The 47,373-nt window shown below is 75.1% G+C and carries 40 protein-coding genes (1 of these 40 running past the window's edge); 20 read left to right on the top strand and 20 right to left on the bottom strand.

Features of this window, described 5'->3' with window-relative positions:
• Positions 1–111: 111 nt before the first annotated feature.
• Positions 112–912 (bottom strand): (2Fe-2S)-binding protein, encoded by an 801-nt coding sequence (locus tag AB0N04_RS01275; RefSeq protein WP_360205447.1) that lies wholly within the window; start codon positions 910–912, stop codon positions 112–114.
• Between the two features lie 242 nt (positions 913–1,154).
• On the opposite strand from AB0N04_RS01275, the gene AB0N04_RS01270 reads away from it, so the two are divergent.
• The 10 genes from AB0N04_RS01270 to AB0N04_RS01225 all read left to right on the top strand — a co-directional run bounded on the left by AB0N04_RS01270 (position 1,155) and on the right by AB0N04_RS01225 (position 13,446).
• Positions 1,155–2,120, top strand: a complete 966-nt coding sequence (locus AB0N04_RS01270; RefSeq protein WP_360205481.1) for an iron ABC transporter permease — start codon at positions 1,155–1,157, stop codon at positions 2,118–2,120.
• A 77-nt stretch (positions 2,121–2,197) separates the two neighbouring features.
• The gene (locus tag AB0N04_RS01265) at positions 2,198–3,151 is read left to right on the top strand and encodes an iron ABC transporter permease (protein ID WP_360205478.1); all 954 of its coding nucleotides are present in this window, start codon (positions 2,198–2,200) and stop codon (positions 3,149–3,151) included.
• Entirely contained in the window at positions 3,151–3,984 is an 834-nt protein-coding gene (locus AB0N04_RS01260; RefSeq protein WP_360205444.1) for an ABC transporter ATP-binding protein, read from the top strand. The genes AB0N04_RS01265 and AB0N04_RS01260 overlap by 1 nt, the downstream gene beginning before the upstream one ends.
• Before the next feature lie 105 nt (positions 3,985–4,089).
• Positions 4,090–5,091, top strand: a complete 1,002-nt coding sequence (locus AB0N04_RS01255) for an iron-siderophore ABC transporter substrate-binding protein (protein WP_363362922.1) — start codon at positions 4,090–4,092, stop codon at positions 5,089–5,091.
• A 96-nt stretch (positions 5,092–5,187) separates the two neighbouring features.
• Complete coding sequence (locus AB0N04_RS01250; RefSeq protein WP_360205438.1) at positions 5,188–6,396, top strand: ATP-grasp domain-containing protein; 1,209 nt, start codon at positions 5,188–5,190, stop codon at positions 6,394–6,396.
• Positions 6,393–8,132, top strand: a complete 1,740-nt coding sequence (locus AB0N04_RS01245) for an IucA/IucC family protein (RefSeq protein WP_360205436.1) — start codon at positions 6,393–6,395, stop codon at positions 8,130–8,132. Before AB0N04_RS01250 ends, AB0N04_RS01245 begins: the two co-directional genes overlap by 4 nt.
• Positions 8,129–9,349: an MFS transporter gene (locus AB0N04_RS01240; protein ID WP_360205434.1), complete on the top strand. Its 1,221-nt coding sequence runs from the start codon at positions 8,129–8,131 to the stop codon at positions 9,347–9,349. The genes AB0N04_RS01245 and AB0N04_RS01240 overlap by 4 nt, the downstream gene beginning before the upstream one ends.
• Positions 9,346–11,190, top strand: coding sequence for an IucA/IucC family protein (locus AB0N04_RS01235; RefSeq protein ID WP_360205432.1), 1,845 nt, complete (start codon positions 9,346–9,348; stop codon positions 11,188–11,190). The genes AB0N04_RS01240 and AB0N04_RS01235 overlap by 4 nt, the downstream gene beginning before the upstream one ends.
• On the top strand, positions 11,187–12,431 hold the full coding sequence (locus AB0N04_RS01230; RefSeq protein ID WP_360205430.1) for a type III PLP-dependent enzyme: 1,245 nt from the start codon (positions 11,187–11,189) through the stop codon (positions 12,429–12,431). Before AB0N04_RS01235 ends, AB0N04_RS01230 begins: the two co-directional genes overlap by 4 nt.
• A 217-nt stretch (positions 12,432–12,648) precedes the next feature.
• On the top strand, positions 12,649–13,446 hold the full coding sequence (locus tag AB0N04_RS01225) for an inositol monophosphatase family protein (protein ID WP_360205475.1): 798 nt from the start codon (positions 12,649–12,651) through the stop codon (positions 13,444–13,446).
• A 110-nt stretch (positions 13,447–13,556) separates the two neighbouring features.
• On the opposite strand, the gene AB0N04_RS01220 is transcribed toward AB0N04_RS01225, so the two are convergent.
• The 6 genes from AB0N04_RS01220 to AB0N04_RS01195 form a co-directional block, all read right to left on the bottom strand.
• A complete protein-coding gene (locus AB0N04_RS01220) occupies positions 13,557–14,762 on the bottom strand; it encodes a cytochrome P450 (protein ID WP_360205428.1) in 1,206 nt (401 codons plus the stop codon).
• Between the two features lie 152 nt (positions 14,763–14,914).
• Complete coding sequence (locus tag AB0N04_RS01215; RefSeq protein WP_360205426.1) at positions 14,915–15,685, bottom strand: tRNA-dependent cyclodipeptide synthase; 771 nt, start codon at positions 15,683–15,685, stop codon at positions 14,915–14,917.
• 435 nt (positions 15,686–16,120) lie between these two features.
• On the bottom strand, positions 16,121–17,584 hold the full coding sequence (locus AB0N04_RS01210) for a pyridoxal-dependent decarboxylase (RefSeq protein WP_360205424.1): 1,464 nt from the start codon (positions 17,582–17,584) through the stop codon (positions 16,121–16,123).
• Between the two features lie 227 nt (positions 17,585–17,811).
• Positions 17,812–19,242 (bottom strand): diaminobutyrate--2-oxoglutarate transaminase family protein, encoded by a 1,431-nt coding sequence (locus AB0N04_RS01205; RefSeq protein ID WP_360205421.1) that lies wholly within the window; start codon positions 19,240–19,242, stop codon positions 17,812–17,814.
• 198 nt (positions 19,243–19,440) lie between these two features.
• Entirely contained in the window at positions 19,441–20,160 is a 720-nt protein-coding gene (locus tag AB0N04_RS01200) for a response regulator (RefSeq protein ID WP_360205418.1), read from the bottom strand.
• Positions 20,157–21,986 carry an ATP-binding protein gene (locus AB0N04_RS01195; protein WP_360205416.1) on the bottom strand — a complete coding sequence of 610 codons (1,830 nt, stop codon included), beginning with the start codon at positions 21,984–21,986 and terminating at the stop codon, positions 20,157–20,159. Before AB0N04_RS01195 ends, AB0N04_RS01200 begins: the two co-directional genes overlap by 4 nt.
• Before the next feature lie 163 nt (positions 21,987–22,149).
• Here AB0N04_RS01195 and AB0N04_RS01190 point away from each other — a divergent pair, with 163 nt between their 5' ends.
• A complete protein-coding gene (locus AB0N04_RS01190; protein ID WP_360205413.1) occupies positions 22,150–23,613 on the top strand; it encodes a cation:dicarboxylase symporter family transporter in 1,464 nt (487 codons plus the stop codon).
• A 268-nt stretch (positions 23,614–23,881) separates the two neighbouring features.
• Here AB0N04_RS01190 and AB0N04_RS01185 read toward each other — a convergent pair whose 3' ends face one another.
• Both AB0N04_RS01185 and AB0N04_RS01180 read right to left on the bottom strand, forming a co-directional pair.
• Entirely contained in the window at positions 23,882–24,847 is a 966-nt protein-coding gene (locus AB0N04_RS01185) for a hypothetical protein (RefSeq protein WP_360205411.1), read from the bottom strand.
• A gap of 86 nt (positions 24,848–24,933) precedes the next feature.
• Positions 24,934–25,599 (bottom strand): RNA polymerase sigma factor, encoded by a 666-nt coding sequence (locus tag AB0N04_RS01180; RefSeq protein WP_360205408.1) that lies wholly within the window; start codon positions 25,597–25,599, stop codon positions 24,934–24,936.
• Positions 25,600–25,916: 317 nt separating this feature from the next.
• On the opposite strand from AB0N04_RS01180, the gene AB0N04_RS01175 reads away from it, so the two are divergent.
• A complete protein-coding gene (locus AB0N04_RS01175; RefSeq protein WP_360205405.1) occupies positions 25,917–26,363 on the top strand; it encodes a hypothetical protein in 447 nt (148 codons plus the stop codon).
• 48 nt (positions 26,364–26,411) lie between these two features.
• Here AB0N04_RS01175 and AB0N04_RS01170 read toward each other — a convergent pair whose 3' ends face one another.
• The 5 genes from AB0N04_RS01170 to AB0N04_RS01150 all read right to left on the bottom strand — a co-directional run bounded on the left by AB0N04_RS01170 (position 26,412) and on the right by AB0N04_RS01150 (position 33,401).
• Positions 26,412–27,110, bottom strand: a complete 699-nt coding sequence (locus AB0N04_RS01170; protein ID WP_360205403.1) for an ATP/GTP-binding protein — start codon at positions 27,108–27,110, stop codon at positions 26,412–26,414.
• The gene (locus AB0N04_RS01165; protein WP_360205400.1) at positions 27,091–27,534 is read right to left on the bottom strand and encodes a DUF742 domain-containing protein; all 444 of its coding nucleotides are present in this window, start codon (positions 27,532–27,534) and stop codon (positions 27,091–27,093) included. The genes AB0N04_RS01170 and AB0N04_RS01165 overlap by 20 nt, the downstream gene beginning before the upstream one ends.
• A gap of 283 nt (positions 27,535–27,817) precedes the next feature.
• Positions 27,818–30,856, bottom strand: coding sequence for an ATP-binding protein (locus AB0N04_RS01160; protein ID WP_360205398.1), 3,039 nt, complete (start codon positions 30,854–30,856; stop codon positions 27,818–27,820).
• Between the two features lie 116 nt (positions 30,857–30,972).
• On the bottom strand, positions 30,973–31,878 hold the full coding sequence (locus AB0N04_RS01155; RefSeq protein WP_360205395.1) for an MHYT domain-containing protein: 906 nt from the start codon (positions 31,876–31,878) through the stop codon (positions 30,973–30,975).
• A gap of 455 nt (positions 31,879–32,333) precedes the next feature.
• Positions 32,334–33,401 carry an RNA ligase (ATP) gene (locus tag AB0N04_RS01150; protein ID WP_360205392.1) on the bottom strand — a complete coding sequence of 356 codons (1,068 nt, stop codon included), beginning with the start codon at positions 33,399–33,401 and terminating at the stop codon, positions 32,334–32,336.
• A 487-nt stretch (positions 33,402–33,888) separates the two neighbouring features.
• Here AB0N04_RS01150 and modA point away from each other — a divergent pair, with 487 nt between their 5' ends.
• The 3 genes from modA to AB0N04_RS01135 all read left to right on the top strand — a co-directional run bounded on the left by modA (position 33,889) and on the right by AB0N04_RS01135 (position 36,960).
• Complete coding sequence (modA, locus tag AB0N04_RS01145; protein WP_360205389.1) at positions 33,889–34,749, top strand: molybdate ABC transporter substrate-binding protein; 861 nt, start codon at positions 33,889–33,891, stop codon at positions 34,747–34,749.
• Positions 34,750–34,868: 119 nt separating this feature from the next.
• A complete protein-coding gene (locus AB0N04_RS01140; RefSeq protein ID WP_360205473.1) occupies positions 34,869–35,681 on the top strand; it encodes an ABC transporter permease in 813 nt (270 codons plus the stop codon).
• A 214-nt stretch (positions 35,682–35,895) separates the two neighbouring features.
• A complete protein-coding gene (locus tag AB0N04_RS01135) occupies positions 35,896–36,960 on the top strand; it encodes an ABC transporter ATP-binding protein (protein ID WP_360205386.1) in 1,065 nt (354 codons plus the stop codon).
• Between the two features lie 51 nt (positions 36,961–37,011).
• Here the strand turns inward: AB0N04_RS01135 and AB0N04_RS01130 are convergent, their stop codons facing one another.
• Both AB0N04_RS01130 and AB0N04_RS01125 read right to left on the bottom strand, forming a co-directional pair.
• Positions 37,012–37,725, bottom strand: a complete 714-nt coding sequence (locus tag AB0N04_RS01130; RefSeq protein ID WP_360205384.1) for a response regulator transcription factor — start codon at positions 37,723–37,725, stop codon at positions 37,012–37,014.
• The gene (locus AB0N04_RS01125; RefSeq protein WP_360205381.1) at positions 37,722–38,924 is read right to left on the bottom strand and encodes a histidine kinase; all 1,203 of its coding nucleotides are present in this window, start codon (positions 38,922–38,924) and stop codon (positions 37,722–37,724) included. The genes AB0N04_RS01130 and AB0N04_RS01125 overlap by 4 nt, the downstream gene beginning before the upstream one ends.
• 352 nt (positions 38,925–39,276) lie before the next feature.
• Between AB0N04_RS01125 and AB0N04_RS01120 the strand changes: the two genes are divergently transcribed.
• The 3 genes from AB0N04_RS01120 (at position 39,277) to AB0N04_RS01110 (ending at position 41,869) form a co-directional block, all read left to right on the top strand.
• On the top strand, positions 39,277–40,290 hold the full coding sequence (locus tag AB0N04_RS01120) for an ABC transporter ATP-binding protein (protein WP_360205378.1): 1,014 nt from the start codon (positions 39,277–39,279) through the stop codon (positions 40,288–40,290).
• A complete protein-coding gene (locus AB0N04_RS01115; protein ID WP_360205375.1) occupies positions 40,287–41,021 on the top strand; it encodes a hypothetical protein in 735 nt (244 codons plus the stop codon). Before AB0N04_RS01120 ends, AB0N04_RS01115 begins: the two co-directional genes overlap by 4 nt.
• A 107-nt stretch (positions 41,022–41,128) precedes the next feature.
• Entirely contained in the window at positions 41,129–41,869 is a 741-nt protein-coding gene (locus AB0N04_RS01110) for a hypothetical protein (protein WP_360205372.1), read from the top strand.
• Between the two features lie 204 nt (positions 41,870–42,073).
• Here AB0N04_RS01110 and AB0N04_RS01105 read toward each other — a convergent pair whose 3' ends face one another.
• From AB0N04_RS01105 to AB0N04_RS01095, 3 genes are all read right to left on the bottom strand, one after another.
• A complete protein-coding gene (locus AB0N04_RS01105) occupies positions 42,074–42,820 on the bottom strand; it encodes an aminoacyl-tRNA hydrolase (protein WP_360205369.1) in 747 nt (248 codons plus the stop codon).
• A gap of 167 nt (positions 42,821–42,987) precedes the next feature.
• Positions 42,988–43,512 carry a hypothetical protein gene (locus tag AB0N04_RS01100; RefSeq protein WP_360205367.1) on the bottom strand — a complete coding sequence of 175 codons (525 nt, stop codon included), beginning with the start codon at positions 43,510–43,512 and terminating at the stop codon, positions 42,988–42,990.
• 96 nt (positions 43,513–43,608) lie between these two features.
• Positions 43,609–44,538 (bottom strand): hypothetical protein, encoded by a 930-nt coding sequence (locus AB0N04_RS01095; protein WP_360205364.1) that lies wholly within the window; start codon positions 44,536–44,538, stop codon positions 43,609–43,611.
• A 124-nt stretch (positions 44,539–44,662) separates the two neighbouring features.
• On the opposite strand from AB0N04_RS01095, the gene AB0N04_RS01090 reads away from it, so the two are divergent.
• Together AB0N04_RS01090 and AB0N04_RS01085 are read left to right on the top strand one after the other, a co-directional pair.
• Positions 44,663–45,034: a YbjQ family protein gene (locus AB0N04_RS01090; RefSeq protein WP_360205361.1), complete on the top strand. Its 372-nt coding sequence runs from the start codon at positions 44,663–44,665 to the stop codon at positions 45,032–45,034.
• A 233-nt stretch (positions 45,035–45,267) separates the two neighbouring features.
• On the top strand, positions 45,268–46,437 hold the full coding sequence (locus tag AB0N04_RS01085) for an NAD(P)-binding domain-containing protein (protein ID WP_360205359.1): 1,170 nt from the start codon (positions 45,268–45,270) through the stop codon (positions 46,435–46,437).
• A 117-nt stretch (positions 46,438–46,554) separates the two neighbouring features.
• On the opposite strand, the gene paaE is transcribed toward AB0N04_RS01085, so the two are convergent.
• Positions 46,555–47,373, bottom strand: the 3' portion of a protein-coding gene (gene paaE, locus AB0N04_RS01080) for a 1,2-phenylacetyl-CoA epoxidase subunit PaaE (RefSeq protein WP_360205357.1). The gene runs 345 nt beyond the window's last position; only the last 819 of its 1,164 coding nucleotides appear in the window; its start codon lies beyond the right edge, outside the window; its stop codon occupies positions 46,555–46,557.

Genomic DNA, 47,373 nt, shown 5'->3' with positions numbered 1-47,373 from the left:
GTTGCCGCCGCTCCTGTCTGCGCCTTACACCATCGGCGGCCGGCCGCGCACGCCGAACGTGCAGCCGGGAGGATAACCGAGGTTAGAGCCGCCCGCTCCCCGGACGCGCCGTCAGAGCCTGCGCAGCCGTTCCTCGTCACCGGTGCGCGGGCAGGTCAGGCAGGCGGTGGCGGCGGGCCCGACGGCGTAGTAGAGGCAGCAGCCGAGCCGGGTGCGGGTGTGGTGGCCGCGCCCGTCGGGGGTGTGCAGCCGGCGGAAGTCGGCGGCGCCGGGCAGCGGGAGGGTGCCGCCGGGCAGCAGCGCCCCGGCGGCCGCGACGGCGGCGTCCTCGTCGCCGAGCATCCGGCCGAGGTACCAGACGGCGGAGGCGAGATCGTCCGTCACCATGCCCCACAGGGCGCGGTCCCGGCGGCGGGTGGGGGCGGCGAAGGCCGCGAGCAGCGGTTCGAGGTGGCCGACGACGGCGGCCCGCAGCTCGGCGCGCAGCTCGTCGTCTCCGGGGAGCTCGACGTGGCCCCGCGGACGCAGGGCGAGGTCGCCGGTGGGGGCGTGCAGCCACACGTCGGAAGGGTCGATGACGGGGACCCGCCGGGAGAGGTGCCAGGGGCCGGCGATGAGCAGGCAGACCGACCAGGCGTAGTGGTGCAGCAGCCGGGACGCGGTGACGTGGGGCCGGGGGGCGCGGCCGTGTTCGGCGGCGATGCGCTCCTCCGCGCCGGCCAGCACGGCGGCCAGGGCCCGTTCGTCGTCGGCGATCCGGGTCGCGCCGTACCAGCCGTCGGCGGCCTCGGGCGCCGGTTCCGCGGCGTCGAGCAGACGCAGGCTCAGCACCGGGCAGAGGCCGAGCAGCCGCCGGTAGTCACCGAGCAGCGCGGACGGCGGTGCGACGGGCAGGGGTGGTCCCGGGATCATCTTCGCTCCCTAGATCGACTCCGCATGATCGAATAAGGTGAGGCTCACCTTACAATGTCGCGGATGGCATGCCATCTCGGGCCGCGCCCCCGTGCCGGTCCGCGGTCGAACGGGCGGTGGGCGGGAGTCCGAGATTGACGAACTTAGGCAAACCTAACCTAAGATGTCGACTCGTGTTGAGAACCGACCCGACGGCCGCCACGGCCCCGGCGACGCCCCGGTCCTCGGCGGTCCGGCGGCCCCTGCTGCTGATCGCCGGAGCGGGCGCGCTCGTGCTGTGCGCCGCGCTGAGCCTCGCGCTCGGCTCCCGATCCATCCCGCTGTCCACCGTCGTGGACGCGCTGACCGGAGCCGCCCACGGCGGCGACGCCGACGTCGTGACGGGCCTTCGGCTGCCCCGCACGGTGATCGGGCTGGCCGTCGGAGCCGCGCTCGGCGTCGCCGGGGCCGTCGCCCAGGGCGTCACCCGCAACCCGCTGGCCTCCCCCGTCACCCTCGGGATCAACGCCGGCGCCGGCCTCGCCGTCGTCGCCGCGATCTACGCGCTGGGCCTCGCCCGGCCCGTCCAGTACGTCTGGTTCGCCTTCGCCGGAGCCGCCGTCGCCGCCGTCGCCGCGTACGCGATGTCCCGCCGCGGCGGGGACCTCGACCCCGTCCGGCTCGCCCTCGGCGGCACCGTGCTCACCGTGGTGCTCACCTCCTGGACCTCCGCCCTGATGCTGGCCAGTCACCGCACCCTGGACGAGGCCCGGTTCTGGCTGGCCGGCTCGATCGCCGGGCGGCAGCTGGACACCCTCCTGCCGGTGCTGCCGTTCCTGGCCGTCGGCCTGCTGGGCGCCCTGGCCATCTCCCCCGCGCTCAACGCCCTCGCCCTCGGCGACGAGACCGCCCAGTCGCTGGGCGTGCCGGTCGCCCGGATCCGGCTCGCCGGCGGGCTCGCCGTCGTGCTGCTCGCCGGCAGCGCCGTCGCCGTCGCCGGACCGGTCGCCTTCATCGGCCTGGCCGCGCCGCACCTGGTCCGCCCGCTGCTCGGCAACGACCACCGCTGGCTGCTGCCCGGCTGTCTGATCACCGGTCCGCTGCTGCTGCTCACCGCCGACGTGCTCGGCCGGCTCGTGGTGCGCCCCTCCGAGATCGAGGTCGGCATCGTGACCGCCTTCCTCGGGGCCCCGCTGCTCGCGGTGCTCGCCCGGAAGGTGGCCCGGTGACCGCGCTCGCCCTGCCCGTCCGCACCCTCGCCCGGCGCCGGGCCCGCACCGCCGCCTGGTCGGCCCTGGCCGCCGTCCTGCTGGTCCTGCTCACCGGCGTCGCGCTGGGCACCGGACGGCTGAGCATCTCCGTCTGGGACGCGCTGCGCGCCCTCGTCGGACAGGGCGACCCCGGAAACGTGCTGGTGGTGCAGCAGTTCCGCGCACCGCGCGTGGTGTCGGCGCTCATCGCGGGCGCCGCACTGGCGATGGCCGGCTCCATGCTGCAGCGGCTCTTCCGCAACCCGCTCGCCTCCCCCGACACCATCGGCGTCACCGGCGGAGCCTCCTTCGGCGCCGTCCTGATGATCGCCACGGGCGCCTCCCAGCAGCTGATCCCGCTGGCCGCGCTCGGCGGCGGGCTGCTCGCGGCCCTGCTGCTCGGCGGCTTCGCCTGGAAGTCCCGGATGGCCGTCACCCGCCTGGTGCTGGTCGGCCTGGCCGTCCAGCAGGGCCTGGCCGCCGCCGTGAACCTGATGATCGTCCGGTTCCCGGCCGAACTGGCCTCCTCCGCGATGCAGTGGACCACCGGCTCGCTCTACGGCCGCAACTGGACCGAGGTGTGGATCGGCGGCACGGCCATCGCCCTCACCGCCGGCGCCGTGCTGCTCTGCCAGCGCCGGGTCGCCGTCCTCGACCTCGGCGACGACTCCGCCGGCGGGCTCGGCCTCGACCCCGGGCGCGACCGGCTCCTCCTGCTGCTGCTCGGCATCACCCTCGCCTCGCTGGCCGCCGCCCTCACCGGCCCGGTCGCCTTCGTCGCGCTCGCCGTGCCGCACCTCGTCCGGCTGCTCGCCGGTCCCCCCACCCTCGGCACCCTCGGGCTCACCGCGCTCACCGGCGCCGTCCTGCTGCTCGGCGCCGACCTCCTCGTGCTCCACGTGATCCCCGTCCACGGCCTGCCGGTCGGTGCCGTCACCGCCACCCTCGGCGCGCCCTGGCTCCTGGCGCTGATGATCCGCCAGGGCCGGCTCCCCGTGAGGAACAGCTGATGACCACGGCCCCCACCGTCGACCCCACCGCCAACCGGCTCGCCGCCCACGGCCTCCACCTGCGCTACGGCGACCGCACCGTCGTCGACGGACTCGACCTCGAACTGCCCGGCGGCGCCGTCACCGCGATCGTCGGACCGAACGCCTGCGGCAAGTCCACCCTGCTGCGCGGACTGGTCCGCCTGCTCGGCCCGGCCGCCGGCACCGTCACCCTGGACGGCTCCGACATCCACCGGATGCCCGCCCGGGCGCTCGCCAAGCGGATGGGCCTGCTTCCGCAGCAGCCGGTCACCCCCGAGGCGATCACCGTCGAGGCCCTCGTCCGACTGGGCCGCTACCCGCACCAGCGGATGCTCAGCCCGTGGTCCGCGGCCGACCAGGAGGCCGTCGAGGAGGCGCTGCGGCGCACCGGCACCGCCGAACTGCGCGACCAGCAGGTCGACCGGCTCTCCGGCGGGCAACGCCAGCGCGCCTGGATCGCGCTCGCGCTCGCCCAGGACACCGAGCTGCTGCTGCTCGACGAACCGACCACCTTCCTCGACCTCCGCCACCAGCTCGACGTCCTCGACCTGGTGGCCGACCTGCACGCCGAGGCCGGCCGCACCGTCGTCATGGTGCTGCACGACCTCGGACAGGCCGCCCGGTACGCCGACCACCTGGTGGTGCTCAAGGACGGCCGGCTGGCCGCCGCCGGCGCGCCCTCCGAGGTGCTCACCGCCGAGCTGGTCGAGGCCGTCTTCCAGGTGCCCTGCCGGGTGGTGCCCGACCCGGAGACCGGCACGCCGCTGGTCGTCCCCCGGGCCCGTGCCCGCGCCGGAGCCGCCGCCGGCTGACGGCCGCGCCCGGACACCCCTCCCCTCCCCCGCCCTTCCCCCCACTCCCTTCCTCCCGTCCCTCCCCCTCCCCGTCCCCCGTTCGACCGGATCCAAGGAACCCCCATGAACCGCCGACTGCCCGTCGCCGTCCTCGCCGCCGCCCTCTCCACCACGCTGCTCGCCGCCTGCGGCAGCGACGGCGGGACCAAGCAGGGCGGGGACACCGTCCAGGCCGGCGCCTCCGCGAGCGCCGGAGCCACCGCCGGCTTCCCGCGCACCGTCACCCACGCCGCCGGAACGGCCCAGATCAAGGCACAGCCCCAGCGCGTCGTGGTGCTCGACAGCGGCGAGCTGGACGACGTCACGCTGCTCGGCATCACGCCCGTCGGCGCGGTGTCGCCGCACATGAAGACCGAGGGCGGGTTCCCCTCCTACCTCAAGGACAAGATCAAGGACACCAAGGACGTCGGCCCGATGAACGAGCCGAACCTGGAGCTGATCGCCTCCCTCAAGCCCGACCTGATCCTCTCCTCCAAGGTCCGCCACGCCAAGGTCTACGACCAGCTGAACGCGATCGCCCCGACCGTGCTCGCCGAGACCACCGGCTTCCCGTGGAAGCAGAACCTCGCCCTCTACGCCCAGGCCCTCGGCAAGGAGGACCAGACGAAGAAGGCGCTCGCCGACTACGAGGCGCGCGCGGCCAAGCTCGGCGAGGCGATCAAGGCGAAGAACGGCGGCACCATGCCGACCGCCTCGGTGGTCCGCTTCGTCGCCGGGCCGACCCGCCTGTACGCCAAGTCCTCCTACAGCGGCGTCGTCCTCAAGGACGTCGGCCTCACCCGCCCGGCCCCCCAGGACGTCGACCAGAACATCCTCGAGGTCAGCGCCGAGCAGATCAACCAGGCCGACGCCGACCTGGTGTTCGTCACCACCGCCGACGACCCGTCCAAGACCAAGGAGAGCGAGGTCCAGCAGACCCCGGTCTGGAAGGGCCTGAACGCGGTCAAGAACGGCAAGGTCTTCAACGTCCCGGACGAGACCTGGATGTCCGGCATCGGCGTCCAGGCCGCCGACGCGATGCTCGTCGACATCGCCAAGGCCGCGGGCGTCGACGCCCCGAAGTAACCGCCGACCGCCGGCGGCGGGCGGGCGCGGGGCGCCCGGTCCGCCCGCCGCCACCGGCTCGCCACCACCCCGAGGACAACCCGAGGACCCCTCCCCATGCGGCTCTACCTGCTCGCCCTCAACCCCACCGACTCGGTCACCGACGGCTTCCTGCCCGCCGCCGACCGGCTCGGGCTCGACGTCACCGTCCTGACCGACCACGCCGGGCCCCACCTGAAGGCCTACGCCGACCTCCCGTTCATCGCACCCGAGGTGCTGGAGTGCGACGTCCGGGACTTCCGTGCGGTGATCAGCCTGCTCTCCCGGCACCACGCGCCCGACGCGGTGTTCAGCAACAGCGACCACCTGCAGACCCAGACCGCCCTGGCCGCCGAGTACTTCGGCCTGCCCGCGAAGGACTGGAAGGCCGCGCTGCGGGCCAAGGACAAGGGCCAGCTGCGCCGCCACCTCGCCCTGACCGGCCAGGACGCCGTCTGGTCCGCCGAGCTGGCCCCCGGACAGGACCCGGCCGAGCTGGACCCGCCGTTCCCGTGCGTGGTCAAACCGCGCGAGGGCGTGGCCAGCGAGGACGTCGTCCTGGTCGCCGACGCCGCCGAACTCGCGGCGCGCTGCCGAAAGATCCAGCACCGCCGGGCCGGCGCCACGCTCGTCGTCGAGGAGTTCCTGGAGGGGCCGCTGTGCACCCTGGAGACGCTCGGCGACGGCCGCCGCCGGCACGTCCTCGGCGGCTTCCGCACCCGTCTGTCGCCGCCGCCGGACTTCATCGAGGAGGTCCTCGAGTTCGTCCCCGCCCACCCCGCCGCGGTGGTCGGGCAGGTGCTCGCCCAGCTGGACGCGATCGGCGTCGGACTCGGCGCCTGCCACACCGAGTTCGTCGTCCAGCCGGACGGCCGCGCCCGGATCATCGAGGTCAACTACCGAGCCATCGGCGACCAGTGCGACCTGATGCTCGCCGAGATCCTCGGCGTCCCGCTCTTCGAGCACATCCTCTCCGTCCACCTCGGCCGCGAACTCCCCGCCGACCTCGGCGAGTCGTGCACCGCCACCCCGCGCCGGGCCCGCAACGAGGCGGTCCTCGCCGACCGCGCCGGCGTGCTCACCTCCGCCCCCGGACCGTACGACGAGGAACGCGACGGCGTCCGGCTCGCCTACCGCCCGCTGCGCCCGCTCGGCGAGCGGCACGAGCACTACCGCACCAACCGGGACTACCTGGGCGTCATCTGGGCCGTCGGCACCGACCAGGGCGCGGTGGACACCGCCGTCGCCCGCTTCCTCGCCGCCAACCGCTGGGAGGTCACCCCGTGACCGCCGACGAGCAGCTCACCCTGCGCGTGCTCTCCGCCCTGCTGCGCGAGGACGTCCTCGGCCTGCGCACCCGCTCCGCCGCGCAGGAGCGCGCCGACGGCCGCTGGCTCGTCCCGGCGGACGCCCCGCTCGCCCTGCCCGTCACCGCCGAGGGGTTCCAGAGCGAGTACGCCGCCCGGCTGCCGCTGCTGGAGCTCGACGGGCGGACGGTCACCGGTCTGGACACCGTCGTGGCGGCCCTCACCGCCCTGGCCGAGGCCGAGGACCGGCCCGGCTGGGCGGCCTTCGCCGAGGAGTGCCGGCAGACCCTCGCCACCATGGAGCTGCACGAACGGGCCCGCGACGAGGTGCACGCCCGGCTCACCGACCTGTACGGCGCGGACCCGGCCGACTGGACCGGCCCGGCCGCCGCCCTCGGCCACGACACCCTCGCCGCCTACCTCGACCACCCCGTCTACCCGACCGCGCGCGGCCGGGCCGGTCTCGACGAGGCACAACTGCGCTCCTACGCGCCCGAGTTCCACCCTGCCTTCGAACTGCGCTGGCTGGCCGCGCCGACGGACGCGCTCACCACCCACGGCGAACACCCGCTGCCGAGCTGGTGGCCCACCCCGGCCTGGCTCGGCCTGGCGGACGCGTGCCCGGGCGACGGCTGGACCACCCTGCCGGTCCACCCGCTCACCGTCGGGGCCGCACTGGAGGAGGCGCTGGCGGCCACCGGCCTGGCCGGCCGCGCGGTGCTCGCCGACCGGCCCTACCTGACCGTCGTGCCGACGCTCTCCATGCGCACCGTCGCCGTCGCCGACGACCCCTCCTGCCACCTCAAGCTCCCGCTCGCGACCGCCACCCTGGGCCGGCTCAACCGCCGCACCATCAAGCCGGGGACGCTGCTCGACGGCGCCGCCGGCCAGCGCCTGGTCGAGGCCGTGCTGGCCCGCGAGCCGCGGTTCGCCGACCGGATCCTGCACGCCGACGAGCAGAGCTGGGCGCACGCCGGGCACGAGCTGCTGGCCGTGCTGCTGCGGCGCTACCCGGCCGGGCTGGAGCGGGCCGTCACGGTCCCGCTGGCCGCCCTGCTGGCCCCCGCGCCCGGCGGGCGCCTGGTGCTCGACCACCTCGCCGACCGCTTCCACGGCGGCGACCCCCTCGCCCTCTACGACGCCCTGCTGGAGCTGCTGCTCGACTGGCAGGCCACCCTGTTCGGCTACGGCGTCGCCCTGGAGTCGCACCAGCAGAACACCTCGCTGGTGCTCGACGAGAACGGCCTGCGCCTGCTCTACAAGGACGACGACGGCCCGCGCGTGCACACCGCCCGGCTCACCGCGACGCTCGGCGAACTCGCCCCGGCCCGCGAGGAGTTCGACGACGCCAGGATCTTCGGCGAGGACGACCGGCCGCTCACCGACCTGTTCACCACCATCACCGGCCACCTGTGCACCGGCGCGCTCGCCTTCGGCCTCGCCGCGCACGGCCGCGCCGGACTCGACGAGTTGCTGGCCCTGCTGCGCAAGCGCCTGGCCGAGGCCGTCGACCGGATCGGACCGGCCGGCGCAGCGCTGCGCACCGACCTGCTGGAGGCCGAACGCCTGCCGGTCAAGGCCATGGTCACCGCCGGAACCCTGCTCAGCAAGCAGCGCTCCGGCGCCGCCGACGTCAACAAGCACTACACGACCGGCCCCAACTACCTGCTGGAGCAGGCGATACCGGGCAGGTCCCCGGCCGGGGACGCCCGATGAGCGTGGAAACCCTCCCGCAGCGGACCGGTGGCCGCACCACCGCGGCGGACGGGCTCGGCCGACGCCAGGTGCACGCCGTGGCGGCCTGCTACTTCGTCGCCTCCTTCGCCGCACTCGGCCTGCCGCCCTACCTCACCACCATCCTGCCGACCCTCGGCGACCCGCAGGCCCGCTGGGCCGGGGTGCTCTACGTCGTCCCGACGGTGTTCAGCGCGCTCGGCGCACCGCTGTGGGGCCGGCTGGCCGACCGCTTCGGCCGCAAGCGGCTGCTGCTGCGCGCGCAACTCGGGCTCACCGTCTCCTTCCTGCTGGCCGGGGCCGCCGACAGCCTGCCCGCGTTCACCGCCGCGCTGGTGCTGCAGGGGTTCCTCGGCGGCACCTTCGCCGCCACCAACGGCTACCTCGCCGCCGCCCTCGACGGCTCCAGGCTGTCCCGCGCGCTCACCCTGATGCAGGGCTCCGCCCGCGCCGCCCTGGTGGCCGCACCCATCCTGGTCGGCGCGCTGTCCCCCTGGATCGACCCGCACCGCCAGTACCTGGTGATGGCCGTCCTGCCGCTCGCCGCGGCCGTGTTCCTCGCCCTGCTGCCCGAGCCGGCCCGCCCGGCGACCGGCGCCGGCCCCGCGGAGCCCGCCGGGCCGGCGGCGAGCACACCGCTCCTGCCGCTCTACGCCTTCGAGTTCGCGTTCGTCTTCGCCACCGTCATCTCCTTCCCCTACCTCATCGCGCTCGCCGAACAGCGACTGCCGGGCGTCTCCGGCACCACCACCGGAGTACTGTTCGCCGTGCCGCACCTGTGCTACCTGGCGTTCGCCGCGCGCACCCACACCGCCTTCCACACCCGCCCGCACGCCGGCATCGCGCTCGGCTTCGGCCTCGTCGCGCTGGGCCTGGCCGGACACGCCGTCGCGTACTCGCTGCCCGTCTTCGTCGCGGTGCGGCTGCTGCTCGGGGCCGGACTGACCCTCGGCCTGGTGAGCCTGTCCGTGCTCGCCGCCGGGGCCGCCCGCGGCCGCCAGCCGGGCCGGATGTTCGGCACCCTCGAACTCGTCTCCAAGGGCGGCGCCGTGGCCGCCGGCGCGGTGGCCGCGCTGGCCAACGGCCGGTACGGCGCCGCCGCCCCCGTGGTGGCGGGCACCGCCGCCGCCCTCCTGGCCGCCGTCGCGGCCAGCTCACTCACCCTCCCGTCCCTCCGCCAGCGATGGAGCCGCCGATGACCGACGAGCCGATCACCCACGCCCCGGCCAGTCACCACCCGCTCGGCCACGCCCCGGCCAGTCACCACCCGCTCGGCCACGCCCCGGCCGGCCACCACCCGGCCGGCCACCGCCCGGTCAGTCACCACCCGCTCGACCGTGAACTCCCTTCCGCCGACCACGCGGTGGCCCACACCCTGCTCAACTGCCTGCTGCGCGAGGTCTCCGCGCCGGAGCACCAGACCGCCGCGGCCGACGGCCGCCTGCTGCTGCGCCTGCCCCGGCGCGGCGCCCTCCTCCGGGTCGCCCTGCGCCGCACCTCGCTGCTCGGAGCGCACCGCTTCACCGGCCCGGTCGAGATCGAACGGAACGGCGACTGGGAGGAGTTGGGCTGGCAGGAGCTGGCCGCGCACGTCCAGGGCGAACTGGAGCTGCGCACCGGGACGGTCAACGAGGAGTTCCTCGACCAGGTCGCCTCCAGCCACGAGGGCGTACGCCAGGGGCTGGAGAACCGTCCGGCCCCCGGCGCGGACCGCTACCTGGAGTCCGAGCAGGCCCTGTTGTTCGGCCACCGCTTCCACCCGGCGCCCAAGTCCCGCTCCGCCGCCCGCGGCGACTGGCGCCACTACGCGCCGGAGTCCCGCGCCGCGTTCCGGCTCCGCCACCTCGCCGTCCGTTCCGAACTGCTCGCCGGGCAGTCCCCGGACGAACGGTCGAACGCCCTGCTCGACGGGCTCGGCGACGTCCCGGAGGGCTACCGGCTGCTGCCGGCCCACCCCTGGCAGTACCGACTCGTCGGCGACCACCCGCTGCTGCGCGGGGCGCTGGCCCGGGGCGACGTGCTCGACCTCGGGCCGCGCGGCGAGGAGTTCGCCGCCACCGCCTCCGTCCGCACCCTGTACGGCGCGGACGCCTTCCTCAAGTTCAGCCTCAACGTCCGCATCACCAACTGCCTGCGCAAGAACGCCGCGTACGAGCTCACCGGCGCCGTCGCCCTGACCCGGCTGCTCGCCCCCGCGCTCGCCGACCTCGCCCGGCGCTTCCCCGACGCGGCGATGCTGCGCGAGCCCGCGTTCCGCACACTGGCCCTGCCCGGCGCCGACGGCCGACCCGACCAGGCGCTCTACGAGGGCTTCGGCCTGATCGTCCGCGAGGGCTTCGGCGGCCTGCTGCGCCCCGGGGTCACCCCGCTGCTGGCGGCCGCCGTCGCCGACGAACACCCCACCAGCTCGGCGCACGTCTCCCGGCTGCTGGGGGACGACCCGGACGGCGGGCGGGCCCTGGACTGGTGGCGCGCCTACCTGCGGCTGCTCCTCCCGCCGGTGCTCGCCGCCTACTTCGACCACGGCGTGGTCCTGGAACCGCACCTGCAGAACGTGCTCATCGGCGTCGACGCCGACGGGCACCCCGCCCAGGTCCTCTTCCGCGACCTGGAGGGCACCAAGCTGGTGCCCGAGCGCAACGCCGCCGTCCTCGCCGCCCTCCCGCCCGAGGTCGCCGGGCCGATGACCTACGACGCCGAGCGCGGCTGGGACCGGGTGGTCTACTGCCTGCTGGTCAACCACGTCGCCGAACTGCTCGCCGCCCTCGCGGACCGCCACCCCGGGCTGGAGGGCCCGCTGTGGCAGGCCGTCCGGGACACCCTGGAGGAGTACGCGGCAGCGCACGGCCGCCCGCCCCGGCTGCGGGCGCTGCTGGCCGGCGTCCCGCTGCCGGCCAAGGCCAACCTGCTGACCCGCTGGGAGCGCAAGGCCGACCGCGAGGCCGGCTACGTCCGCCTGCCCTCCCCGCTGGCCGGCTCGGTCCTCGCCGAGGCCGCCCGCATGCCCGTCCCGCTGTCCCTCGGGAGCGCCGTCCGATGACCGAGACCGTCCGCCGACACGCCGCCGCCCTCGCACCCGAGGAGCTGCCCGCCTACGTGTACGACCTGGCGGCGCTGCGCGCGCACGCCGCCGTCGTCCGGGCCGCGCTGCCCGACCGGGTCGAGCTGTACTACGCGGCCAAGGCCAACCCGGAGGCGCCCGTCCTGGCCGCGCTGCGCGACGCGGTGGACGGCTACGAGGTCTCCAGCGGCGGTGAACTCGCGCACGTGCGGGCCGCCGTCCCGGGAGCCCCGCTGGCCTTCGGCGGGCCCGGGAAGACGCCCGCCGAGATCGCCGCCGCGGTGGACGCCGGGGTGCACCGCTGGCACGTGGAGAGCGAGCAGGAGCTGCACCGGCTCGACGCCGTGCTCGCCGACCGGCCCGGCACCGTCGTCGACGTGCTGCTGCGCGTCAACCTGCCCGTCACCACGGGCGCGCTGGACGAGGTGGCGCTCGCGATGGGCGGCCGGCCCACGCCCTTCGGGCTGGACCCGGAACAGGCCGAGGAGTGCGTGCGGCTGCTCACCGCCGGCGCCGACGGCGATCGCCACGGCGATCGCCACGGCGACGGCGTCGGACGGCTCGGGCGGCGGCTGCGCCTGCGCGGCGTGCACGCCCACCTGGCCAGCGGGCTCGCCGCCGCCGAGCAACTGGCCGTCGCCGGGCAGATCGTGGCCTGGTCGACCGCGCTGGCCGAGCGGCACGGATTCCCGCTCACCGAGGTCAACATCGGCGGCGGAATGGCCGTGGACTACGACGACCCGACCGAACACTTCGACTGGAAGGCCTTCGGGGAGGGGCTGGACGAGCTGCTCGGCGACCGTCCCGGGCTGACCCTGCGCATCGAACCCGGCCGCGCACTGACCGCCCACTGCGGCTGGTACGCGACGGAGGTGCTGGACGTGAAGCAGAGCCACGGCGAGGACTTCGCCGTGGTCCGCGGCGGTACCCACCACCTGCGCACCCCCGCGACCCGGGGGCACTCGCAGCCCTTCGAGGTCCTCCCGGTGGAGGGCTGGCCGCACCCGTGGCCGCGCCCCGCCGTCACCACCGGCCGCGCCACCCTGGCCGGACAGCTCTGCACACCGAAGGACGTCCTCGCCCGGGCCGCGGACGGCGCCGACGGCCTGCGGGCGGCCGACCGCGTGCTGTTCGCCATGGCGGGGGCCTACGCCTGGAACATCTCGCACCACGAGTTCCTGATGCACCCTCGCCCGGGCTTCCACTACCTGGGCGGGTGAGGGCCGACGATTGACGGGTAACAGATGACAGGTGACAGATAACAGATTTCGAAAGTTGTCATCTGTTATCTGTCACCTGTTACCCGTCGGCTGTCAGACGTCAGCCGACGGCCGCCGCCTCTCCCCCTCCCGCCCCCCTGCCACCCCGGGGCCGCCGCAGGTCACGTCCGCGCACTCGTGGGACAGTGGAGGCAGCGAAGGGAGCGCGAAGGTGCTGATGGACAAGGTGGCGGAGATACTCGCCGAGGCGTCGGCCGAGGCGGTGGAGCCGCGCTTCCGGGCGCTGGCCGCCGGCGAGGTGATGGAGAAGGCACCCGGCGAGGTCGTGACGGTCGCGGACCGCGAGGCCGAAGCGATCATCGCCCGCCGCCTGCGCGAGCTGCTGCCGGTCCCCGTGGTCGGCGAGGAGGCCGTCGCCGCCGACCCGGCACTCGCGCGGGCCCTGCACGACGAGCCCGCCGCCTGGCTGGTCGACCCGGTCGACGGCACCGCCAACTTCGTCGCCGGCCGCCCCGACTACGCCGTCATGTGCTCCCTGGTCCGCTCCGGACGGACCGTCGCCTCCTGGATCTGGCAACCCGCCACCGCCACCGCCTACCGCGCCGAACTGGGCGCCGGGTCCTGGCGCGACGGCATCCGGCTGACCCGGCCGCCGGCGCCGCACGACGCCGCGAAGCTGCGCGGATCGGTCAAGAGCCGCTTCCTGGAACCGGACCGCCAGGAACGGCTGCGGGCCAACGCCGCGGCCTTCGGCGAGGTCTCGCCCGGCCGGCACGCCGCCGGGATCGAGTACCCCGACGTCGTCGAGGGCCGCTGCGACTTCATCCTCTACTGGCGCACCCTGCCCTGGGACCACGCCCCCGGCTCCCTGCTCGTCACCGAGGCCGGCGGCGTGTCCTCCCGGCTGGACGGCAACCCGTACCGCCCGGAGGCCCCCGGCGGCGAGGACGGCCTGCTGGTCGCGGCCGACCCGGAGACCTGGGAGCTCACCCGCGCCGTCCTGCTCCGGGACTGACGACCGGCGCGGGCGCGCGCTCCCGGGGCTGACGGCCGGCGCGGGCGCGCCCGTCACCAGGCCACGGGCCCGTCACCAGGCCACGGGCCCGTCACCACACGACGGACCCGTCACCACACCACGGGCAGCCGCTCCGGCATCCGCTTGATGAACCCCGGCCGCCAGGCCAGCTGGTCGGCCGGCAGGGCGAGCCGCAGGCCCGGCAGCCGCTCCACCAGCGCGGCGATCGCGATCTCGGCGTGCGTGCGGCCGAGCGCCGAGGCCGGGCAGAAGTGCCGGCCCGCGCCGAAGGCGAGGTGCGGGTTGTCCGTCCGGTCGAAGTCGATCCGCTCCGGGTCCGGGAAGACCGCCGGGTCGTAGTTGGCCCCCTCGACCAGCACCAGCACCAGCTCGCCGGCCCGCACCAGGACGTCGCCCACCTGCACGTCGGCCGTCGCCAGCCGCGGCAGCGCGTCGCCGATCGACAGGTTGACCCGCAGCAGTTCGTCCACCGCGCGCCCGATCAGTGCGGGCTCGCGCCGCAGCCGCTCGGCGAGTTCGGGCTGCTCGCAGAGGTAGACGACGGCGTTGAGCAGGAACGAGGAGGTGGACACGGCGCCCGCCCCGAACAGTGACAGCGCGACGGTGGCGAGCAGTTCGTCGCTCACCCGGTCGGAGACGTCCGGGGAGCGGCGCAGCTCGACGAACCGGCCGAGCAGGCCGTCGACCGGCGCCGGGTCGGCGTTGAGCCGCCCGAGCATGTAGCCGAGGTCCTTGTACCAGTTGGGCGCCGAACCCGCGAAGGGCACCGGGCTGGTGAGGAAGGCGACGTCGATGCCGGCCATCAGCCGCCGCCAGTCGTCCGACGGGATGCCGAGCAGCCGGCAGTGCAGGGCGGCGGAGTAGGGCTCGGTGAAGCCGTCGCGCAGTTCGCCGGGCGCGCCCTGGGCCAGCAGGTCGTCGATCAGCCGGTGGGCCTCGGCCTGGAGCCAGCCGTCGAGCTCCCGGTCGGCGCGCGGTGAGAGGGTCTTCATGACGGCGTTGCGCAGCCCGGAGCTGTTGATGTTGCCCATGTTGTTGACCACCTCGGGCGGGATGGTCAGCGCGTACTGGCGCGGCACACCGGGGTTGGCGGTGTCCTTGAGGCTGAACCGTTCGTCCTCGAGCACCTGCTTGGCGAGCGCGTAGCTGCTCACCAGCCAGGCCGGGTCGCCGGTGAGGGTGCGGATGCCGGCGATCGGGCGTTCCTCGCGCAGGCGGGTGGCCTCCTCGGGCAGGACGTCCCCCCTCCTGGGGAGCGGGAAGACGGTCGGGTCGGTCGTCAGCAGGTCGGTCACGGTGGTGGCTCCTCGGGCGGATCGGCGGCCGGGCGCGGGCGGCAAGCAGCACGGGCGGCAGGCGGAACGGCCGGCGGCGGTGGGGTGACAGCGGGCGGGCGGCGGCGATCGGGCCGGCGGCGGTCAGACGCTGGCGATCGGGCCGGCGGCGGTCAGGCGGCGCGGGCGGGCAGGGAGGGCAGCGGCGGTACGGACGGCACGGCGGCCGGGCGGACCACCGCGTAGGCCTGGCCGGGCGCCGCCCGCAGACCCTCGTCACGCCCGAACAGCACGTGGGTGAGCGGGAGCTGCAGGTGGTAGCAGCTGACCGAGGTGGTCACCCCGAGCAGCGCCGGGGTGTCCAGGAAGAACGGCAGCTCGGCCGTGATGTACCGGACGCCGGCCGCGAGTTGCGCCTCGCTGGGCGCCAGCCCCTCGTCCAGCCGGGCGGCCAGGAATCCGCGCGCCATGTTCTCGGCGGCGGTCCGGTACGCCGGATCGGTCTGCAGCGCCTCGACGGCCTGCCGGTGCAGGCGGCGGTAGTGGTCGTCGCCGGTGAACTCGGAGAGGGCGTGCACCCGGACGGGGCAGGGGCGGCCGGACTCCTCCACCCCGCGTTCGATCCGGCGGGCGGTGGCCTTGACCTCCTTGCCGGCGCGCCGCCGGGCGTGTTCCGGCGTGTAGCCGAAGGTCTCGAACTGGGTCGCCACGTGGAGGTCCGCGTAGACGATGTCGATGCGCTCGAAGAACCCGCTCCCCCACCCGACGAGTTCGGCGATCCGGCGGTGACTGAAATAGCTGTTCCCCGGGCTGACGCCGATGAGCAGGTGCTCCCCGCGCCGCCAGATCTCCCGGCAGCGGCGGGAGTACGGCAGTGCCTCGTAGCCGGCCGACACGTCGGCCGTCGGGCGTATCGGGATCTCGTCCGGGAGGGTTTCGCGCATGCCTTTGGCTCCGCTTCGCAGCATTGGTCACTGGACGGTGTTCACGTGGATTTACCGGGATTCACAGAAGTGCACGGCGGGTAGGCGGAGTTCACCCGGATGTCAGGTTCCGCTCATCGAGGATCACGGCTCGCACCTGGTCAGGCGGCCTACCCCGGGGTGCCGTGTGCGCAAGGTGGGGCTGCGACCACATGAAGTTACCGCCGCTGTTCGGGATCTCCGCAAGCCCTGCCCGGGGGTTGGCGAAATGTGATCACCGGGCGGCCGGAAACAGCCTGTACGCCCTCGCGAAGGTATGTCCACGGACGCATTCCGGGAGCGGTTGAATATCGCCCCGGCACCCTCTCACACCAGTGTCGCTTCCTCCAACATCGGCGCCGGAGAAGGTATTTGTTTTGGAATCGAAAGGAGAACGACGCCGTACGAACGGACCGGCTAGCCGGACCGGTCCCCCGAGGCCCGCCGGCCGGCCACCACCACCTCGCGCAGCAGTGCGCGCACCTCCCCCGGCGTGGTGTGCGGGTTGAGCAGGGTGAGCTTGAGCCGCACCCGGCCCGGCCCGCCGCCGGGCAGCTCGGTCCGCCCGACCACGGCCCGCCCGGAGCGCAGCAGCAGGCGCCGCAGCCTCCCGTTGACCTCGTCGAGGACCGCCTCGTCCGCCGACCCCGGCGGCCGGTAGCGGAACAGCAGGGCGGTCAGCACGGGTTCGGCGTGGAGTTCGAGCGACGGCTCGGCGCGGACCGCCTCGGCCGCGACCAGGGCCAGCTCGTGGCAGGCGTCCACGAGCCGGCCGAGCCCGTCGCGGCCGAGGGTGCGCAGGGTGACGGCGAGCTTGAAGGCGTCGGCCCGCCGGGTGGTGCGCAGCGAGCGGCCCAGCAGGCTGGGGTAGCCGGCCTGCTCGTCGTCGACGGGGTTGAGGTACTCCGCGCGGCGGGCGAGCGAGACGTAGGTCTCGGTGCGCCGGACCAGGAAGACGCCGGCGGCGGCGGGCTGCCAGCCGAGCTTGTGCCAGTCGAGGGAGACGGAGTCGGCGCGCTCGATGCCGTCGAGGAGCGGGGCGAGGCGGTCGGAGAGAAGGGCGCCGCCGCCGTACGCGGCGTCGACGTGCAGCCAGGCGCCGTAGCGGCCGGCGAGGTCGGCGGCGGCGTGCAGCGGGTCGATGCCGCCGGTGTCGGTGGTGCCGGCCGTCGCCACGACGGCGATCGGGGTGCGCCCGGACCAGCTGACCTCGGCCAGGACGCGCTCCAACTCCGCTGCCCCCATCCGCAGTTGGCGGTCGACCGGGACGGTGGCGACGGCTCGCTCGCCGAGGCCGAGCAGGGCCGCGGCGCGCTGGACGGAGAAGTGTGCGGTCTCGGAGGCCACGATGCACGGCCGGACGCCGTCCGGGATGCCGTCCAACTCGACGATGCCGTCGAGCTTCTGGTCACGCGCCAGCATCAGTCCCATCAGGTTGGACTCGGTGCCGCCGGAGGTGAGGACGCCCGCGGAGCGGGCCGGGTCGTAGCCGACCAGGGCCGCGAGCTCCGCGAGCAGGGCGGTCTCCATCGCGGTGGCGGCGGGGGCCTGGTCCCAGGAGTCCTGGGAGGGGTTGAGGGCGCTGACCGCGAGGTCGGCGGCGGCGGCCACCGCGAGCGGGGGGCAGTGCAGGTGGGCCGCACAGGCCGGGTCGGCGGGATCGGCGGCGCCGTAGGCGAGGAGTTCGGTGAGCCGGGCGAGGGCGTCGGGGCCGGAGGCGCCCGCCAGCGCGTCGGCGACCAGGGCGCCGATCTCGGCGGGGCTGCCCGCGGGCAGTGGACCGCCGCGCCGGGCGATGCCCTCGTCGAGCGCGTCGAGGACGGTGGCCAGCAGCGGCCCGAGCGCGCCGGGCCCGCCGGCGCCGCCGGCGAGGGCGTCCAACGGGGCCGGATCGTCCGGCAGTTCGGGCAGGTCGCCGGGGCTTCCGCCGCCGCCCGGCCCGGAGCCCCCACCCGGCGCCGAACCCGCGGCCCCACCGGAGCCCGCGCCTTCTCCGGGGCCGGGGCCAGGGCCAGGGCCAGAGCCGGGGCCAGAGCCGGGGCCGGAGTCAGCCCCGGAGCCCGAACCGGAGTCAGCCCCGGAACCGGAGCCCGCCCCGGGCCCGGCGGTCACTCGGCGCCCCGGACCTCGGCGGCCGACCCGGCCCCACGCCCCTGCCCGCTCCCGGCCGACCCGGCCGATCTGGCGGACCCGACTGAGACGGCCGACCCGGCGGACGCGGCCGACGCCGACGCGATGGCGTCGGCGAGCCGGTCGAGGACCGCGGCGGCCTGCTCGTCCGTGATGGTGAGCGGCGGGAGCAGCCGCAGCACCGCGTCGTGCCGGCCGCCGAGTTCCACGATCAGGCCGCGCTCCAGGCAGGCCTCCCGGACCCGGACGGCGAACGCCGGGTCGGCGGGGTGGGCTCCGCAGGCGTCCGGCGCTCCGCTCGGGTCGACGAGCTCGACGCCGATCATCAGGCCGCGCCCGCGCACGTCGCCGATCACCGGCAGTTCGCCGGCGAGGTCGCGCAGTCGGCCGGTCATCCGCTCGCCGACGAGGGCCGCACGCTCGGCCAGCCCGTGGGCGGCGACGTACCGCAGGGTGGCGGCGCCGGCGGCCATGGCGAGGGTGTTGCCGCGGAAGGTGCCGGTGTGCGCGCCGGGCCGCCAGCCGTCGTAGTCCTCGCGGTAGACGACGACGGCGAGCGGCAGGCTGCCGCCGATCGCCTTGGAGAGCACCATGGCGTCCGGGACGACGCCGCTGTGCTCGACGGCCCACATCGCGCCGGTGCGGCCGACGCCGGTCTGCACCTCGTCGACGATCAGCGGGATGCCGCGCTCGGCGGTGATCCGGCGCATCGCGCGCAGCCAGCCGTCGGGCGCCGGGACGACGCCGCCCTCGCCCTGGACGACCTCCAGAACCATCGCGGCAGGGGGCACGACCCCGCCCGAGGGGTCGTCCAGCAGCCGCTCGACGTAGGTCGCGGCGAGGTCGGCGCCCGCCTCGCCGCCGACGCCGAACGGGCAGCGGTAGCCGTACGGGTAGGGCAGCCGGACCACCTCGCCACCGCTCGGCAGCGGCTCCTTGACGGCGACGTTGCCGGTGAGCGCGAGGGCCCCCGCGGTCATGCCGTGGTAGCCGCCGGTGAAGGCGAGCGCGCCGGCGCGGCCGGTGGCGGTCTGCATCAGCTTGAGTGCCGCCTCGACGGCGTCCGTCCCCGCGGGCCCGCAGAAGTGGATCCGGGCGCGGGCGGCGAACTCGGCGGGCAGGCTCTCGAACAGCGCGGTGGTGAAGTCGTCCTTCTCGGCGGTGGCGAGGTCGAGCAGGTGCAGCGGGGCGCCGCTGTCGAGGGTGCGGCGGATCGCCTCCAGGACCACCGGGTGGTTGTGCCCCAGGGCCAGCGTCCCGGCACCGGAGAGGCAGTCCAGGTAGCGTCGCCCGTCGGCACCCTCGACGGTCATGCCGTTGGCGCGCACCGGGACGATGGGGAAGGACCGGGCGTACGTCCGGGCGGCGGACTCGCGCACGCGCTGACGGCGCAGGACGGCCTCACCCAAGGACGGGGACCGGCCCTGTGTCGCGGTGGTGGCCTGGGCCTGGGCGGGAACGGCGGCGAGCGACAAAGCGGACCCCCAGAGGAAGTTAGGTAAGCCTAACTTTATCGCCCCTGACCTGGAGGGATGCCCCCGGGTGCCCAGAACCACCCGAGTGGGTGAACTTCCCCCGGTCCTGCCAACGAGCGGCGCGCCGAAAGGTCACGCCCGCCCCTTCCAGCGGTAGCAGAGCTCCGGCCGGCCGACGTTGCCGTACTGCGGCTCCCGCACCGCCCGCCCGGTGTCGACCAGGTGCTCGAGGTAGCGGCGCGCGGTGATCCGGGAGACCCCGGCGGCGGCGCCCGCCGCGGCCGCGGACAGCCCCGTCGCCGCCTCGCGCAGCACCGAGGCGACGGCGTCCAGGGTGGGCGCGCTCAGCCCCTTCGGCAGGCTGTTCCGCTCCGGCGTGCGGAGCAGCGCGAACGCCTGGTCGACCTCGTCCTGCCCGGTCGCCTCGCCGGTGCGCCCGAGGCTGTCGCGGTACCGGGCGTAGCGCTCCAGGCGGTCGTGCAGGGCGGCCGCGCCGAACGGCTTCAGCAGGTACTGGACGACGCCCGCGGACACCGCCTGGCGGACCATCGCGAGGTCCCGGGCCGAGGTCACCGCGATGACGTCGGTGGTGTGGCCGGCGGCGCGCAGCGTCCGGCAGAGCTGGAGGCCGTGGCCGTCCGGCAGGTAGAGGTCGAGCAGCGTGAGGTCGACGGGCGTCCCGGCGCTCCGGGCGCGGTCCAGGAAGCGCAGCGCGTCGGCGCAGCTGTGGACGGTGCCGGCGGCGCGGAAGCCCGGTTCGCGCTCCACGTAGAGGGTGTGCGCGGCGGCGGCCACCGGGTCGTCCTCGACGACCAGCACGGAGATCCCCGGCGGGGGTGCGGTCGCGCTCACGGGGACGGCACCGCTTCCCGCTCCCGCCCGGCGCCCGGGCGGGCCGGACCGTCCTGCCGTCGCGCGCGGGCCGGCCCGGCGAGCGGCAGCCGGACGGTGAGCACCGCGCCGCGGTCCCGGCCGACCTCGACCGTGCCGCCGTTGCGCCGGGCGGCCTGGGCGACCAGCGCCAGCCCGAGGCCGTGACCGTGGCCGTCCTGCTTGGTGCTCCAGCCGCGGCGGAACACGTCCTCGACGGCGGACGGGTCGATCCCCGCACCGGTGTCGGCGACCCGCAGCAGCAGGTGCCCGTCCGCACCCGGCCCCGGGCCCGCATCCGCACCGTCCACTCCCACGCCGGCACCGTCCACTCCCGCGCCCGGGCCCGGTGCGGCACCGTCCGCAGCCGCACCGTCGATCCGTGCGGTGACGGTGACCTCCGGCGGCACCGGGCTCCGGGCCGCGCCGGCGATGGCGGCGTCCACGGCGTTGTCGATCAGGTTGCCGAGGACGGTGATCAGGTCCCGCGGGGAGAGCCCGGGCGGGATCACCCCGTCGTCGATCCGGCTGTCCCCGGTGAGGGTCAACTCGACGCCCCGCTCGGCCGCCTGGGCAGCCTTGCCGAGCAGCAGCGCGGCCAGCACCGGTTCGCCGACGGCCGCGACGACCCGGTCGGTGAGCTGCTGGGCGAGCGCGAGTTCGGCGGTGGCGAACTCCACCGCCTGTTCGTGGCGGCCGAGTTCGACCAGGGAGACGACGGCGTGCAGCCGGTTGGCGGCCTCGTGCGCCTGCGCCCCGAGCGCTTCGGTGAATCCACGGACGGAATCCAACTCGCCACTGAGGGACTGCAGTTCGGTGTGGTCGCGCAGGGTCACCACGCGGCCGAGGCCGGTGCCGATGGTGGAGGTGTTGAGCACCACCACCCGCTCGGCGGTCAGGTGCACCTCGTCCCGCACCGGTTCGTCCCCGAGGACGGCGTCGACGAGCGCCTGCGGCAGCCCCAGGTCCGCCACCGGCCGGCCGTCCACGGCTCCGGCCAGCCCGAGCAGGTCGCGGGCGGCGTCGTTGCAGAGCACCACCCGGTGCGCGCGGTCGAGCAGCACCAGCCCCTCGCGCACCGAGTGCAGGGTGGCCTGGTGGTACTCGTAGAGGTGGCTGAGCTCGGCCGGTCCCATGCCGTGGGTGTGCCTGCGCAGCCGGGAGTTGGCCAGATAGGTGCCGGCGCCGCCCAGCGCCAGCGCGGCGACCGCCACCCCGACCAGGGCGAGCAGCGGGCCGCTCAGCTGCGCGGAGATGGACTCCACCGTGAGGCCCGCGCTGACCAGCGCGATCACCCGGTGCCGGTCGTCCAGCACCGGGGTGACGACCCGGACGGACGGGCCGAGCGTGCCGGTGTAGGTCTCGCTGCGGGTCTGCCCCGCGAGCGCCCAGTCGATGTGGCCGAGGAAGCGCTTGCCGATCTGGTCGGGCAGCGGGTGGGTCCAGCGCACCCCGCCGGTGTCCATCACGGTGATGAAGGAGACCCCGGTGTCCACCCGGACCTGCTCGACGTAGGGCTGGAGCAGCGCGGTCGGGTCGGGCTGGGTGACGGCGGCGCGCACCGACGGCGCGTCGGCCACGGCGTGGGCGACGGCGGTGACCTGGCGGCGGGCCGCGTCCTCGGTGCGCCCGGCGGTGAACAGGTAGGCGAGCACCGCACCACCGGCCACCACGGCGGCGACGATGACCACCTGGACGACGAAGAGCTGACCGGCCAGGCTGCGCACCGGTCCGCGCGGGAGGCGGGGGCCGGGACGGGGCGGGAGGACTCGCCGCCGCGCGGGGGCGGGGGCGGTGCGCACGGACATGCCTGCCAGTGTGCACCACGCCCCGACGGCCGTCAGGGGGCCCGTCGCCCCCGTCCGCCGTGAACTCTATGAACGCAAACGTGACCTCCGTCACGGCCGGGCCCGATAGTCGGAGCGGCCCACCACCCGGGGCCGCCAGGACCGCAGGGCGAAGGAGCCGCAGATGTCGATCGATGCAGCCGCACCGGCGGGGGGATCCAGACGCCGGGACAGGACGCACTACCTCTACCTCGCCGTGATCGCCGCCGTGGTCGCGGGCGTGGTGGTCGGGCTCGCGGCCCCCGGTTTCGCCGTGGAGCTGAAGCCGGTCGGCACCGGCTTCGTCAATCTGATCAAGATGATGATCAGCCCGGTGATCTTCTGCACCATCGTGCTGGGCATCGGCTCGGTGACCAAGGCCGCCAAGGTCGGCAAGGTCGGCGGCCTCGCCCTCGGCTACTTCCTCGCCATGTCGACCGTCGCCCTGGCCATCGGCCTGGCCGTCGGCAACCTGCTGGAGCCCGGTGGCGGCCTGCACCTGACCGCCGCGCTCGCCAAGTCCGGCCACGCCCAGGCCGCCGCCGGCGGGGCCCAGTCGACCACCGACTTCCTGCTCGGCATGATCCCCACCACGATGTTCTCGGCGCTCACCGAGGGCAAGGTGCTGCAGACCCTGCTGGTCGCGCTGCTGGCCGGCTTCGCCCTGCAGGCCATGGGCCCGGTCGGCGCCCCCGTGCTGCGGGGGATCGAGCACCTGCAGCGCCTGGTCTTCCGGGTCATGTCGATGATCATGTGGGTGGCGCCGATCGGCGCCTTCGGGGCGATGGCCGCCGTCGTCGGGGCGACCGGGACCGCCGCCCTGAAGAGCCTCGCCGTCATCATGATCGGCTTCTACGCGACCTGCGTCCTGTTCGTCGTCGTGGTGCTGGGCACGCTGCTGCGCCTGGTCGCCGGGGTCAACGTGTTCGCGCTGCTGCGCTACCTCGGCCGTGAGTTCCTGCTGATCCTCTCCACCTCCTCCTCCGAGAGCGCGCTGCCCCGTCTGATCGCCAAGATGGAGCACCTGGGCGTGAGCCGCCCGGTCGTCGGCATCACCGTCCCGACCGGCTACAGCTTCAACCTCGACGGCACCGCGATCTACCTGACCATGGCGTCGATCTTCATCTCCGAGGCGATGGACAAGCCGATGTCGATCGGCGAGCAGCTCTCGCTGCTGGTCTTCATGGTGATCGCGAGCAAGGGCGCGGCCGGGGTCACCGGCGCCGGACTGGCCACCCTGGCGGGCGGACTGCAGTCCCACAAGCCCGCGCTGGTGGACGGCGTCGGCCTGATCGTCGGCATCGACCGCTTCATGTCCGAGGCCCGAGCCCTCACCAACTTCGCGGGCAACGCCGTCGCCACCGTGCTGATCGGCCAGTGGACCGGTGAACTCGACGCCGGGCGCGCCCGCCGGGTGCTCGCCGGCGAGCTGCCCTTCGACGAGCAGACCCTCGTCGACACGCACGGCGGGCCGGACACCGGGTCGCACGGCGCGCCGCACGGCACGCACGGCGCCCCGGCCGGGACGCCGGTGGCCACCCCGGCGGCGGCGGGAACCGACTCCCCGGAGACCGTCCCCGCCCAGAACGGCGCGGCCACGGCCGCCTGAGCGCTCCGCCGCTCCCCACACTCCCCCGGTCCGGCGCCACCACCTCCCCCGGAAAACGGCGCCGGACCGGGGGTCCCGCGATCACCGCGGGCCACTGGCCCGGACGGCGGCCCGCCCGCCGCCCGGGCCAGTGGCCTTCCGGGCCGGACCGTCCACCCTCCCGGGGCCGCCCGTGCTCCCCGAGCCGTCCGCACTTCCGAGCCGCCCCGCCGTCCCGAGCCGTCCGCCCTCCGGGCCGGACCTCCGGTGATCCCGCCCACGGCCTCGGTCAGAGGTCCTCCGAGCCGCTCACCGCCCAGGCCAGACCACAGGCCGGGTCCTCCAGCGCGACGTGCAGATGGCGCAGCCCCGCCGCCGGCTCCAGCCAGACGAAGCAGCGCATCCGGGCCACCAACGCGTCGACCTCCACCCGCTCCGGACCGTCCAGGCCGTCCACCCCCGCCATCGCGGCCAGGGCCCGCCACAGCGCCAGCCGGCCGTGCGCCGAACCGCGCTCCCGGCCCGCCGCGGCGGCCTGCACCAGTGCCGGATAGGCCAGCGCGAAGGGCAGGTAGCCGCCGGTGACCCTCGCCGTACGGGCCAGCTGGGCCGCCGCCTGCGGGGCCGGTCCGCGGACGCAGACCACCTCCGCCCAGTCCGCCAGCGCGGCCAGCGCCCGGGTGGCCCGCTGCCCGCCCAGGCGTACGCCCGGTGGCGGCAGCAGCACCTCGGCCAGCCCCTCCCGGCTGGCCGGCAGGGTCAGCAGGGCGCTGCGCGCGCCCCCGCACGGCAGGTACTCGCGCACCCGCGCACCCTCCTCCCACCCGGCGTTCTCCCACGGCTCCAGCCGCAGCGGCACGCCCTCCGGATCGGGCTCGGCCCCGTAGGAGAGGTCCTCGCCGAGCAGCACCCGGGTCTGGGCGACCAGGCGGCGCACCGGCGCCGGGCTCAGCAGCGGGGCCAGTCGCAGCCAGGAGTGCCGGGTCGCCAGCACCTCCCAGATCGGGCCGGCGTCGTGGTCGACGACCCCGGCGACGGTCCCCGGGCCGCCCTCCCGGTCGAACAGCCGGACGGCCAGCTCCGGCGGCGCCGAGTAGGCGATCAGGTGGCCGAGCGGCGCCGTCAGCGCCGCCGCGGACTCCTCCCCGGCCCGCTCCACGGCGGCCGCCCGGCCTTGCCGGTAGGCGGCCAACAGTTCGGGCCAGCGGCCGTCGTCGGCCAGGGCGCGCAGGCGGTGGTCCTCGTACGTGATCACGATTTTCAGCGTACGGGCCGGGGTCGCACATCAGCTGACATCCCGTCAGCTCGGTGCGTCGGGGGCCGCCCGCACCCCGGTCGCCGCTACCCGCGGCGCCGCTCCCGGGTGCACCCCCGGCCGCCGTCCCGGCCGCAGCCGCGCTCCCTCCCCGGATCCCGCGCGGGCACCTGGCCGGGCACCCGTCCGGACTCCCGCCCGCGACCGGCCCCCGACTCGCCCCTGCCCTCACCCTCGCCGCCCCGCTCGCGTTCCCGCTCGCGTTCGCGTTCGCGTTCGACGGCGGCGCGCAGCCGCCCGTGCGCACGGCGCCGGGTGACGGCAAGCGTGCTGCGGTGCAGGCCCAGCAGCTCGGCGGCCTCGTCGACGGTGTAGCCGTCGAGGTCCACCAGGGCCACCACCCGGGCCTGCTTGGCGGTCAGGCAGCCCAGCAGCCGGAGCACCTCCCAGCGCGCCTGGAGCTCCGCAACCCCGCCGACCGGCGAACCGGCCGCCGCCCCCTCGCACCGGAGCTCGACGACCTCGACGGGCCCCGGCAGCACCGCCCGCCGACGTTCGCGACGCCACTGGTCGCGCAGGATGTTCGCCATCGTGGTGAACACGTAGGCGTACGGCTGGGGGTGGTCGAGGAACCGCTCCGGCCGCCGCGCGATCCGCAGGTACGCGTCGTGCAGCACGTCCCCCGCCGTCGACGGGCTGCCGGTGAGCGACACGGCCGCCTGCTGGAGCCTGGGGAGCAGAGCGGTGAACACCCGGTCGAAATCGGCCGACCGGCGATCGGCCGGCCCCGGACCGAAATCCTTGCCACACCCACCGCTCCGCCGACCGCTGCAATCCGCCATGCCGCTCTCCCCGGAAATCGGCACCCCGAACGCCCCGGCGGGCCCGGTCGCGACCATCGGGGAATCCCTGTGACCCGCATCACATCATAGGTCGTCGTTTCACCGTCCGCAGTCATTCGTGTGCAATACGTCATCGACCGTCCGGGGCAGCGGAGTTGACGCTCGCCGCCGCCCCCGACGGCCGGAGACGCACACCCGATCGGAACCTTCGAGCGAGGAGAACCGCCATGCGAGGCTGCATCGCCAGGAAGACCGCCGTGTTCGGGACGGCCGCCGCGGCGGTCCTCGGGGTGCTCGGCACCACCGCCCCGCCCGCCACCGCCCTGACCGCCGGCACCCTGTCCGCCACCGCCGTGCCCACCGGCACCACGGCAACCACCGCGACCACCGCGACCACCGCGACCACCGCGGACCGGACCCTCACGACGGAGGCCCTCGCCACCTCGCCCGGGGTCACCGCCGCCTCCTACCGCTGCGTCATCACCGCGGACTACGGCTGGCGCTGGGAGGGCCGCTGCAACGTCTACTCGGGCCAGTTGCGCACCGTCACCTACTGCGCCGACGGCTCCCACACCACCGGCCTGTGGATCGGCGCGCGACCGCAGGCCTGGGACGTCTGGGGCAACTGCCCGGGCTCCAGCTGGACCAGGATCGTGTTCCAGACCCGGGGCTGAGGCCGCGGAGCCGGCCGGGGCCGGCTCCGCACCGGCCGGGTCCGGCCGTCAGCGCACGGGTGCGGCGTCGGCGAGCAGCCGGGCCGCGTGCACCCGGCCGGCGTGCTCGACCAGGCCGACCAGGACCTCCTTGCCCGAGGCCCGCAGCCGCGCGTCGCACAGGACCACCGGCGTGCCCGGGTCCAGGTCCAGCGCGCGGGCGACCTCGTCGGGGCCGTACTCGCGCGTCCCGGCGAAACGGTTCACCGCGACGACGAAGGGGATGCCGCGGAGCTCGAAGAAGTCCACCGCGGGGAAGCAGTCGGTCAGTCGGCGGGTGTCGGCGAGCACGACGGCACCAAGGGCTCCGCGCGCCAACTCGTCCCAGACGAACCAGAACCGGTCCTGCCCCGGGGTGCCGAACAGGTAGACGGACAGGCCCTGGCGGATGGTGATCCGTCCGAAGTCCATCGCCACCGTCGTGGTGGTCTTGCGCTCCACGCCGCCGAGGTCGTCCACCTCCCGGCCGGCCTCGGTCAGGCGCTCCTCGGTGCAGAGCGGGCGGATCTCGCTGACCGCTCCGACCAGCGTCGTCTTGCCCGCCCCGAAGCCGCCGGCCACCAGGATCTTGAGCGCGAGGGCACCGTCGTCGGGTCCGGACGGCCCGGACCGACCGGACCGCCCGGTCGGCTCTGCCGGTCCGGACCGCCCGGTCGGTCCGGAGCGCCGCAGCGGTACGGGCGGGTGGTCAGAGTGCGTGAAGTCCATGGACGACCTCCTGGAGGATGCGCTCGTCGGGGAGCAGGGCGGGCAGAACGGGGTGGCGTACCCGGATGAGTCCGGCCGCCTGCAGGTCGCCGAGCAGCACCCGCACGACGCCCGCCGGCAGGTCGAGCTCGGTGGCCAGCTCGGCCACGGACAGTGGCGTCCCCCGGCACAGGGCGAGGATCCTCGCCTGCTCGGGACCGACCTGCAGCGCGGGCGGATCCCCGAAGTCACCGGGGCCCGCGAGCTCCCCGAGGGCCAGCGGTTCGCTCACCACCAGGGCGATCAGGTCGAGGCGACGGCCGCCGGCGGCGGTCCGGCCGCCCGTCACGGTGTACGGACGGACCAGCGGGCCGGCGTCGCGGTCGAACCACCGGGCGTGGTGGGCGGCGGCGAGGGGGTTGCGGGGGTGGGGCCCCGGGGCCACCGCCCCGGCGCCGCAGTCCTGCGCGGGCGCCTGCTGTGGCGGTGGCTCCTGTGGTGTCGGCGGATGCGGCTGTGGTGCTGGTTCCTGCTGTGGCGCTGGTTCCTGCTGTGGCGACGGCGCCTGCTGCGGGGGCCGGTGGGGGCGGGCCACGGTGCTCACCGACCGCCCGTCGCGCACGGCGGCGTGGTCGCGGTGGGCCGGACCGCGCAGCGGAACGCGGGGGCGCGCCGGACCGGCTCGTCGAGGAGCCGCCTGTAGACCGCCGCAGGGTGGTCGGTACCGGTCACGACCGGTCCCCTTCGGGTCTGGACAGGCGCAGCGGGCGGCCGCCACCGGGATCGCCGACGTCTCCGGGGTCCGAGCCGGGGCCGGTATCGGGGCCGGTATCGGAGGCAGAGTCCGGGCCGGAGTCGGGGTCAGCGTCCGAAACCGAGCGCCCGGCCGTACCCGAACTCCCGAACGAGCCCGTGCCGCGCGTCCATCCGGCCCGGAACGCGGACATCGCGGCGCCCTGCGCCTCCGGGCTCCGCTCCCCGGACGTCGACCCGGCCGTGGTACGGCCACCGCGCGCGGCCGCACCGGACGGGGCCTCGCGCAGCTGCGGGGCGAGGCTCGCCTGTCGGACGCGGCGCGGCAACTCCTCGTCCCCGTAGCCCCCGTCGTCCCCGTCGTCCCTGCGGCCCCCGTCGTCCACTCGTCGGGCCTGCTGTCCACCCGGCCACGGCCCGAGGACCGCGCCACTCCGCCCGGTCACCGGCCGCGGAGGACCGGGCTGCGGGCCGGGCTGCGGGCCAGACCGCGGACCAGGCTGCGGGCCGGGCTGCGGGCCGGGCTGCGGGCCGGAGGCGAGACCGGGCTCCCCGCCCGCAGCCGGTCCGCCCGCCCGGGCAGCGGAGGCCCGGGCGGGGGTGCGGCGCGCCGGCCCGGGGTCGCCGCCCCGGGAGCCGAACGGCAGCAGCGCCCCACCCTCCGGCGACGGCCCACCCGCCGCCGGAAGCTCGTCCCCGGCCGGGGACAGCGGCCGGCCGCCCGGCTCCCCCTCCGGCAGGCCGTCCAGCAGCCCGTCGTCCAGGGTGAAGGCCGCGCCCGGACGCGCCCTGACCGGCCGGTCCGTGTGCGCGCGCCCCTCGTCCACCGGAACGACGTCCAACTCCGGTACCGGCTCGGACTCCTGGACCTGCCGCCCGCCCTCCGCGCCATCGGCCAGCAGCACGGCGGGCAACAGGACGACGGCGGTGGTACCGCCGTAGGCGGAGGTCACCAGCGAGACCCGGACGCCGTGCCGCCGGGCGAGCCGGCTGACCACGAACAGGCCGAGCCGATCGCTGTCGAAGAGGTCGCTCTGCTCCACGGCCGCGAGCCGCCGGTTGGCCGCGGCGAGGGCCGCCCGGCCCATGCCCAGGCCGCGGTCCTCGATCTCCAACGCGTAGCCGTTGCCGACCAGTTCGCCCCGGACGTGGACCCGGGTGCGTGGCGGCGAGAACCCGGTGGCGTTCTCCACCAGCTCGGCCACCAGGTGGGTGAGGTCGGCGACGGCCGCACCGCTGACGGCGGCGGGCGGCAGCGAGTGCAGCTGGATCCGGGCGTACTCCTCGACCTCCGACACGGCTGCGCGCACCACGTCCAGCAGCGGGACGGGTCGGCGCCAGGCCCGGCCGGGGGCGGCCCCGGAGAGGATGATCAGGCCCTCGGCGTGCCGGCGCATCCGGGTGGTGAGGTGGTCCAGCCGGAACAGGTCGGCGAGCTCGGACGGGTCCTCGGTGCGGCGCTCCATCGCGTCCAGCAGGGTGAGTTGGCGGTGCACCAGGACCTGGCTGCGCCGCGCCAGGTTGACGAACACCCCGGACACTCCGGAGAGCACCTCGGCCCGCTCCACCGCCGCGGTGACGGCCGCCCGCCGGACCGTCCCGAGCGCCCGGTGCACCTGGCCGATCTCGTCTCCGCCGCCCGCCGGCTCCGGCACCTCGGCCTCGACGTCGACCGGTTCCCCGGCCCGCAGCCGCCGCATCGTGGCCGGGAGTCTGCGGCCCGCCAGGTCGAGAGCCGAGTCGCGCAGACCGATCAGCTCGGTGACCAGGCTCCGCCCGATCCGCACCGAGATCACCAGCGAGGCGATCAGCCCGAGCAGACCGAGCAGCACGGCCGCCCCGGCCGGGGTGAACAGGCCCGAGGTGTAGGGATCCTGTCCCTCGGCGGCGATCCGGCCCGCCCGGTCCTCGACGGTGCGCAGGTCACGGGTGAGGTTGCCGGCGGCCAGGGCCCAGCGGTCGGGCGCCACCGCGGCGAGCGCCGCCTTCGGGTCGCCGGCCGCACGGACCCGTTCCTCGTAGTCGGCCAGATCCCGCTGGTCCTGGCCTCCGGTGACGGCGAGCAGTGCCGCCCGGCCCACGGCGCCCGGACCGGTCCCCGCCGGGTCGGCGCCGGGCAGATCGGCCCCGGGGAGGTCGGCGACGAGGGCCTGCTCGAACTGCCGCCGGGCGGAGGCCACGCCGGAGAACTCGCGCAGCTGGTCCGCGGTGAGCGCTCCGGAGAGCTGGGCGGCGCGCAGCAACGCGTCCTCCCGGGAGAGGAGTTCACGGGAGCGGGCGAGCTCCGGCAGCACGCGGGCGACGGCGCCGGCCCGCCGCTCCGGCGCCGGGGTGAGCGCGCCGGCGACGGCCAGTGCCCGGTCCACCGCGGCGCCGTACACCGCGTACACCTCGGACCAGTCGGCGCTTCTGGCCGACACCCGGTCACGCAGCCCGGGCAGCGCACCGAGGGCGGCGCCGAGGGCGTCCAGCCTGGTCGCGGCGTCCGTACCGAGGCCTTGCGCGTCGGCCCGGTTGTAGCCGGAACCGGGGCGGGCCGTGCCGGCACCGGCCGTGACGGGACGGCCCGAATCGGCGCGACCCTGTTCTTGGTGACGCTGATCGGGGCGACCCTGATCGGGGAAGAGCGGGGCGACCGCCCGGTCGGTGGCGGCCACGGCCTCCTGCAGGGCGCCCGCCCGGTCGGCGCCGGGCGCGGCCAACAGCTGCCCCGCGGCAGCCCGTTCGGCCTGCAGACCGGCCACGGTGGCGGCGACCGGCGTGAGCAGGGTGCGCTGGGTGTCGCGCCGACGGAGCAGCTGCCAGACGTCCTCGGCGGTCGTGACGGTGGCGAACCCCCACAGGGCGAGGACGGAGACCACCGGGACCATCAGCAGGGCGATGATCCGGGCGCGCACGGTCCTGGGCCGCAGGTCGCGCAGCACACGCGGGCCGCGCGGGCCGCGCACCCGGCAACCGGGCCGCCCGGAGCCGGGACGCGGCGGGCGGGCGGGGGCGCCGCGGTCTTCAGGCATGGGTGGAGCGCCTTTCGGGCGGGGAGGGGGCGACGGAGGGGGAGGGCCGGCGGCGGGGACCGGTGCGATCGGGGCCGGCGGGGGCTCCGGAACGGACGGGCGACGGCGGGTGGGTGTCAGGCCGCGCGTTCGTGCGGCTCGCGGGTCCCGTGGCGTCCGGCCCCCGGGTGCCCGGCGCCGGGGCCGGGGCCGGGGCCGGGGTGGGGCCCGGGACCGGGGTGGGGCCCGGGACCGGGGTGCTCGGCGGCGACGCGGAACTCCTCGATCGTCAGCTCACCCTCGTCGTGGCCGCCGGCCCGGTCCTGGGCGGGCGGCGACAGCGCGACGAAGGCCGAGGCGAGGAAGAGGAAGGAGCCGAGCCCGACGGCGAGCGGGAGGACGAACTCCATCGGGCTCGCTCCGCCCAGGCCGGTCCGGGCCGGATCGAGCCGGGCGTGCACGGCGGCCATGGCGGTGTAGTGCATGCAGGTGACGGCGAGGCCCATGGCCAGTGAGGCGGCGGCCGCCGCGTACACGTTGCGGATGGTGACGGCGGCCCAGAGGGCGGCGGTGGCCGCGCCGATCGCGATGAGCACCGAGATCGCGACCGTGCCGGCGTCGTACCGCAGGCCGCCGTGCATCCGGACCGCCGCCATGCCGAGGTAGTGCATCGCGGAGACGCCGATGCCGGTGGTGAAGCCCCCGGCCAGCAGGGCCGGGCCGCGGTGACCGCCGCAGCAGACCACCACCAGGCCCAGACCGGTGACCAGGACGGCGACGGCGAGGCTGAGCACGGTCAGCGGCACGTCGTAGCGCAGCTCGGTGCCGTCGACGGCGAATCCGAACATGGCGACGAAGTGCATGGTCCAGATGCCCGAGCCGATCGCGGTGGCGGCGACGAGCAGCCAGTTCCGGCGGGCGGCGCCGCTCGCGGCGAGTGCGCGCAGGGTGCATCGCAGGCCGAGGGCGGCGCCGGCGCAGGCCATCAGGTACGAGAGGGCGGGCGTCAGCCAGCCGAAGCCGAGATGGTTGAGGGTGCCCACGGGACCTCCGGTCGACCGGTCGAACCCGGGGGCGGTTCGCGGTGCGCCCGGGCAACCCGGACCGGGCGGACTCCAGGCGGCCGGCGGCGGATCGGCGGGGTCACGTGGACCGCCGGCCCGTCATATGCCAGCCGCACGTGCGCTTCCGGTCTGGGTTGCGTGGGACGCTATCGAGGGGCCGGAATCAGCCACCCGAAGATGTGAAAAGCTGCCCGCAGAGCGCGGTCGCCGTGTTCGAATGGAGAGGTCGTGTGCCTGGAAGGCCGACGACCACACCCGTCCGGGCGTCGGCCCGGGGCTCCGGCGGCGGTCTGCGGCGCCGGACGACGAACAAGTGACAGGTGACAGATAACAGATGACAGCGAACAGATAACAGATTTCAAACTCTGTCAGCTGTCCACTGTCATCTGTTCGCCGTCACCCGCCCGCCGATCCCGCTCCGACGCCCCGGCGCGTCACTCGTACTCCGTGCCGCCCTTACGGGTCAGGTAGGCGTCGCTGACCACCTTGGCGATCGCGCGTCCGCCCACCGCCATGCTCCAACGCTCGGTCACCGGCCGGACCACCACGCCCTCGCGCAGGTGGAGTTCCCGTCCGGAGACGGTCTCCCTGCCCTGGGCCAGCCCCAGCACGACCTCGGGATCGAACGGACCGCGCCACAGCTCGGGCACCAACGGCAGCTCGCCTTCGAGGAGTTCGGCGGCGGAGTACCACTCCATCCGCCCGTCCACCACGGCCGACACGTCGAACGCGGCGTACCCGGGCAGCTCGGCGCGCCCGGAGGCCCCGTACGTCAGGTCCTGGACCCCCGTACCGAAGACCTCGCCGAAGACGCCCACCCGCTCGGCGCCGAGCCGTTCGGCCAGGCGGGCCGCCACCGCGGGGATGCCGTGCGCGCGCACCGCCCGCCAGTACAGGTTGCGCTCGTCCTCGACCAGCGAGAGCCCCTGCGCGCCGATGCCCTTGGACGACACCCGCACCTCTCCGGTGGCCGCGGTGTACGTCACCAGGCAGCAGCTGCCGTGCAGCTTCTCGGTGAGCACGACCGGCTCGCCGGGCTCGAAGATGTCGGGGTAGCGCTTGAGGTTCTCGATGTCCACCCAGGGCAGCAGGTCCGGCGCGCTGAGCACGTCGCCGCTCATCGACGTCGGCACCGGCGGCTGCCACTTGACGATCCCGAGGAGTTCGGCGAAGTCCTCGCCGCGCTCGGCGGCGGCCGCCAGGTCGGTGTCGGCGAGGACTCCGGGCCGGCAGACGATGCCCTGGGAGAGTTCACCGCGCAGCCGAACCGCCCGCACCCGGTCGGCCCGGCTGCCGGCCAGCTTGCCGGTCAGGCCCAGCTCGCCGATCAACTGCTCCGGGAGCACGGCCTGTTCGGGGATGTAGACGGCGTAGTCGCCGGTCCGGTAGCTGCCCTTGGCGACCACCGCCCGGTAGAGACCGACCTGCGCGAGCTCCAGGGCATCGGCGTTCGGGTGCTCCAGGATGACCAGTTTCTCGGCGGTGACGCGCAAGGTGGACATGGGCGGACTCCTCCCCCTCTTCGGTTCCGGCCGTTCGCCGGCCGGCGGTGTGTGGTGTGCGTGGTGCGCAATACGGGATACGGGATGCGGGATACGGGATACGGGATACGGGCGGGATACGGCGCATGTGTGGCGTGTGTGGCGCACACGGGTTGCGACCCGCGGCCCCGCCCCGACCGCTCGCACCACTCTGTCCGCTCGGCCGATCCCGCGCGACGCAATTTTCCGGCCGACACCCCCGCCCGCCTGCCCGTCGTCCACCCCCTCGGCCCTGCCGACTCCGCCCGCGGACGCGCCGCGACCCCGGCACGGTCCGTGCACGTTTGAGCCTTCCCACAGCCGGGAACAGGCCCTCGCCGCACCCTGCCTGTGCAAAGCGACAGAGGATTTATCGCTCGCATTTGCGGCACTATGATCGCCGTAATGGCCGCAGCTGCGGCCTGGTCCCCGCGCCCCTTCCGGCGCGAACCCTGGAGGGGCAGCACCGATGGACACCCGTACGACCAACACCCGCAGACTCGCCGTCGCCGCCGCCGCGGCCCTCGCTCTCAGCCTCGGGGCCACCGCGTGCGGCAGCGACGGCGGCAAGGCCTCCGACGCGGCGTCCTCCTCCGCGGCCCCGGCCGCCGCGACGGGCGCGGCGGCGACCACCGGCGCCGGCGTGCCGAAGGCGACCGGCGCCATCACCGTCTTCGCCGCCGCCTCGCTGAAGGAGACCTTCACCGACCTCGGCAAGAAGTTCGAGGCCGCGAACCCGGGCGCCAAGGTCACCTTCAACTTCGGCGGCAGCTCCGCCCTCGCCACCAGCATCAACTCGGGCGCCCCGGCGGACGTGTTCGCGGCCGCGAGCCCGGCCACCATGAAGACCGTCACCGACGCGGGCGGCGCGAGCGGCGACCCGAAGACCTTCGTGCGCAACACCCTCACCATCGCCGTGCCCAAGGGCAACCCCAAGCACGTCGCGGGTCTGAACGACCTCACCGGCTCCGGGGTGAAGGTCGCGCTGTGCGCGAAGGAGGTGCCGTGCGGCGCCGCGGCCCTGACCGCGCTCAAGGCCGCCAACGTCAGCCTCACCCCGGTCACCCTCGAACAGGACGTCAAGGGTGCGCTCACCAAGGTCGAACTCGGCGAGGTCGACGCCTCGCTGGTGTACAAGACCGACGTGAAGGCCGATGCTGCGAAGATCGACGGCGTGGACTTCCCCGAGGCCGACAAGGCCGTGAACGACTACCCGATCGCCGCGCTGGCCAAGGCACCGAACAAGGACGGCGCCGCCGCCTTCGTCGCGTACGTCCAGTCGTCCGAGGCCAAGCAGGTGCTCACCACGGCGGGCTTCCAGGCACCGTGAGCGACCGCACCACCGCCGGTGGCCCCGACGACTCCCCCGGCCACACCCCCGGTGCCGGCAGCGGTGCCGGCACCGGCCCGGACGGCGGGCCCGGCGGCGGCCCCGGCGCGGCCGCAGCGGTGAAGGCCGTGCCGCGCCGGAGCCGGCGGCGGGCGAACCGGGTCCCGGTCGCCCTGCTGCTCCCGGCGCTGCTCGGGCTCGCGTTCCTGGTCCTCCCGTTGATCGGGCTGCTCATCCGGGCGCCGTGGAGCAGTCTGTCGGACCAGCTGACCAGCGCCGCCGTCTGGGACGCACTGCGCCTGTCGCTGGTCAGCGCGACGGCGGCCACGGCCGTCTCGCTGGTCCTCGGCGTCCCGCTGGCCTGGCTGCTCGCCCGCACCGAGCTGCCGGGCCGGCGGGTGGTCCGGGCCCTGGTCACCCTGCCGCTGGTGCTGCCACCGGTGGTCGGCGGTGTGGCGCTGCTGCTGGTCCTCGGGCGGCGCGGCATCGTCGGCTCCTGGCTGGACTCGACCTTCGGCATCACGTTGCCGTTCACCACCACCGGCGTGGTGATCGCCGAGGCGTTCGTGGCGATGCCGTTCCTCGTGATCAGCGTCGAGGGCGCGCTGCGGGCCGCCGACCCCCGCTACGAGGAGGCCGCGGCGACCCTGGGCGCCTCCCGGCTGACGGCGTTCCGCCGGGTCACACTGCCGCTGATCGCCCCGGGGATCGCCGCCGGGGCCGTCCTGGCATGGGCCAGGGCGCTCGGCGAGTTCGGGGCGACGATCACCTTCGCGGGCAACTTCCCGGGCCGGACCCAGACCATGCCGCTGGCCGTGTACCTCGCCATGGAGTCCGATCCGGAGGCGGCCATCGCCCTGTCCCTGGTCCTGCTGGTGGTGTCCATCGCGGTCCTGGTCGGCCTGCGCGAGCGCTGGATGCCCACGCCGTGAGGGCCCCCGCAGCGGCCGCGCGGGCGGCCACCCGGCCGGCCTCCCGGGCGCCTCACCACCGCACGGCGAGGCACCACTGCACGGCACCTCACCACCGGACGGCGCCTCACCGGCCGCCGGGCCACCGAACACCGGGCCACCCGCCGTCGAGCCACCTGACACCGGGCCGCCGAAGGCCGAACCTCCGCCCACCGAGCCCCTGGACGCCGCCCCGATGAGCACCGCCCCCGCCCTCGACGCCCGGCTCCGGGTGGACCGCGCCGCGTTCACGCTCGACCTCGCGCTCACCGCCGCCCCCGGCGAGGTGGTCGCGCTGCTCGGCCCGAACGGCGCCGGCAAGTCCACCGCCCTGCGCGCGCTCGCCGGGCTGCTCCCCCTGACCGGCGGCCACCTGCGCCTGGACGGAGTACTGCTCGAGGACCCCGGCCGGCGGGTGTGCACCCCGGCCGAGGAACGGCCCGTCGGCGTGGTGTTCCAGGACTACCTGCTCTTCCCGCACCTCAGCGCGCTCGACAACGTCGCCTTCGGCCCGCGCTGCCAGGGCCGGCCCAAGCGCGCCGCCCGGGCCGAGGCGTCCGTCTGGCTCGACCGGATGGGCCTGGCCGAGCACGCCTCCGCCCGGCCAGGCCGCCTCTCCGGCGGTCAGGCCCAACGGGTGGCGCTGGCACGGGCGTTGGCCGTACGCCCCCGACTGCTCCTGCTGGACGAACCGCTGGCCGCCCTGGACGCCCGCACCCGGCTCGACGTGCGCTCCCAACTCAGGCGACACCTGGCCGAGTTCGAGGCGGTAGCGGTGCTGGTCACGCACGACCCGCTGGACGCGATGGTGCTGGCCGACCGGCTGGTGGTGATCGAGGACGGCCACGAGGTGCAGTCCGGCAGCCCGGCCGAGGTCGCCCGCCGGCCGCGCACCGACTACATCGCCCGCCTGGTCGGACTCAACCTGTATCAGGGCACGGCGAAGGACCACCAGGTGACACTGCCGACGGGCACGGTGCTGACCACCACCGAGGACCTGTCCGGCCCGGCCTTCGTGGCCTTCCCGCCGTCCGCCGTGACCCTCCACCGGGAGCGGCCCGAGTCCAGCGCGCGCAACGTGTGGAAGCTCCAGGTCACCAGCCTGGACCTGCACGGCGACCAGGTGCGCGCCGACCTCGAGGGCGAACTGCCGATGGCCGCCGACCTCACCCCGGCGGCCGTCGCGGAGCTGGACCTGGCTCCCGGGTCCGCGGTCTGGGCCTCGGTCAAGGCCGCCCAGACCCACGGCTACCCGGCCTGACCGGTCCTGCCACGCCCCCACCTCCTCGTCCGCCCCTGCGCGCAGGTGCCGTCAGTCCGACTCCGACGGCTCCACGAACCCCGATTCGTACGCCGCGATCACCGCCTGGGTGCGGTCCCGCGCCCCGAGCTTCGCCAGCACACTGCTGACGTGCGTCTTCACCGTCTGCACTCCGAGGAACAGCCGTTCGGCGATCTCACCGTTGCTGAGTCCGCGCGCGACGAGCCGCAGCACCTGCGCCTCGCGCTCGGTGAGCGCCGCCCCGGCCATCGCGGCGCGCGCGGCCGGGTTGCCCTGACCGGCCGCGAGACGGCGGATCGCGGCCGGGAACAGCAACGACTCGCCCGCCGCCACCAGCCGCACCGCGTGCGCGATCTCGGCCGGTCGGGAACGCTTGAGCAGGAAGCCGTCGGCGCCGGCCCGCAGCGCCTGGTAGACGTAGTCGTCGTTCTCGAAGGTGGTCACGACCAGGATCTTCGGCGGCCGCTCCCCCGGGGCGCCGGGGCGTACGAGCTCACGGGTCGCCGCCAGGCCGTCCAGGACCGGCATCCGGACGTCCATCAGCACGACGTCCGGGCGCAGCGCCCGGGCCAGCGCCACCGCCTCCGCGCCGTCGGCGGCCTCGCCGACCACCCGCAGGTCCCCCTGCGCCTCCAGGACGGCCCGCAGGCCGGCCCGGACCAGTTCCTCGTCGTCGGCGAGCAGGATGTCGATCGTCGCCGCGGTCACCTTCGCCCGGCCGTCCCCCACAAGATCGTTCGTCACGAGCCCAAGCGTAGGGGGAGCCGGACGGCGAGCACCCACTCCCCGGCCCCGTCCGGGGACGCTCCCGCACCGGCCTCCCCGCCGAGCAGCGCGGCGCGTTCCCGGATGCCGCGCAGACCCTTGCCGCCCCGGCGGCCCGCGCCGCCCGCGGGCCGCACCGCACCGGCGCCGGCCACCGCCGTGCGGTTGGCGCAGCGCAGCTCCAACTGTCCGTCGCGGACGGCGATCCGCACGCTGACCGGCTGGCCCGGTGCGTACTTGAGCGCGTTGGTGACACCCTCCTGGACGATCCGGTACGACTCCCGCGAGAGCACCCTGGGCAATTCCCCCGCCGACACCTCGATCCGGGCCTCGACCGGGCTGCCGGCCGCGCGGGCGGTGTCGAAGAGCGCGGGCAGCTGCTCCACGCCGGGCCGCTCGGTCACGGTGGCGGGCGAGTCGGCGTCCGGGCTCTCCCGCAGCAGGACGAGGGTGCGTTCGAGGTCCTCCATGGCCCGGCGGCCGGTCTCCTCGATGACCTCCAGCGCCTTGGCGGTGAACTCCCGGTCCCCGACCTCGCGCGCCGCGCCGGCCTGAAGGACCGTCACCGTCAGCGCGTGGCCGATGGAGTCGTGCAGCTCGCGGGCCAACCGGTTGCGCTCCAGCAGCCGTTCGGCCCGCAGCTCCGCGTCGGCCAGCCGTTCGGCCGGAGACGGCCCCAGCAGCCGCACCGCCATGGCGAGTTGGAGCCGACCGGCGGCGACGACCAGCCAGCCGTAGCCGAACAAGGCCGGCGGCACGAGCGGGAGGTAGCGCAGGGAGTCGGCGCCGGACAGCAGGTCGAATCCGCCGGTGAGTCCGAAGATCGTCGCGAACCCGACCAGGGAGCCGAGCGCGACCCGCCCGATCAACCACCCTGCGGTGCGCCGGCGGTCGGCCCAGGTGCGGGAGGGCTCGGCGGAGATGTCCCGCTCCCGGTCGGGCACCAGCAACAGCCGGGCCTGGACGCCCTCCGCGAGCCGTGCGGCGGGCACCAGGGCGACGAGCACGAGCAGGGCCGCGTCCACGCAGACGCTCGCCACGACGATCTCGCCGAGACCCTTGTGGTACGTCCCCGGATAGACCATCAGGAGGACGCCCGCGAAGATCCATCCGACCATCAGGTGCAGCAGACGCGCGTACGTGGCGCCGGCGAGAAGTGGCGCGAGGATCCTGGGCATCCCGACATCCTGCCAGGTCAGCGCCTCACCGGCGCTCCCCCACCGGTGCAGGACGGTCTCCCTCCCGGGAGGGAGACCGGTCCCCGCCCGGGCGGGATCCGCCGGCGGCCCCGCTCCGGTCGAATGGGACCAACCGGAGCACGCGGCCACCGGACCACCGGGCCGCAGGAGGACCGGAGCACGGGACCACCGTGCCGCAGGAGGACCGGAGCACGGGACCACCGTGCCGCAGGAGGACCGGAGCACGGGACCACCGGAGCACGACCCACCGGAAACCCGGAGCACCACGGGCGACCAGGCCGCCGAGACGGTGACGGCAGGGGCGCCGGACCGACGAGAGAGGAGCACGGCCGTGATCGACATCCAGGGCCTCACCAAGGAGTACGGCGGCCGACGCGTCGTCGACGAGCTGTCCTTCGAGGTCCGGCCCGGGCTGGTGACCGGGTTCCTCGGCCCGAACGGCGCCGGCAAGAGCACCACCATGCGCCTGGTCCTCGGCCTCGACCGCCCGACCGCCGGACGCGCCCTCGTCGACGGCCGCCCGTACACCGAACTCTCCGACCCGCTGCGCCGGGTCGGCGCGCTGCTGGACGCCCACGCCCTGCACGGCGGCCGCACGGCCCGCGGCCACCTGCGCTGGCTCGCCGCGAGCAACGGCCTGCCGCAGCGCCGGGTGGACGAGGTGCTCGCCCAGGTCGGCCTGGCCGAGGCCGCCGGGCGGCGGATCCGGACCTTCTCGCTGGGCATGCGCCAGCGCCTCGGCGTGGGCGCCGCCCTGCTCGGCGACCCGCCGGTACTGCTGCTGGACGAACCGGTCAACGGCCTCGACCCGGAAGGCATCCGGTGGATCCGCACCCTGCTGCGCCGACTGGCCGCCGAGGGCCGTGCCGTGCTGGTCTCGTCCCACCTGATGACCGAGATGGCGCTCACCGCGGACCACCTGGTGGTGATCGGCCGCGGCCGGCTGCTGGCGGACGCCGCCACCCGCGACTTCCTCGACCGTCACGGCCGCACCCGGATCCGGGTCCGAGCCGTCGACCCGGACAAGCTGGCCGCCCTGCTCGGCGGCGAACTGCTCGGCGGTGAACTGCTCAAGGACCAACTGGTCAGGGACCAACTGCCCGACGGTGAGATGCCTTACGGCCGATCGCCGGGTGCCCGGGACATCGGGGGCGCCCCCACCGCGACCCAGGTCGACGGCGGCGCCTGGGAGGTGACCGGCCTCGAGCCCGAGCGGATCGCCGCCCTCGCCGCCGCGCACGGCGTCGTGCTGTACGAGATCACGACCCGACAGGACTCCCTGGAGGAGGCCTTCATGAGGATGACGGCCGACAGTCTCGAGTACCGCGCGGAGGCCGCCGCATGAACGCCCTCAACGCCCTCACCGCCGAGCGGATCAAGTTCACCACCCTCCGCTCGCTCTGGCTCACCCCGCTACTCGCCCTCGGCCTGACCGCCGGCGTCACCACGGCGGTCGGCGCGGCCCTCGGCGACAGGGACCACAACCTCACCGACGACCCCGGTACTGGAGTCCACTACGGGCTCAACTTCGGCCAGGCCGCGCTGACCTGCTTCGCCGTCCTGCTGATCGGCCAGGAGTTCAACACCCGCATGATCGACGCCTCGCTCACCGCCGTGCCCCGGCGCGGCCTGCTGTACGGAGCGAAGCTCACGCTCGGCGCCCTCGTGGGCCTCGCCGTCGGTGCGCCCGGCACGGCGGGCGCCTTCGCCGGGTACGCAACCACCGTGCCCGGCGCCTGGGACGGCCCCGGCTTCGCCCGCTCCGCCACCGCCGGTGTGCTGTACCCGGTGCTGCTCGTGGTGTTCTGCCTCGGGACGACGGCATTGCTCGGCGACCTCACCGCCGCCATGGGCCTGTTGGTACCGGTGGTCTTCCTGCTCTCGCCCCTGCTCGGCGGCGTTCCCGGGGTGCGCCGGGTGGCCCAGTTCCTGCCGGACCGGGCGGGCCAGTACGCCCTGCGCTACGCCGACGATCCACGGGTGGCGTACGGCCACTGGACCGGGCTGCTGATCATGGCCCTGTGGGCCGGCGGGGCCGCCTACGGCGGACTGCTCGCCCTGCGACGCACCGGGTGACTCCCGCGGCCAAGGTGCCCCGGCCACCCCACGATCGCCGGGTGGATCCGCACCTCCCGGCGGACCACAAACCGCCAACCGACCACGAACGAAGTGGAGACGAGGGATTGAGCCCCATCCACGCACTGCGCGCCGAACGGATCAAGTTCACCACCCTGCCCTCGCAGTGGGCGGCCCCGCTGGTGGCCCTGGCCCTGACCGTCGGGATCACCACGGCCGTCAACGCCGCCTACGGCACGAAGGACCACACACCGGGCGAGGATCCCGCCGGCGGGATCTACTACGGGTTGCTCTTCGGCCACGTGGCCGTGGCCTGCACCGGGATCCTGCTGATCGGGCAGGAGTTCAACACCCGCATGATCGGCACCTCGCTCGCCGCCGTACCCCTGCGCAGGCGGTTGTACGGAGCGAAGCTCGCGCTCGGGGCCGCGGTGGGACTGCTGCTCGGCCTGCTCTCGACGGCGGGCTCGTTCCTCGTCGTCGGCGCCACCGTCGGCCTGGACCTCTCCACCCCCGGCCTGGCCCGCAGCTTCCTCGCCGGAGTGCTCTACCACCCGCTGCTGGTGCTGCTCTGCCTCGGACTGACGGCGATGCTGGGCAACTTCAGCGCCGCGCTCGGTGTGCTGACGCCGATGCTGTTCCTCGGTACCACCTGGCTCGCGGCCATCCCCGGCGTCCGCGAGGCCGGGCAGTTCCTGCCCGACCGCGCCGGGCTGTACGCGACCCGCACCCAGGCCGAGGCCGGTGTCCACTACGGGCACTGGACGGGGCTGCTGATCATGGCCCTCTGGACGGCCGCCGCGACCTACGGCGGCCTGCGAGCCCTCCGGCGGTTCGAGGCCGGCTGATCCGCTCGCCCGCCGGCGCCGGACGAGGGCGAGCGCCGGCGGGACGAAACAGATGACAGCGAACAGATAACAGATAACAGATTTTGAAATCTGAAATCTGTTCGCTGTCATTTGTCAGCCGGCGTCCGCTGACTGCCGTGCGTCACGGCTCCCCCACGCCGCTCACCGGTCAATGGGCACCTATTGCACGTCACCGATCACCGATCACCGCAGCGCCGGGTGGTCCGCGACCACCGTGCAACTGCCGGGCGCGATCTCGGTGAAACCCGCGTCCCGGACCAACGGCAGGCCACTCGCGACAAGTCCCTCCCACGCCTCGGGAGAGGCCGTCCGCACCGCGAGCGCGAACCCGGACTCGGCCCATTCCTTGCGCTGCGCCTCGTCCAGTCGCCACCACGCGAGCTGCGCCGCGTGACCGGTCTGCGCCATCGTCTTGCCCGCGCTCATCTCCAGCTCGGGGTTGAGCCACAGCACCGGCAGGCCCGGCTCCGGAGCGCCGACCTCGGCCGTCTCCTCCAGGTCCGTACCCGAGACCTGGAGCTTGGCGAGCTCCTTGGGCCAGCCGTCCAGCGGGACGGGCGGGAACACCCGCACCTCGGCCTCCCTTCCGGCGACCGTGATCCCCGGCAGCTCGCCCGCCCTGCGCCACTCCCCGCCGCGGGCCCGCCGGACCACCTTGCGGATGCGGGCGTCCTCCCAGGCCACGACGCGTTCCGCCCACTCGCCGTCCGCCCCGGTCACCCGCGCGTCGGCCAGCAGGGTGAGGACCGCCCGCGCCGAGGTCTCCAGCGCGTCCGTCCGCCCGGGCGGCGTGGCCCGCTCCAGCCGGACGACCAGCGGCAGCACGTACTGCGTCCGCGCGTCGCGGTCCTCGGGGTGCGGGGCGGAGTCCCCCTCGGGGACGGGGGCGGAGGCGGGAGCGGGAGTCGGGTCATCGAACGGAGAAGTCACCCGTCCAGCATGCCAGCCCGGCCGAGCCGGTGATCACGCGGTGTCCGGGACGGACGAAAGGAAACGGGCCGACACGAGGCAGGACGGGAGGAGACGGGACGGCCGGGCCGGGCGCGACGGGACGGCCGGGCCGGGCGCACGCCGGGCGGGACGGCGGCGCGGCCCGCTCAACGCAGCCGCTGGCGCAGTTCGTCGACCGCCGTCCGGATGCTCGCGCTGTAGGCGTCCTCGGGCAGGGCGTCCAGGCTGTGCACGGCGTGTTCCAGCTGTTCGCGTGCCAGCACGGGCTCACCGAGCTTGAGGTGGTCCGAGGCCAGGTTGAGGTGCAGCGAGGGGTAGAAGGCCCGCACCTGGAGGGCGGACCGGTAGGTCTCGGCGCGTTCGGCGGTGAGCGAGTCAGCCGCGGCCAGCGCCCTCAGGTCCCATTCCAGTTCGGCCTGCGGGTCGTCCTGCAGGTCGGCCAGGTAGTGCGCCAGGACGCAGCGGTGGAAGACGTCTCCGCTCTCACCGAGTGCCTCCCAGAGGGCCTCGAAGCTGGCCCGCGCCTGGGCGGTCCGACCGCGCTGCGCGGCCTGCACGCCCTCCAGCCCGAGCGAGATCCGGGCGAACACCTGGTCGCCCTCGCCGGGCGGCAGGCCGTCCGCCCCGGCCGTCCGCCCCGGCACATCACGCACATCAGACGCATCGGACATGCCCGCAGCCTAGCCGGACCCCCGTCCCAGCGCCCGGACACCGGAACGCCGGAACGCCGGGCACGGACCCGACAGCCCGAAAAGCCCGACAGCCGGTCAGCGCCGGTAGCCGCGCTGCAGGTCCCTCGCCTCGGCGTCCTCGTACGTCAGGAACCAGCCCTCGGGGTGCGTGGCCGCCAGCAGCACCTCGGTCCGCTGCTCGGCGCCGAGCTCCGGGTCACCGTCGTCCGGCCCGTAGACACCGAACAGCTCGTCGTGGCAGCCGTCCCAGTCGTAGTCGTACAGGTCGGCCGGGAGGTCGCCCATCATGTCGGCCACCGACTCGGGCTGCGCGCCGAGCAGGGCCCGGGCGTCGACCAGGGCCATCCGCAGGGCGATCTCCTCGGCCAGGCAGCGCGGCAGCGGCCACTCGCCGAGGGCGAGGTCGTCGGCGAGGTCGTCGAAGGCTCGGGCCATCGCGCGGCGCCAGGCGCGGTGGAGCCGCCAGGTGCGCTGGGGCAGCCGGGCGAAAACCGTCCAGTCGGCGTCGTCGCCCTCGGCGACCGGGTCGTCGCCGTGCTCGTCCAGGTCGTCGTAGGCCGCGTCGGCCAGGCCGAGCAGCTGGGCGTGCAGCAGGCACGCGGTGCGCGGGGTGAGCGTCCAGTCCACCCCCGCGCCGCCCTCCTCGTCGTCCCCCTCCAGCGGGAACAGCTCGGCGAAGTCCGGCGCGAAGTCCTCGGTGACGCTGATCTCCAGCGTGCCGCCGATCGCCTCGACGCCCGGGATCGCGGCCACCAGCCGGTCCGGGTGCAGCAGCGCGCCGAGCGCCGCGTTGGCGTCCTCGGCGACCTCGCGCAGCAGTTCACGGCGCTGGCCGGCCGGGTCGATGCCCTCGAACGTCAGGTCCTCGACCGCCCTGATCGCGGCGGCGCGCAGCGCCGGCCAGTCGGTGATCCGCAGGCCCAGCACCACCGTCGCCTCGATCTCCTGCGCGCCGGAGTCCTCCGCCGCGCCCGGCCCCTGTGGATGATCGCTTCGCTCGCCCATGGGGCTACGGTACGGCCTTTCGGCCGCCCGATCACCGGTCTGAACCAGCTTCTGGACGCCTTCTCGGCCATCGCCCGGTCGTGCCTCTGTCACTCGGACGCACGACGGCGGCAGGATGGGCGCCATGGCTGACATCAACGAGTACGGCGGCGGGCAGGGCCCGAACGCCGACGTCCTGGTCGTGACCACCAACGACATCCCCGGTTACCGGGTCGACCACGTGATCGGCGAGGTCTTCGGACTGACCGTGCGCAGCCGTCACATCGGCAGCCAGATCGGCGCAGGGCTGAAGTCGTTGATCGGCGGCGAGCTGCGGGGCCTGACGAAGACCCTGGTGGAGAGCCGCAACGAGGCGATGCAGCGGCTGGTCGAGCAGGCCCGGGCGCGCGGCGGCAACGCCGTCCTGATGATGCGCTTCGACGTGACGGAGGCGGCGGACGTCGGCACCGAGGTCTGCGCGTACGGCACGGCCGTGGTGATCTCCCCCGCCACCTGAGAGCGGCGCCCGACCACCGCCGAGCGCGAGGTCGCCGACCACCGACCCACCGACCACCGGCGGCTGACGGCTGACGGCTGACAGCTGACGGCTGACGGCTGACGGCTGACGGCTGACGGCAAGGGAACACCCGCCGCCGGGGAGCGTCCACCGCCCGGGAACACCGGCCCCACCCCGGATGTTTCACGGTCGTGACTGTTTACGGTGCAACGAACGACGGTGGCGCCCGGCGCGTGGACGTGCTGGTGGTGGGCGCCGGCCAGGCGGGCCTGTCGGCCGCCTACCACCTGGGCCGCCGCGGCTTCGTCCCGTACCGGGCGGACGCCGACGGCGGCTTCGTCGTACTCGACGCCGACCCCGCGCCGGGCGGCGCCTGGGCGCACCGCGCGCCGTCCCTGCGGATGGCCACTGTCCACGGCTTCCACGACCTCCCGGACGCCGAGCTCCCGCCGGTCGACCCGCAGGCCCCCGCGCGGGAGGTGGTGCCGGGGTACTTCGCGGCGTACGAGGCCCGCCACGCGCTCCCCGTCGTGCGCCCGGTCACCGTGCGCACGGTGCGCGCCGAGTCCGACCGCCCGGGCTCCCGGCTGCTGGTCGAGACCGACCGGGGCACCTGGTCCACCAGGGCCCTGATCAACGCCACCGGCACCTGGACCCGCCCCTTCCTCCCCCACTACCCGGGTCACTTCGGCGGCCGTCAGCTGCACTACGCGGAGTACCGCGGCCCGGAGGAGTTCGCGGGCCGGCGCGTCCTGGTGGTCGGCGGCGGCGCCTCCGCGATCCAGGTGCTGTCCGAGGTGGCGGCGGTCGGCGAGACCGTCTGGGTCACCCGGAGCGAACCCGTCTTCCACGAGGGGCCCTTCACCCCCGAGTACGGTCGCGCGGTGGTCGCCAAGGTCGAGGAGCGGGTCCGGCAGGGGCTGCCGGTGCGCAGCGTGGTGAGCGTGACGGGCCTCGGCCCGTCCGTCGCCTACCGGCGCGCCGAGGAGCTGGGAGCGCTGCACCGGCGTCCGATGTTCGACCGGCTCACCGAGCACGGCGTCGCCTGGGGCGACCAGGAGCTGGCGGTGGACGCGATCGTGTGGGCCACCGGTTTCCGGCCGGAGGTCGGTCACCTGGCCCCGCTCGGGCTGCGCTCCCCCGGCGGCGGCATCGCCCTCACCGGCACCCGGGCGACCGCCGATCCGCGCGTCCACCTGGTCGGCTACGGCCCGTCCGCCAGCACCATCGGTGCCAACCGGGCCGGGCGCGCAGCCGTCAACGACCTGGTCCGGCTGCTCGGCGACCCCGCCGAGCAGCCCGCCCCGGCCGTGGACCCCGCAACGGCCCCGGTCCCGGTCCAGGCCCCGGTGCAGACCCCGGCCGCGGCCCTGGTTCCGGCTGCCGTACCGGCCGCGGTCTGACGCCCGCCGGCCCGCCCGGCCCGCCCTGCCCGCGAGGCGGACGCCGGCGGTCACCGGCCCGTCGGCAACGGCCACCGGCCAGCGGTCATCGGGCCGGCGAGTCGGCGGATCAGCGGATCAGCGGTCGAAGTCGACCGTCACCCGGTCGGTGAGCGGCCGGGCCTGGCAGGTGAGGGTGTAGCCGGCGGCGAGCTCCTTCTCCTCCAGCGCGAAGTTCCGGCGCATCTCCACCTCGCCCTCGGTGACCAGGGCGCGGCAGGTGCCGCAGACCCCGCCCTTGCAGGCGAACGGCAGGTCGGGGCGGGAGCGCTGGGCGCCGTCGAGGATCGAGCGGTCGCGCGAGAGGGAGAGGGTGCTGCCGCGTCCGTCCAGGACGACGGTCACCTCGCTGTGCGCGCCGTCGGCGGCGTCCGCGTCGTCGCGGTCCTCGGGGCGCTCGGCGGCCGGTTCGTCGTCGGCGTGGAACAGCTCCTGGTGCACCCGCTCACCCGGCACGTCCAGCTCGGCGAGCAGCTCCTTCGCCCCGGCGACCATGCCGAACGGGCCGCAGAGCCACCAGTGCCCGACGGTCGGCACGTCCACCAGCGCCGCCAGCAGGGCCCGCACCCGTTCCGGGTCGAGGCGGCCGGTGAGCAGTTCGGCGTCGCGGGTCTCCCGGGACAGCACGTGGACCAGCTGGAAGCGGCCGAGGTAGCGGTCCTTCAGGTCGGCCAGCTCGTCCGCGAACATCACGGTGTCGCTGCGCCGGTTGCCGTAGAGCAGGGTGACGGTGGAGCGGCGGTCGGCGGCCAGCACGGAGGCGGCGATCGACAGCATCGGAGTGACGCCGGAGCCGGCCGCGAGCAGCACGTGGTCGGCGGGGGAACCGAGTTCGGGGGTGAACAGGCCCAACGGCGTCAGCACCTCCACCTCCTCGCCGGGCCGCGCGTCCCGCAC

Source organism: Kitasatospora sp. NPDC051702 (assembly GCF_040681575.1).
Taxonomy (GTDB): domain Bacteria; phylum Actinomycetota; class Actinomycetes; order Streptomycetales; family Streptomycetaceae; genus Kitasatospora.
The sequence above is the reverse complement of the archived record's forward strand: the minus strand, read 5'-3'. Positions and strand labels throughout refer to the sequence as shown.

Bases quoted from the DNA above. Each gene is read 5' to 3' on its own strand.
- AB0N04_RS01100 (WP_360205367.1), bottom strand. From the start codon at position 43,512: ATGTCCGATGCGTCTGATGTGCGTGATGTGCCGGGGCGGACGGCCGGG.
- AB0N04_RS01250 (WP_360205438.1), top strand. From the start codon at position 5,188: ATGCGGCTCTACCTGCTCGCCCTCAACCCCACCGACTCGGTCACCGAC.
- AB0N04_RS01090 (WP_360205361.1), top strand. From the start codon at position 44,663: ATGGCTGACATCAACGAGTACGGCGGCGGGCAGGGCCCGAACGCCGAC.
- AB0N04_RS01160 (WP_360205398.1), bottom strand. From the start codon at position 30,856: ATGCCTGAAGACCGCGGCGCCCCCGCCCGCCCGCCGCGTCCCGGCTCC.
- AB0N04_RS01255 (WP_363362922.1), top strand. From the start codon at position 4,090: ATGAACCGCCGACTGCCCGTCGCCGTCCTCGCCGCCGCCCTCTCCACC.
- AB0N04_RS01135 (WP_360205386.1), top strand. From the start codon at position 35,896: ATGAGCACCGCCCCCGCCCTCGACGCCCGGCTCCGGGTGGACCGCGCC.
- AB0N04_RS01195 (WP_360205416.1), bottom strand. From the start codon at position 21,986: ATGTCCGTGCGCACCGCCCCCGCCCCCGCGCGGCGGCGAGTCCTCCCG.
- AB0N04_RS01115 (WP_360205375.1), top strand. From the start codon at position 40,287: ATGAACGCCCTCAACGCCCTCACCGCCGAGCGGATCAAGTTCACCACC.
- AB0N04_RS01190 (WP_360205413.1), top strand. From the start codon at position 22,150: ATGTCGATCGATGCAGCCGCACCGGCGGGGGGATCCAGACGCCGGGAC.
- AB0N04_RS01260 (WP_360205444.1), top strand. From the start codon at position 3,151: ATGACCACGGCCCCCACCGTCGACCCCACCGCCAACCGGCTCGCCGCC.
- AB0N04_RS01125 (WP_360205381.1), bottom strand. From the start codon at position 38,924: ATGCCCAGGATCCTCGCGCCACTTCTCGCCGGCGCCACGTACGCGCGT.
- AB0N04_RS01150 (WP_360205392.1), bottom strand. From the start codon at position 33,401: ATGTCCACCTTGCGCGTCACCGCCGAGAAACTGGTCATCCTGGAGCAC.
- AB0N04_RS01095 (WP_360205364.1), bottom strand. From the start codon at position 44,538: ATGGGCGAGCGAAGCGATCATCCACAGGGGCCGGGCGCGGCGGAGGAC.
- AB0N04_RS01215 (WP_360205426.1), bottom strand. From the start codon at position 15,685: ATGCGCGAAACCCTCCCGGACGAGATCCCGATACGCCCGACGGCCGAC.
- AB0N04_RS01230 (WP_360205430.1), top strand. From the start codon at position 11,187: ATGACCGAGACCGTCCGCCGACACGCCGCCGCCCTCGCACCCGAGGAG.
- AB0N04_RS01235 (WP_360205432.1), top strand. From the start codon at position 9,346: ATGACCGACGAGCCGATCACCCACGCCCCGGCCAGTCACCACCCGCTC.
- modA (WP_360205389.1), top strand. From the start codon at position 33,889: ATGGACACCCGTACGACCAACACCCGCAGACTCGCCGTCGCCGCCGCC.
- AB0N04_RS01275 (WP_360205447.1), bottom strand. From the start codon at position 912: ATGATCCCGGGACCACCCCTGCCCGTCGCACCGCCGTCCGCGCTGCTC.
- AB0N04_RS01175 (WP_360205405.1), top strand. From the start codon at position 25,917: ATGCGAGGCTGCATCGCCAGGAAGACCGCCGTGTTCGGGACGGCCGCC.
- AB0N04_RS01225 (WP_360205475.1), top strand. From the start codon at position 12,649: ATGGACAAGGTGGCGGAGATACTCGCCGAGGCGTCGGCCGAGGCGGTG.
- AB0N04_RS01170 (WP_360205403.1), bottom strand. From the start codon at position 27,110: ATGGACTTCACGCACTCTGACCACCCGCCCGTACCGCTGCGGCGCTCC.
- AB0N04_RS01240 (WP_360205434.1), top strand. From the start codon at position 8,129: ATGAGCGTGGAAACCCTCCCGCAGCGGACCGGTGGCCGCACCACCGCG.